The organism is Hyphomicrobium sp. DY-1 (assembly GCF_047497105.1).
GTDB lineage: Bacteria > Pseudomonadota > Alphaproteobacteria > Rhizobiales > Hyphomicrobiaceae > Hyphomicrobium_B.
The window spans coordinates 3,700,950-3,755,926 of sequence record NZ_CP134870.1 but is presented as its reverse complement, the minus strand read 5'-3'; the positions used below and the strand labels follow the sequence as shown (position 1 = coordinate 3,755,926).

Sequence of the window (54,977 nt, the reverse complement as noted above, 5' to 3'; positions counted from 1 at the left end):
AACACGTCATTAAAAAGCATCCTGATTCTTCCCCAGCTTCGATCTCGCGCCGATGTCCGGCAAACTTTCCTCCACATGCGTGGATAGCGCCGTGCGCTCCGAATCACCGATAAGTGATTCGTTCATCGGCACTTGATTTTCCGCGTCTTCGATGGTGCTGATCCAAACGGCGGAAACGAAGATCTCCAATGCTCATCCACAGCAGGACGAAATCGCGCATCGCGAGCGAGCGGGCGCTGTAAGACGTTTCAGGACGCACTGTGGCAGAGGTGCAGCATTCGCGTGTGCGGAAGAATTTTTCGCGCGAGCAACACGACCACTAAGACGATCACACAGCAGGCAAAAGGTGAGTGATGCGCTACTTGCACACGATGGTTCGCGTGACCGATATCGCGGCTAGTCTCAAATTCTATTGCGATGCACTCGGGATGAAAGAGATTCGCCGGATGGAAAATGAGAAGGGTCGCTTCACCCTCATCTTTCTCGCGGCCCCCGAAGACGAAGAGCGCGCGCTGAATGAGAAAGCGCCGATGCTCGAACTTACTTACAACTGGGACCCTGAGCCATACGGCACGGGCCGCAACTTCGGGCACCTCGCATTTCTTGTCGATGACATTTACGCCACCTGCGCAAAACTCCAGGCCGCAGGCGTCACGATCAACCGCCCTCCGCGCGATGGTCACATGGCTTTCGTGCGTTCTCCTGACCTGATCTCAATCGAGCTTCTGCAGAAGGGCGCTTCGCTGCCGTCGCAGGAACCGTGGGCCTCGATGGCGAACACGGGAACATGGTGAGCAAAACCGTCGACGCGAAGGACGTCGCCATCATCGGCGCCGGACCCGCAGGCTTGTTTGCCGCCGAGGTCATCGCGAACGCCGGACATCGCGTCTCTATCTATGAAAGGATGCCGTCGCCCGCGCGCAAGTTTCTGCTCGCCGGCCGCGGCGGCCTGAACCTGACTCATAGCGAGCCGCTCGAACGGTTCCTGACACGCTATGGCGAAAGCGCCGATGAAGTCCGGATGGCCGTCGAAACTTTTCCGCCTGAGCGGCTCATCGCCTGGGCGAACGATCTCGATGCTCAAACTTTCGTCGGCACGAGCGGTCGCGTCTTTCCGAAGGCGATGAAAGCCTCGCCACTGTTGCGCGCATGGTTACGGCGTCTCGACAGCCTCGGTGTTTCCATTAAACCCCGCCACCGCTGGGTCGGGTTCAACGATACCGGCGCGCTGGTATTTGAAACGACTAATGGCCAACTTACGATCACACCCGATGCGGCACTCTTCGCGCTTGGCGGTGGCAGTTGGCCGAAGCTCGGCTCCGACGGCGCCTGGGTTGATCAGTTCCGGAACACCGGTATTACCATCACACCGCTCGAGCCGGCCAACTGCGGCGTCCTCGTATCGTGGTCTGAGGTTTTCAAATCGCGTTTCGAGGGACTGGCTTTAAAGCGCATTGCGCTCTCTATCGCCTCGACAACGGTCCGGGGTGAAGCCGTCGTAACGGCCAACGGCCTGGAAGGCGGAGCAATCTATGCTCTCGGCCCGCATATCCGCGCCACACTTGGCGACGGCAAAAGCGCGACACTTATAGTGGACCTCAAACCGGACCTCACGCAGTCGGCCCTCGCCGAACGTCTCGGCCGCCGCCGCTCGGGCGAAACGCTGACGAACTTTCTGCGCAAGGCAGCCCATCTCGATCCGGTCGCCGTCGCCCTCCTTCGCGAAGGGAATGCAGCGCTACCCGACAGCGCCGACGCCCTTGCCGCGCGCATCAAAGCTCTACCCCTACAGGTTGTAGGGGTGACCGACATCGACAGGGCTATCTCGACCGCTGGCGGCGTCACTTGGACCGCGTTGGACGAGAACCTCATGCTCAAAGACCGCCCCGGCCTGTTTGTCGCAGGCGAAATGCTTGATTGGGAAGCACCCACCGGCGGTTATTTGCTGCAGGGGACCTTCGCAACCGCCGCATCGGCAGCAAATGGCTTGCTCGGATGGCTCGCGCGACGACAATGATTTCCACACGCTGCCGCCGGCGTAGCGAACGCCATTCTCAAGCGCCGCAAGAAAGGAACGCGGCCATTTCGCGATAGTTTGAGAAATAATATCCTATTCTTATTTATAGAAATGCCTTCTCAGGAGAATAGTTTTCCACTATGTAGCGGCACACGGAGGTCCTTCATGACGCTGTTCGAAGCACCGGCATTCGCCCCCGCAGGCCAGCCGACCGATATTCATTCCGCGGCGCAACATGCGCTCGCAGCCGAACTCGACCACAAGCTCGCAGAGCTGACGACGCTCGAAGAGCGCCTGTCGGCAATCCGCGCAGCCGTCGACGGCACCGTCTCCTTCTCCACCAGCCTCGGCATCGAGGATCAGGCGATCACGCACGCCATCGCGGTGAGCGGAACCGATATCGACATCTTTACGCTCGACACCGGCCGGCATTTTCCCGAGACGCTCGACACGCTGTTCGATACCGAAGGCAAGTACGGCATCAAGATCCGGGTGATGTTCCCTGAGTCCGCCGAAGTCGAAGAGCTGGTTGAAAACGACGGCGTCTACGGTTTTCGCTATTCGATCGAAGCGCGCAAAGCTTGCTGCGAAATTCGCAAAGTCCGTCCGCTGAATCGGGCGCTACATGGTGCTGCTGGTTGGGTGACCGGTTTGCGCCGCGAGCAGTCACAGGGCCGCTCGCATGTTCCATTCGCGAGCTACGATCCTGTGCAAAAGCTCATCAAACTCAACCCAATCGCTGACTGGTCTCTTGAAAAACTCGAAGACTACGTTGCAGCCAACAAAATTCCCGTGAATGCTCTGCATGCGAAGGGATTCCCGTCGATTGGATGCCAACCGTGCACACGCGCCATCAAGCCGGGCGAAGACATCCGTGCCGGCCGCTGGTGGTGGGAAAACGAGAACGGCAAAGAATGCGGACTTCATACGCAGCCCCAAGACCCTGGTTTCGAACCGAAGGACCGCGCGGCATGACGGCCTCGCCATCGCATCTTGATCTGCTCGAAGCAGAAAGCATCCATATTTTCCGCGAGGCTGCAGCGCAGTTCCGCAAGCCCGTGATGCTCTATTCTATCGGCAAGGATTCGACCGTCCTGCTGCACTTGGCGCGGAAGGCCTTCTTCCCGCAGGCGGTGCCGTTTCCGCTGCTGCACGTCGACACGACGTGGAAGTTCAAGGATATGATCGCTTTTCGCGATCGGACGGCACGTGAACTCGGTCTCGATCTGATCGTTTACACCAATCACGACGGCATCAAGCGCGGCATCAATCCGATTGATCACGCGCCTTCGATCCACACCGACGTGCTGAAAACACAGGCCCTGAAACAAGCGCTCGACAAATACGGCTTCGACGCGGCCTTCGGCGGTGCTCGCCGGGACGAAGAAGCGAGCCGCGCGAAAGAACGCGTTTTCTCGTTCCGTGCCCCCGGCCATCGGTGGGATCCGCGCAAGCAGCGCCCCGAGATGTGGAACCTGTTGAACGGGCGCCTCGGTACCGGCGAAACCGTGCGCGTCTTCCCAATGTCCAATTGGACCGAAAAAGACGTTTGGCGTTACATTCTGCGCGAAAAGCTCGATGTCGTTCCGCTCTACTTCGCGGCCGAGCGGCCGACCATCGTGCGCAACGGGCAAATCCTGATGCAGGATGACGAACGTCTGCAACCGCGGGACGGCGAGAAAGTCGAGATGCGCAAGATCCGCTTCCGCACGCTCGGCGACTACCCGCTCACCGCAGCGGTCGAATCCGAAGCCGAAACGATCGAAGCCGTCGTCGCCGAAACGCTCAACGCGCAGACGTCGGAACGCCAGGGCCGTCTGATCGATCACGACCAAGCCGGCGCAATGGAAAAGAAGAAGCAGGAAGGCTATTTCTAATGTCGGTGCACGCCCTCCATAAAATTCAGCCCGCCGCCAACGAGGCGCCACGCCTGGAAGTCGTGCCGAACCTCGTGCGCGATCTCGGCGGCATTACACACCTGCTGACGTGCGGATCTGTTGACGATGGCAAATCGACGTTGATCGGCCGCATGCTGTGGGATGCTTCCGACCTTTACGAGGATCAGCGCGAGAACGTCCGCAAGTCGGGCCGCAAAGCTGCGGGCACCGATCTCCCCGATTTCTCGATGCTACTCGATGGCCTCGTCGCAGAGCGCGAGCAAGGCATCACGATCGACATTGCGTGGAAATATTTCGACACGCCGACGCGCCGCTTCGTCATCATCGATTCACCTGGCCATGAGCAGTACACACGCAACATGGCGTCGGGCGCATCTCACGCCGACGTCGCGATCGTTCTGGTCGATGCCCGCTCGGGCGTGAAGAAGCAGACCAAGCGACACACGGCCATCCTCGATCTCGTCGGCGTCAAGCACGTCGTGCTCGCCGTTAACAAGATGGACTTGGTCGGCTGGTCGGAAGACGTGTTCCGCAAGATCGAAGCCGACTTCCGCACACTCTGCTGGAAATTCAATTTCTGGGACGCGACCGCCGTGCCGCTCTCGGCTGTGTTCGGCGACAACGTCACGACCCAATCGAGCAACATGTCCTGGTACACCGGCCCGACGCTCATCCAGCACCTGGAGAAGACGCCGAGCCGCGTCAGCGAAGCCGGCTCCGTGTTCCGCTTCCCCGTGCAGACGGTTCTGCGCGACAGCCAGGATTTCCGCGGCCTCGCAGGCACCGTCACGTCCGGCTCGATCAAGGTCGGCGACGAAGTCATCGACACGCTAAGCAACGCAGGGGGCAAAGTCGTTCGCATCGCCACGATGAATGGCGATCTGCAAAGCGCCTCGGCCGGCCAGGCCGTCGCGCTTCAGCTCGATGTCGATATCGATGTCTCGCGCGGCGCGGTTCTCTCGAAGCGTGATATGCTTCCCGTCGCGGCCCAGACCGTCGAAGCGCGTTTTGTTTGGTTGTCGGAAGATGCCTTCAGCCCCACCGCAGGTTATCTGCTGCGGACATCGACTGATCTCATTCCGATCTCGAACATCGAGGTCAAGGCGCTTCTCGATCTCGAGACTATGGCCTCGCGCCCGGCGCGCAGCTGCGGTGCCAACGACATCGCCATCGCCAAAATCTCATTGGGACGCGCTGCAGCCATCGACGTCTTCACCGAAACGCCTGAAACTGGCACGCTGCTGCTCGTCGATTCCGTAACCGGTGCCACGATGGCTGGTGGCGTCGCGACGGCTGTCAGCGCCAAGGCAGAAGAGCCGACCGAAGGTCACTTCGTCCTGAAGCGTGACATGCTGGCGAACGGCCTCAACCGCGACCTGTCGATGAGTTCGAAAGATCGCGAAGAGTTCATGCGGCGCGCCAACGAAGTGGCGATTATTCTCCGTGCGGCCGGCATCGCCGTCGCCATTGAGCCGCCACCCCCCGTCGACGACGGCATGGATCCTGGGCTTTAGGTTTCATCACGAAGTCATCCTCGGCAGAAAGTCGAGGATGACGGCCCTGCTCACCCCATTTCAACGAAACTCCAAGATTGCAGACGGCGGCGATCTCGCGTAGGTCTGACTGTCACGTTCCCTGCGGAATCCCATGCCGGAATTCGATCTCAGCACTCTCTGGCCCATGGTCGTCGCTGGCGGCTTCGTCGTCGGATTTCTTGTCGGCCTGACAGGCGTTGGCGCCGGCTCGCTGATGACACCATTTCTCATCACGCAGATCGGCGTGCCGCCAACGCTCGCCGTCGGAACGGACCTTCTTTTCGCATCCATCACGAAAGCCTCGGCCGCGTGGCCGCATCATAACTTCGGCAACGTCAACTGGCGCCTTGTCGGATGGCTTGCAGCCGGAAGCGTTCCAGGCTCGCTCGCGATGCTGGTGCTACTTCATCTCCTTGATCCCGACACCACGGCTCTCGGCCTGTTCATCAAGGAAGCGCTGATCGCGGCCCTGATCATCAGTTCCGTCGCCATTCTGATTTATCCGCTTGTCGTCCGCGGTCGCGCACAGGTCGGCGAGCCTCCCGAATTCAAAATCCGCTACTTGCCGACGCTTCTTCTTGGGCTGACGTTGGGCTCGATTGTAACTCTGACGTCGGTCGGAGCAGGCGCGATCGGCGTCGTGGTCCTGACGCTGCTTTATCCGACGCTCAGAACTCGCCGTCTGATCGGGACCGATATCGTCCATGCCGTGCCGCTGACGCTGATATCGGGCCTCGGCCACCTGTCAATCGGAAACGCCAGCTTTGCGCTGCTGGGCCTACTGCTCGTTGGCTCGATCCCCGGCATCGCCATAGGCTCGCGTCTCACAGGCCTGCTGCCCGATTGGCTGCTGCGCGTGTTCCTTGCGCTGATCCTGTGCTTCGCCGCCTATCAGCTCGCACACAAATTATAGCGCACATACCAACAACGTCATCCCGGCGCAGGCTGGGACCCAGTCCAATCTCAACCTTCGTCATATTGAGACTTGCCGGAGTGCCGATCTTCGTCGGCACGAGACAGATCGAAGCGATTTTTTGCGCTTGGCGGCCGGCGCGCGGAACGCGTGTCGCCAAGCGCAAGAAAAGAGTTCAAACCAGCTTCACGTCCGCGTGGAACTGATTGCCTGCCGTCGTCTCTTTCACATAGCCCGACCGGATCGCGAAATCGCCAAAGCGCTCGCCGTCATTCCGCGTCTTTGCGTAATTGATGAAGATCGGCTCAAGCAGTGACACGATCCGCTGCTTGTCGACGTCCTGCGCGTAAAGCTTCGACAGCCGCGAACCGTTGAAGGCCGCACCGAGATAGAGGTTGTAAAGCCCTGGGTTACGCCCGACCAACCCGATTTCGGCCAGATACGGCCGCGCACAGCCATTCGGGCACCCCGTCATGCGGATGACGATATCGTCGTCTTTCAGACCCGCGCGATCGAGGCTCTCCTCAAGCGCGGTTACGAGATCGGGCAGGAACCGCTCGCTCTCCGCCAGAGCAAGACCGCATGTCGGCAACGCCACACACGCCATTGCGTTGCGGCGCAGCCCCGAAGAGACACCGAGTTCAACGCCATGCGACGTCAGAATGCCTTCGATCTTCGCCTTCGATTTTCCCGGCACATTGGCGAGGATGACGTTCTGGTTCGCCGTGCAGACGAAATCACAAATACCGAGATCGGCAATCTCGCGCAGCGCCGTTCTCAGCGTAAAACCTGGCCGATCCTTGATGCGGCCGTTCTCGACGAACAGCGTCAGATGCCAGGGCTTATCGGCGCTCTTCTTGCCGTCGATCGTTTGCCGCCAACCGATCTTGTCGCCCGTGCTCGCAAACTTGAATGGCTTCGGCTTGCCAAGTTTGAACCCTGCCCGCTTTTCCACTTCCTCGCGGAAGTTGTCGAGCCCGCGATCCTCGATCGTGTATTTCAAACGCGCCCGCGCCCGGTTCTCGCGGTTGCCCCAATCGCGCTGCACGGTCACGATCTTTTCGGCGAGCGTAACGGCCTGCTCCGGTGTGCAGAAACCAAGCAGATCGGCGGTGCGCGGAAACGTATTCGGATCGCCGTGCGTCATGCCCATTCCGCCGCCGACCGTCACATTCCAGCCGACAAGCTCGCCCTTCTCGACGATGGCGATGTAACCCAGATCGTGTGCGTAAATATCGACGTCGTTATCTGGCGGCACCGCCACGACGACTTTGAATTTGCGCGGCAGGTAATGGACGCCGTAGATCGGCTCGACATCCTCTTTCGCCGGACCCGATTTATCTTCGACCTTCTCGCCGTCGAGCCAGATCTCGTGATAGGCGCCGGTCTTCGGCAAAAGATGCTCGCTGATCTCTTTGCCGAGATCGTAAGCCTGCCGATGCGCCTTCGACAGATCGGGATTGGCCGCCGTCATGACATTGCGGTTGACGTCGCCGCAGGCTGCAAGCGTATCGAGGCAGATGTCGTGAAACCCCTGCATCGTCCGCTTCAAGTTCGACTTGATGACGCCGTGAAACTGAAATGTCTCGCGCGTCGTCAGCCGCATCGAACCGTTGGCATAGGTGCTCGCGATGTTGTCGAGGCCGATCCACTGCTTGGCGCCAAGGAAGCCGCCGGGAATGCGCAGTCGGATCATGAAGGCGTAGGCCTTCTCGAGCTTCTTCTTGGATCGCTCGCCGCGCACATCACGGTCGTCTTGAATATACGAACCGTGGAACTTGATGAGCTGCTGATCGTCCTCGGCGATGGCGCCGGTCTCGACCTGCCGCAATCCTTCAGCCAGCGTCCCGCGCAGCTGATGGCTCTTCTCTTTGATGAACTCGTTCTTCGAGCGTTTATCGGTCATTTCGACTGTTCCCGGCATTCCCCTCTCCGATCGCCCCTGTGATGGGGAGAGGGACATTCAATTCTTAATACACGTCGCGCTGATAGCGCCCGGCCTTCGTCAGCTCCTTGAGCTTGGCGCGGCCGGCTTCTTCGTCACCCTTCAGCGGCTCGGCGAGAATCTTGACGAGCATCTGATCGACGTCCTTCGCCATGCCCTTCTCGTCGCCGCAGACATAGATGTGCCCACCCTCTTCGAGCCACGTGCGGAGATCGTCGCGACGCTCCCACAGGCGATGCTGCACGTAAATCTTCTCCGGCTGGTCACGCGAGAAGGCCACGTCGATCCGCGTGAGATCGCCCGACGCCAGATAGTCCTGCCATTCGAGCTGATACAGGAAATCGTTGGTGAAGTTGCGTTCGCCGAAGAACAGCCAGCTCTTGCCCTTTGCACCGTCCGCAACGCGCTCTTCGACAAAGGCGCGATAAGGTGCAACGCCCGTGCCTGCACCAATCATGATGATCGGCGTATGCCCATCGGGCGGCAGACGATAATGCCGGTTCGACTTGACGTAGAGACGCGCCGTCTGTCCGACTTTTCGCCGCTCGCCGAGGAACGTCGACGAAACGCCCTTGCGAACACGGCCGTGAGATTCCCAGCGCACCGCACCGACGAGCAGATGCGCTTCACCCGGATGCGCTTTCAGGCTCGACGCCACCGAATAAAGCCGCCCCGGCAATGGCCGCAGCAAGCTCGTCAATTGCTCAGCCGTCAGCTTTTCCGGATAAGCCTGGAAGAAGTCGATGAGCTGCCGATCTGAAGCGAACTTCGGATAGGCCTCGCCTTCAAGCAGCGCCTTCGCGTCAGCGCGTCCCGTCAGCTTGGCGAAGTTCTCGACGAACGAGCGCGACAGCGTCGTGACGTCATAGGATTTCTGCAGCTTCAAAAGCAGCGCCGCGTCTGAACCGAGACCAACCGCCTGCAGCACGTCGTCAACGAGCGCGGGATCGTTCTCCGGGTACATGCCGATCGCGTCGCCAGGCTTGTAGGTGAACGCCGGATCGTCGAATGCGAACTCGGCGTGCCACGTCTCGCGCGTCGAGCCCGTGCCGTTCAAGTTTACAAGAGCGGAAATCTCTGCTTCGAGCGGATGCTCGGCCGTATATTTCGGCTCATCATCATCGGCAAACTGAGCAGCCGCCCCGAAATCGACATGGACGACCGTGCCGCTCGCCGCCTCTTCCTTCGGCGCGAGTTTCGCGAGCGCGTTTTCCGTCCAGTCTGCCGCCTGCTTCACGTAATCGAGATCGAGATCGACCCGATCGAACGACCGTACGCCACCGAGTTCTTCAAGACGGGCATCGATGGCCCGACCGACCGCACAGAACTGCGCATAGGCCGTATCGCCCAGCGCCAGAACCGCGAACCGCACGCCGTCGATGCGTGGCGCCGCGTCGCTCATTAGGGTCTGATAAAAGTCGACCACGCGCGACGGTGGATCGCCTTCGCCCCAGGTTGCAGCAAAAACGACGATGTTCTTCGCCTTGGCCAGCAGCGCCATGTCGGCGTCGGCCATATCGAAAACCTTGGCATCGAGACCGTGCTTCTGGGCGGCCTTCTTGGCCTTGTTCGCCAGTGCTTCGGCGTTGCCGCTCTCGCTGGCATAAAGAATAGTCAGCGGCGCCCGCGGCCTTGCGGCGGGAACTGCCTGCCCTACGCTGCCACCCTGAGCCGCCTCAAAACCTGCGAAGAAACCGGCAAGCCAAGAGCGCTGCTGCGGAGTTGTCCGCGCAACTACTTTGTTCAGCATCTCGATCTCTTCCGGCAGAAACGGCGCGTTACGCGGAAGCAGAGGGGTGGCGGTCACAAAAAGCTCTCCTTAATCAGGGCCTTCAGCCCGAAATCCTTCAGCCCGGACATCAAGATGCGGGCCTAACGCGCCTTTGATCTCAGCGAAAGCCCCATCTTTGTGATCGAACCAATCACTTTGATCGATCATTTAGCCATCAATGGCTAACGGACCATCCAATAACTGGCACCAGCCCGACGCTCGTTTGCATACGTCATTTTGGAACAATTTTCTACATACCTGCGGCATTCCACCCCAAATATAAGAATAATATTCTAACGCGCTAGACATTCGACCCGATTTGGATGCGCCTGCGCCGAAATCGCGAAGCTTCTACGGGAGGTGCCAGGCCGCCTCATCCGCTCCGGACGCATTTCCGAGCCGGCAATCATCCTCTCGCACATGCTCACAGAACGTCCTGGATCAGACCCACACGCAGACGTGAAGGGCATTGATTTGAAAAGAAGTCTCGAAACGTGATCTTTTGCGGTTGGTAGCGGTTCGAGCCTTGACTTTGAAAGGCCGATCCGCAGATTGGGCCGGCACAAACATAAGTGCCTGCACCAATCGAGTGGACCCTCGGCGGGGTCTGCTGAGTAGGGAAAGCAGTTCACCGCTTGGAGGAAACACCATGAAGACTTGGACGAAGCCCGAAGTTCGCGAGCAGGAAGTTGGTCTCGAAGTCACGAGCTACCTTCCGGCAGAAATCGACCTCATCTAATCAGATGAAGTCTTCGGTCTCGCAAATCTTGTGAGATACCGGCGCGGCGGTCGATTTTTGGCGAATCGGCCGCCGCAGCCTTATAGCTCTCGAAAAAGGACAGAGAGCGCTGCCGGCTTCGGCGACCCGTCGGCGTAAATCAAAAATCAGCGATGCTTATAAAAGTGCTTGGATCCGCCGCTGGGGGCGGATTCCCGCAATGGAATTGCAACGGCTATCACTCATCGCGAGTGCGCGCCGGAGAAGCGGGATATAAGGCAAGGCTGCAATCCTCTCTCGCTGTCAGTTCTGACGGCGCAAACTGGGTATTGCTCAATGCCTCCCCGGATATTCGTCAGCAGATCAACGAAACGCCCGAGCTTCAGCCGGCGCGCTCCGGTCCGCTGCGAACTTCACCCATTAAGGCCGTCGTCGTCACCAACGCCGACGTCGATCACATCACCGGCCTCTTGAGCCTGCGCGAAGGCCAGCCGTTCTCGATCTACGGCTCCGACCGTGTGCTGGCGACGCTCGCCGCAAATTCGATCTTCGACGTCCTGGCGGCAGATAAGGTCAAACGCATCACCTTCGAACTCGACAAGCCGACCCGCCTCGAAGGCGCAGGCCAGGATCTCGGTCTCGTCGTCGAAGCTTTCGCGGTCCCCGGAAAAATCGCGCTGTTTCTCGAGAAGGGCGACACCAGCAACAATTTCGGCAGTCGCGATGGCGACACGATCGGCCTCAAGATCACCGACGCCAAAACCGGCAAAGCATTCTTTTATATTCCGGGCGTCGCCGAGATCGATCCGCCGTTGGCGGAAAAAATCCGCGGCGCCGAGCTGATCTTTTTGGACGGCACGCTGTTTACCGATGACGAAATGCTGGCCCAGGGGCTGCTGAACAAAACCGGCAAGCGCATGGGTCACATCTCTGTGTCGGGCTCCGATGGCTCGATCGCCGCCTTGAGCAAGCTCAACGTGAAGCGCCGGATTTACGTCCACATCAACAATTCCAACCCAATCCTGGACGAAAATTCAGAAGCCCGTAAAGTCGTCGAAGCATCCGGTTGGGAAGTCGGCTTCGATGGCATGGAGGTCCGCCTATGAACCCGGTTAGTCTTGAAAAGAAAACCGCAGAACGGCTCGGCAACGAGCCGCCGATGTCGACATCCGATTTTGAAGCAGCACTTCGCGCCATCGGCCCCGAGCGCTATCACGACTTGCATCCGTTTCATCACATGCTGCACGGCGGCAAGCTGAATAAGGGCCAAGTGCAGGCCTGGGCGCTGAACCGCTACTGCTATCAGTCAGCAGTGCCGCGAAAGGACGCCGCTCTTGTCAGCCGCGTTTACGACCGCGAACTCCGCCGAGAGTGGACACATCGCATCCTCGATCACGATGGACTGCTGCCGGATGAGCAAGGTGGCATCGAACGCTGGCTGGTGTTGACGGACGGCTTGGGCCTCGACCGAGAATACGTCATTTCGCGTCGTGGCGCGCTTCCCGCTACGGTTTTCGCGGTTGAGTCCTATGTCACGTTCGTTCGCGAACAGCCGCTGACCATCGCCGTGGCCTCGTCCCTCACCGAGCTTTTCGCTCCGAGGATCCATAAAGAACGGATCGTCGGCATGCTCGAAAACTACGATTTCATCGACGATAAGGTGATGGCGTATTTCAAGCGCCGGCTGACGCAAGCGCCGCGCGATGCCGATTTCGCGCTGCAATACGTGCTGAAAAACGCCAAGACACGCGACGAGCAGGAGGCCTGCATCGAAGCTCTGCGCTTCAAGTGCAACGTGCTGTGGGTGCAGCTCGACGCTCTCTATCACGCCTATGTCGACGGACACATTCCGCCGGGCGCGTTCCGGCCAGAGGCTTGATTGATGAGCGAAACCACTCGCACACGCGTGATTATAGCGCCGACTTCAAAACCGGCGCTGCCACCCCACATTAAGCTGAGACACGATCCCGGACGCGGTCGCTGGCATGTTCTGGCGCCGGAACGCGTATTCGAACCGGACCCGATTGCCATCGAAATCCTGAAGCGCTGTGACGGCGTCACTTCGGTCGAGCAGATCGCGAATGATCTTGCCAAAGACTACAACGCGCCTGTGCAGGAAATTCTGATCGACACGATAGCCATGCTTCAGGAGCTGTCGGACAAGGGCGTGATCAAAGCTGCTTGAGGAAACCCGGGACAGAACGGAGCTGACGTCATGAACGAAATAGCGCCGATGGAGCAATTCTCCGAAAAGCCCGTTGTCGAGGCTTGCGCGCGAGCCCCTGTCGGCCTACTCGCCGAGCTGACGCACCGGTGCCCGCTGCAATGTCCCTATTGCTCAAATCCGCTTGAGCTTGATCGCGTCAACAGCGAGCTGACCACGGAGCAATGGCAGGACGTGATGCGCCAGGCCGCCGAGCTTGGTATCCTGCAAATCCATCTCTCCGGCGGCGAGCCGACAGTTCGCAAGGATCTTGAAGACATCGTTGAGGTCGCGGCCAAGGCTGGCCTGTATACCAATCTCATCACCGCGGGCGTTACGCTGACGCGGGATCGCCTCGCACGCCTGAAGGATTTGGGTCTCGATCACGTTCAGCTCTCGATCCAGGACGTAGACGATGTCAACGCGGAAAAGATCTCCGCTTACAAGAACGGCCTCGCGAAGAAGCGCGAAGTCGGCAAGTGGGTGCGCGAGCTTGAGATGCCTCTCACCATCAATGCGCCGATCCATCGCCTCAATATCGAGAACCTGCCGAATATCATCGACTTCGCCGTCGAGATGGGCGCTGGCCGCATCGAGGTCGCCAATATTCAATATTATGCGTGGGCATTAAAGAATCGCGCCGCGCTGATGCCCACTCGCGCCCAAGTTCTGAAAAGCGCCGAAATCGTCGAAGCTGCGAAAGAGCGCCTGAAGGGCGTCATGGTCTTCGACTTCGTCGTGCCGGACTATTACGCCAAAACACCTAAGCCCTGCATGGGCGGCTGGGGTCGCGGCGTGATGAACGTCACACCGCAAGGGCGCGTCCTTCCCTGCCACGCGTCGGAGACCGTCCCGGGACTTATCTTCGATAACGTTAAGGATCGCCGCTTGGCCGATATCTGGCTCAACGGCCAAGCCTTCCAGATGTATCGTGGCACGAGCTGGATGAAGGAGCCCTGCCGCGGCTGTCCGCGCGCAGAAATCGATTTCGGCGGCTGTCGCTGCCAGGCCATGGCTTTCACCGGCGACGCAGCAAATACCGATCCGGCGTGCAAGCTCTCACCCCACCACGAAGCGTTCGTGGCCGCCGCCGAACGAGAAAGCGCCGAGCAAACGCCGCCGCCATTCGTCTATCGGCGCATGAGCCCGGTGAAGGCGCCGGCGGCTGAATAATTTGTAAGAAAACGCCCGCTTGACGTGTGTTTGCGACGCAAAAGACATCCGACTAATTCACTAGTCGGTGCGGCATTCTGTTCGGGCGAAGTTCAGAAATTAAATGCCAATTTCCGGAGACTGAGCTATGAGTTGCAACGTTTCTAAAGTATCGCTCAGGCGAAACGGGAAGGAAAATTCGAAAATGCGCAAGTGGATTCTGGCGATCGCAATGATCGCTGTTGCACCGAGCGCTGGCATGGCCGCTGATGCGGCTGCCGGCGAGAAGGTCTTCGCGAAATGCAAGGCTTGTCACCAAGTCGACAAGAACGGCGTCGGCCCGCACCTCGGCGGCATCGTCGGTCGCAAGGCCGCTTCGGTCGAAGGCTACAACTACTCTGAAGCCCTGAAGAAGTCGGGCATCACGTGGGATGAAGCTGCGCTCGACAAGTGGCTCCAGGGCCCGAGCAAAGACGTTCCCGGCACGAAGATGATCTTCCCGGGCGTCAAGGATGCAACGCAGCGCGCCGACTTGATCGCATATCTCGCGACGCTGAAGTAAGTCGCGCTTCGTAACGACTGCAGAAAGCACCGCGGGGAAGGGGTTCTCCGCGGTGCTTTCTTTTTATCAGAGCTTATTGAAGCGGCGTCACATCGCTGGCGTCGAGAGCTTCGATCATGTCATCGAGCGTCTTGCCGCCGATCGTGAGCGCAGGCGCGACGTCCTTGAGCGGCACAACAACGAACGCCCGTTCTGCGATGAGCGGATGCGGCACGACAAGATCCGGATCGCAGATCTGACGATCTCGAATCGCCAGAATATCCACGTCGATGACCCGCGGCCCCCAGTGCCTTGTACGCACACGGCCCATATCGTTTTCGATCGCCTGACAGCGCTTCAACAACTCATGCGGCGACAGCGCGGTCTGTACGCCGACGCAGGCGTTCACGAACCAGTCCTGATCCGTGACGCCCCACGGCGCCGTACGATAAAGCTTCGAGCGCGCGACGACGATGATCGAACCGTCGGCTTCCAATCTGCGCACGGCATCGTCGATGTTCTCGACACGGTTTCCCATGTTCGTGCCGACCGCCAGGATGGCATCAAGCGTCGGCGGCATCCCCTGCACGGCCGCCGAAGCACAATTCGTCTCCGCCATCTCAGGCTCCCATCTCAGGCCCCATGCGCGGATCAATCGTATTTGATGTACGCAAATCGCATATCGCTCTCAGGCGTACCTTCGAGACCCTTGCCTTCCTTGCCCGGCTGCCAATGCACGACCTCTTCGATCTTTTTCGCGAGTTCGAGGTCTTTCGACGTGATGCCCTTGGCCGAATGCGTCATCAGCCGCACTTCCACCCAGGCATACGAACAGGTGATGTCCGGGTGGTGCCACGCGGCCTCTGCCAGATGGCCGATTGTATTAACGACCATGAGCGTGCCTTTCCAGCTCGCCGTCTTGTAGGTGCGCCGGATCCACCCGTCTTCGAGCTTCCAGGCCGGCAAGTTGGCGGCAAGCCATGCCTTGACATCGGCTTCCGCCATCGGTTTTTCGCGTTCTGCACTCATCTTGCCCTCGACCTCCAATTATCGGACAACTCGGTTCCGAAATCCTACCGCCCCCGTAGCCAGGATGGCAAACGGCCTGAACAGGCGGAAATTCAAAAGAAAGGACTGGTTTACGTGAAGCCTATTCCGGCAACTTCTGCCGCGCTCCGCGTTACGGCTCCGGCGCGGCTGCATCTAGGCTTCCTCGACTTGAATGGCGAGATCGGCCGGCGCTACGGCAGCATCGGCATCGCCATCGATCGTCCCAGCACCGACCTCACCATAACCCCGTCGACGGAGAATTCCGCGACCGGCCCCGAAAGCCGGCGTGTCCTCAAGCTGCTGCGCAAATATACCGACGACGGCAAGTCGGGCGCTTATGCCGTCGATATTGCAGATGCCATCCCGGCACACGCGGGCCTGGGCTCCGGCACGCAGCTCGCGCTCGCCGTCGGCGCAGCCATTGCCCGCCTGCAAGGCCGCGATCTTTCCCCCGCCGATCTCGCCTCCTTGGGCGAGCGCGGCGCCCGCTCGGGCATCGGTCTCGAAGCCTTTGCTTCCGGCGGGTTCATCATTGATGGTGGCAAGGGCAAAACCGACCGACCGCCGCCGCTGACACTGCGCACGGATTTCCCCAAGGACTGGCGCGTAATGCTGATCCTCGATCCGAATTTCTCAGGCGTCTCCGGTGAAGCCGAAACGACCGCATTCGCCGGACTGCCGCCCTTCCCGGAACGTCAGGCGGCGCACATTTGCCACCTCGTCCTGATGAAGCTCGTTCCCGGCTTGAAAGAATTGGATATCGAGGCCTTTGGCTCGGCCATCACCGAAATCCAGGAAATCGTGGGCGGCCATTTTGCGTCGAAACAAGGGGGCAGCCCGTGGACCAGCCGGGCAGTCGGCGAAATCGCTTCGCGGATGCGAGACATGGGCGCAACCGGCATCGGCCAAAGCTCCTGGGGGCCGACCGGATTCGCCTTCGTCGATAGCCAGAAAGCGGCAGAACGCCTCTATCATTCTTTAGGCGAAGACGCTAAACGCGACGGGCTCGAAATCCTTATCATTCATGGCCGCAACACCGGCGCCAGCATCGAAACGCTGCGCAATTCATAACGAACGGAGCATTAGAACAAATGAGCGACGCAACCCCAATCCTGCACATGCTGGCGCCGCAGAAGCATATGAGCCCCTTCGACGTGAACATGGCAGCCGACGCCGGCTACAAGGTGATCATTCCCTACATCAACGTCGAGCTTGCGGAAGTCACGGGCCTGATCCAGGACGCCATCTTCTCGCGCCCCCCGAACTACGGCGTTCGCACCGGCTTCTTCATGGGCGGCAAGGACGCAATCCTCGCGCTCGACATGCTCGAAGCCGCCAAGAAGGCGATGGTGCCCCCGTTCGAATGCTCGTGCTTCGCCGACCCGGCCGGTTCGTTCACCACGGCCGCCGCGATGGTCGCCTGCGTCGAGAAGGTGCTGAAGGAAAAGTTCGGCAAGACGTGGAAAGGCACGAAGGTTGCCGTATTCGGCGCGACCGGCGTTGTCGGCTTCGCGTCCTCGATCATCTCCGCTCTTGAAGGTGCGGAAGTAAAGCTCGTTGCACATCGCGGTATCGATCGCGTCATCAAGAACGCGAAGATTTCGAAAGAGCGCTTCGGTGTCGATCTCGAGCCCGTACCCGGCGAAACAGAAGAGCAGAAAAGCGAGATCATCGCCAACGCCGAAGTGATCTTCGCAGCCGCAGCCGCTGGCGTCCGCGTCGTCTCGAAAGAAAACATGCATAAGGCCAAGAATCTTTTGGTCATGGCCGACGTCAACGCCGTTCCGCCGCCGGGCGTCGAAGGCATGGAGCTGTTCATGAATGGCGAGAAGCTGCTCGACACCGAAACGCTCGGCGTCGGCCCGCTCGCCATCGGCGACATCAAGTACAAATGTGAATCGGGCCTGTTCAAGCAGATGATCGATTCCGACGTGCCGCTGTCTCTCGACTTCCGTCACGCGTACGAGCTGTCGAAGAAACTCGTCGGGTTGGCTTGAGATTGAGCGGCGACGTTGTCCTGATCGCAGCATTTTCCGGGCGGAGCCTCGCGCAGTCCGCCCGGCGCGCTGGATTTAGGCCCTTCGTCGTCGACGCCTTCGGCGATCTCGACACCCGCGATGCCGCGGAAGGTCTTCGCGTTATTGATGGCGCGATGGAGACCGGCTTCCACACGAAGCCGCTGATCGCGGCTTTGAACGAACTCTCTCAATCGGCGCCCACAGCGCCGATTGGCCTCGTGCTCGGCTCGGGCCTTGAAGATAAGCCGCGGCTTGTCGACGCCCTTGCATCGCGCTTTCGCCTGCTTGGCTGCGATGCGCGAACGCTCGCAACCTGCAAAGATCCGAAAAAATTCTTCCTACTTCTCGACGACCTCGCAATCCCGCACCCCGAGACGCAAAGCACACCGCCGGGGGACGCATCGGGCTGGATCTCGAAGCGCATCGGCGGCAGCGGCGGCCGACATATTCGCGATTGCTCAGGTACCCCACACGCAAAACCGCGCCGTTACTTTCAGAAGCGACTGACCGGCACGCGCTATTCCGTCGGCGCATTGTGCGCGGGGGACGGCGCAGCCTCATCGACATTCGCTGTGAGCCGGCAATGGATATCTCCATCACCTGCACACCCCTATCGCTTCGGCGGCTGCGTCTCCGCGCCCGCCATCGATGATTCGTTATCGTCCCGGATGATCCGCTATGCCCGCGAACTTTCTGAAAAACTGCAATTGCGCGGCCTCGTATCGTTCGATTTCATCGCCGCGCAAGGCGTGCCTTACCTGTTGGAAGTGAACCCGCGGCCCGGCGCATCACTTGACGTCCTCGACGATCGCTTCGGCTCTTTGTTCGCAAGACATATCGCCGCCTGCACGGGCAAGCCGGTATCGTCGCAACAAGGCCATCCTTCTCCCGCCAAAGCCATAGCGATCCTCCACGCTGACCGCGGAGAGACAACGCTTGGTGACATGCCGTGGCCCGCCTGGAGCACTGACCGTGGCACACCCGGCACTTTTGTTCCCCTCGGCGCCCCTCTCGCGACGGCGTTTGCCGAGGCCCCAACAGCCGATGCGGCAGAAGCCCTCGCCCGCGAGCGCTTGGCGGAACTCGAAGACCTGATATACGGACACGCAAAATCCTGACCTGACGGGAGTTTCAAAGATGGTTAAGCAGCCCAGCGTCTCGGCACGCGCCGCCAAGCTTGTAGAGAGCATCGTGAATGACGCCGATGCCCTTCGCATCGACGTGAGCACGGGCAGCGAAGGCGAACGCCTGATCGATATGGGCGCCAAAGTCGTCGGCGGTCTCGAAGCCGGCCGTCGCCTCGGCGAAGTCTGCATGGGCGGCCTGGGTCAGGTGGCGATCACGCAATCGTCCGGGCTTGCGAACTGGCCCCTCGGCGTCGTCGTGACGTCGAATGATCCGGTTATCGCCTGCCTGGGCAGCCAATATGCCGGCTGGTCGATCTCGGATGAGGCGAGCGGCTTCTTCGCGCTCGGCTCCGGTCCTGCCCGCGCCGTCTCGCGCGTCGAAGAACTTTTCAAGGAACTGGGCTACGCCGACCGCAATCCTGAGACGACGCTCGTCATCGAGGGCGACAAGGCACCGCCCGCGGCTGCGATCAAAAAGATCTCCGAGAACTGCGGCATCAACCCGACGCGACTGACGATCATCTACGCAACGACGTGGAGCTTCGCAGGCATCGTCCAGATCGCCTCGCGCGTTCTCGAAGTCGCGATCCATAAGGCCCACGCTCTGCATTTCCCGCTTGAGAACATACTCGACGGCATGGGCACCACACCGATCGCGCCGCCAATCCCCGATTTCGTCAAGGCCATGGGTCGCACGAACGACGCCATCATCTATGGCGGCCGCATTCATCTCTTTGTGAAAGGCCCGGACAGCGACGCGAAGCGTCTCGCCGAAAGCCTGCCCGCGAGCAACAGCGAAGCGTACGGCAAGCCGTTCGCTGAAATCTTCGCCGACGTCAAAGGCGACTTCTACAAGATCGACCCGATGCTGTTCTCACCCGCGCAGGTGATGGTGTCGAATGTCGAAACAGGCAATACCTTCCGTGCTGGCGAACTGGCGCCGGGAGTCGTCGATGCGAGCTTCCGCTGAGAAACAGCCTGACACTCTGCCAGGCCTAGGGGATGGACTTCACCTCGCCCTTCTGATCGAAGAGGGGCGAGGCGAATGGCATGCGCGCCGCATCGTCCGTTCGCTCGAAGCGATGGGCGCGCGCGTCACCGTTTCATCGCTTCCCCACTGCGCATTCGATACTGGCCTTGAAAGCGGCATCGACATTCCGGGTTTTCAGGGCCGCTTGCCTGACGGCGTGTTCGTCCGCTCGATTTCAGCCGGAACGCTTGAACAGATCACATTTCGCTTAGGCCTTCTGCATGCGCTGCGCGAAAGCGGCGTTCGCGTCTGGAACGACGCGCGCGCGATCGAGCGTTGTGTCGACAAATCGCAAACGACGTTTCTTCTGCACAAGAACGGCATTCCGACGCCACGCACGCGCGTTTGCGAGACACTTCCCCATGCCCTCGAATATACCGAGGGCCTCGACCGTCCGCTTGTCCTGAAACCGCTGTTCGGCAGTCAAGGCAAAGGCATCGGCATGATCGCGCAGCAAAGCGAATTGCCGGCCCCCGAGACAGTCGATCAGATGTACTACATGCAGGATTACGTCCCGCCGAAGGATGGCTTCTACGAAGACTGGCGCGTGCTCGCGACTCGCCATCGCGTCGTCGCCGCCATGACGCGCCGGGGCACGACGTGGGTCACGAATATCCATCAGGGCGGCAAGGCGCGGGTCCATCTGCCTGACGACGAGATGGCTCGCATCTCGATGGCCGCCATGCGAGCAGTCGATGCCGACTACGCCGGAATAGATCTTATTCGCTCGGCATCGGGCGAATTGCAGGTACTCGAAGTAAATTCAAATCCGGCATGGCGCGGCCTTCAAGGCGTCGCTGACGTTAATATCGCCTGGGCCATTGCTGAGGATTTTCTGAAAACAGTCGTTGCGCATCGCGCGGCGTTGCACGTGCCTACCGTCGCAGCAGTCTCATGAAAGCCGCCCGAACCGCTGCCGAAATCAGCGCCGCGTTTTTATATGCGTGCAACGCTGAACTCGAAGCGCTGAAGCCGGGCAACGTCCATCGCTACTCCGCCGGACACGGCATGGAGGTTTTGCATTTCGAACAGGCCGCAAACGCTGCGGCCGGACCGATCGCAGACCCGCAATTGAGCGTCGGCAAACGCATCCTTCGCGCCACGGAAGCAAGCGTCGCCGCAACGGGCCTCAATACCAACCTCGGCATCGTGCTGCTTTGCGCGCCTCTCGCGAAAGCCGCGAGCGAGACGACCTTCGATATCGGCCTGCGCCGTCGCCTTGGCATGATTCTAATGTCGCTCGATGAGCAGGACGCCGAAGACGCATTCGCCGCCATTCGCGTCGCCAATCCGGCCGGCATGGGCAAGGTCGAACAGGGCGATGTCCATTCGCAACCGCAGCATTTAACGTTGCTCGGCGCCATGCAGCTCGCAGCCGACCGCGACCGCATCGCAAACGCCTACGTAAGCGTGTACGCAGATGTTTTCGATTTTGCCTTGCCGGTATATCGCGAAGCCAAGGCGGTATCTGGTTGCGATGCGACTTTAGCAGTAACGACGTTGCATATGGCGCTGCTTGCGGAATTTCCCGATACGCATATTGCACGCAAATTCGGTGCCGCAATTGCCGCGAAGGTGCAAAACGAAGCACGCGTTTTAAGGCCGCAGTGGTCACCTGCTGCAACTGCGAAATCGCTACCGGCACTTCAGGAATTCGACGCAAAATTGAAACATGAGGGCCTCAATCCCGGCACCACTGCCGATTTTGTGGTCACGACCCTTTTTGCCGACGCGCTGATCGAGCGGAAACGCACCTGAACGGCGATTGGCCCCAACTTAAGGGCTTGTCTCTCCCGGTGACCTAGGGCAATACAGGCGCCGTGTCCGCGGACTCCGCGGGCCGATCCAACGCGCCGAGGCTGGTACTCATGACAACCTGGGCGCTAAGCGCGTGGATATTCATCGCCAGAGCAGTACAGCGAAGTCCCGACTTCTGACGGGGGAGCGTTGTTGCTCATATCCATATCGTTTCATTCGTGGGAGGAACCCCCCTGATGGCCAAAATCAACAAAGTCATGGTCGGCGAGTCGCTCGTCGGCGACGGCAACGAAGTCGCTCACATCGACCTCATCATCGGACCGCGCGGTTCGGCTGCTGAGACGGCGTTCTGCAACGCCCTGACGAACAACAAGGACGGCTTCACGACTCTTCTCGCCGTCATTGCGCCGAACCTCCCCTGCAAGCCGAACACGATCCTTTACAACAAGGTCACGATCAAGGACGCCCGTCAGGCCGTTCAGATGTTCGGACCGGCTCAGTACGGCGTTGCTAAGGCCGTTCAGGACTCGGTTGCTGAAGGCGTGATCCCGGCTGCTGAAGCTGACGATCTCTACGTCTGCGTTGGCGTGTTCATCCACTGGGAAGCTGCCGACGACGCGAAGATCCAGGACTACAACTATCGCGCTGTTAAGGAATCGATCGCGCGCGCTGTTGCTGGCAAGCCGACGGCTGCCGAAGCGACCGCTCAGCGTAACTCGGTCCAGCATCCGTTCGGTGCGAAGGCTTGAAGCGGAAACCGTCCTCAGCAGGTAGAAAACAAAAATGAGACTGCCCCTCCCATGAAGGGGGGTCTGCTGCAGCGATTGGGTAGACTGCTCTCGGGCCGTTACAGCGGTTAATTCTCGAAAACAAACCTTGGCCGCAACTGGGATTTGTTTTCGGCTGGAGTGGCTCCTGCCAATTCACTGAAACCGGACATTCATCGGCCGGCGATCTCTTTAAGGTCGTCGGCCGAAATCTTTCCGGAATGCAGCGCTGAAGCGATTAACGCTCCCGAAACGCCGATTTTTCGAATTTCATCGAGATCGCCGCGGTCGCGAATACCGCCCGCCGCATAGACACGCCGTCCCTTGGCTCGTGTCACGATATTGTGCAGCCGATTGAGATCGGGGCCTTCGTTAGCGCCGACCCGATCGAGCGTCATGGCGATTACGCGCGACGGCCACAGCGAAGCATCGTTGAGCATCGCATCCGGCCCCATGAATTCGCCATTGCGAAAATCGAGCGAGAGAACCGTGCGCAACGGCGCTTCCGCGACGATATCCTCCCAGCCGCGCACCGTTTCGATGCTCTCCGTTCCAACGACGAGCGTCGCGACAGGAGCCGCCAGAACCGTGCGCGCCGCGCTGCGTGAGCCCGTCCCGGCGTCGATCCAGATTTCCGCATGCGGCAACGCCTGGCTGAGCACAGGCACGATATGCGTATTACGGCCGCGTCCCTCGATGCCGTCGAGATCGGCAAGGTAGAGCTTCCTGAAAGGAAAGAGCCGCGCCAGCCCACGCGCAACGTCCGCCGGTTCCGACGAGGGCGCAAGCGGGGTTTCGATCGGCTGATATGCGGATCGCACACCCTTCACCGCGCGAACGACCTGCCCGCGCGCGACATCAATAACCGGAATTACGTCCACCGCTTGCCTCCTCACCCCGCGAGTGTATCACGGCTTAAGATAAGCAAGCGAAGGCCCAAATGAGCAAGGTAACCATCGGTCTCGACGTCGGCGGCGCGCACTTGAAGGTCGCGCGCGTCGAAGGCACGCGCCTTGTTGCCGTCCGCCAGATCGCCTGTCCGCTCTGGCAAGGTCTCGACCAGTTGGATCAAGCCATTCGCGAGGCTGCGTCACTGTTAGAGGGTGCCGATGCCTTCGCCATCACGATGACAGCAGAGCTGACCGAGATTTTCGTAAGCCGCGAATCTGGCGTCCTCGCGATTCTCGACCGCCTGCGCGAAAGACTGTCGGGCGAACTTCGAATCTATATGGGACTAAAGGGGCTCGCCCCGCCCAACATCGCGGCGAGCGATCCTTTGTCCGTCGCCTCCGCGAATTTTCTCGCGACAGCAGCCCTCGTCTCGCGCCTGCGCCCGCGATCGCTCCTGATCGACATGGGCTCAACGACGACAGACATCATAGCCTGCGATCGCCCTCTCGGCCTCAGCGATGCCGAGCGCATGCAAACCGGCGAACTCGTCTATACGGGCTTCACGCGGACGGCTGTGCCGTCGGTCGCGACACACGCGCCGCTCGCCGGGCAATGGCAAAGCCTCGCCCGCGACGCCTTCGCCAACATGGCGGACGTGCGCCGTATCCTCGGCACGCTGCCTGAAGATGTCGATCAGCATGCGACGGCCGATGGTCGCGGCAAGACACAAAAGGAAAGTCTCGAACGCTTCGCACGCGGCTTTGGACGCGACGCCGACATCCGCCATCTTTCGACGTGGCAGGTCTCTGCGGTTTATATCGAGGAGCAGCAGCTGAGGTCGATGCACGACGGCGCGCTGCAAGTTCTGTCGCGACCTGGCAGCACTGCCGAAAGCGTCATCGCCGCAGGGATAGGAGCTTCGGCCGCAAAGCAAATCGCCATGCGCCTCGGCCTCCCCCCTGAATTTTTCGGCGATCTGATCGAATCATCTGACGACGATCAGAAGCTCTGGGCGACGCGCTGCGCACCGGCTGTCGCGGTCGCGCTCCTGCTCAATGCATAAAAAATCGGCCGCAGCACCACCGCCGCGGCCGACCAAATTCTCAAAAAGCCGACGAGGCTCAGCCGCGTTCGCGCTTCAGACGAACGAGATCAAACGAGCCGGACTCGAGGATCAGATCATAGACATGGCCGTTCTCGCGACGGGCATCGTCGATCTTCCAGTAACCGTCGTTGTCCCAACGGAGCTTGCGCCACTCGACGAAGCCCATGTGATGCAGCCTGTCAACGACGATAGCCGGATCATCTTGAACCACATGACGGTGGCCAGCGCTCGCGGGCACAGCCGTGGCCAGCGCAATGGCGGTCGCGGCACACGCGAGGCGTACGATACGGGAAACTTCAATCATCGAATTCTGCCTTCTCTTGGGTATTGCTCATTCTGGGGGGTGACCGGAAACAAACACAGCTAATCCGGTTCAGTTCCCTTTACATGCTTTCCATGTCAGTGAGCAACAAATGAGGCGAGACCAAAAAGTCCAATACGGCCTATTCGGCATCCTTGAGTTGTGATGCGAGATGATGCGCCGAGAAGCCGATTGTATTCTGCAATGCCCGGAATTGCTGAAGTGCAGCAGAACGATCAACGGTTGCCGACTTGACTGCCGCAATCAGAATATTCTTCGAGGTGTGTTCGGTCGAAACAAATTCAATCAACCGGACCTTGTAGCCCGAGGCTTCAAGCAGCAACGCCCGCGCCGCATCGGTCACGAGATCAGCTTGGCGCTGTTTCAAAAGCGGATATTTGATCAGCCCTTTCAATCCTTCGCCGGTATCTTTGATTTGCGGTGCAATTTCATGCTGGCAGCAAGGCGCCGAAAGGATAAGCCGCGCTCCCGAATGGATTCCGAATGCCATAGCATCGTCGGTTGCGGTATCGCAGGCATGCAGCGCGATCACGATATCAACCACCGGCGATTCGGCCTTCGCCGCTTCTTCCGCAACGAATTTCAAGCCATCGAAATGAAGATCACGCGCGAGGTTGTTGCATAGCGTAACGAGATCGCTGCGCAGCTCGATGCCTGTCATCCGACATTCGCGCTGCAAGATCGTCGTGATGTAGTCGTAGAACGCGAATGTAAGATAGCCTTTGCCCGCGCCAATATCGACAACGGTAATTGGCGTTGATTTTTCGAACGCGCATTCCGGAATGAGATCCGCTGCAATTTCGATGAAGCGGCAAATCTGGCGATATTTACCCTGCATCGTCGGCTTGATGCGGCCATCGCGATCGGCAACCTCCAGCCCTTTGAGATAGGGCCGATTTGCCGGTACGAGATAAGCTTTCTGTCGGTCATGGGCTTGCGGCGCCGATGACGTCATCGTCGGCTTGCCGGTGCTGAGGTGCGGCACACCTTTGCGGCTGTAGTCGAGGCGAACGTCCCGCACGTTCGTAAACAGCGTCGCACTCATATAATCCGCACCGATCAGATCCGCGATGAATTCGACGCCTTGGTCTATGGTGAATGTCTTCGTTTCATCCTTGCGCGGATAGCTGGTGACGAGCTTCAGATGCGGCTTATCCTTGATGAGAACGAGCGTCGCGACCGCCTTACGCGTGTCCCCTTCGCCGCGAAACTTTCCCAGCGCCAGCTTGGCGAACGAACCGTCTTCGGCAGCCGCCGCGAGCGCCGAGATAAATTCGCCCTTCACATCTGTTGCAGAAGTCATGGCGTCTTCTGATCGAAACGCGCTTGCCGCCACGCCGAAACTTTCTCCATCAGCCATTCCCAGGCTTCATCTTCGCGCGGGCCCGCGGTCTTCGAAACCGCAATTTCGAGATACTTCAGCTCGCTCTCGACCTTCTCCGGCGGCAGCATGTGGAGACGCGTCGTCAGTACGGCCAATTCGAGAACGGCAGCCTGCGCACGATTAAAACCTTCCCACGCCTTATGCATTTCTTCGTCGACGATAGTGCACAGAAAGCGCGGACGCTGGTCGTCCTCAACGACCTTCTCGACGTTCAACTCCCAATGCGAAACGCAATCTGCAAGCCGCTCGCCTTTGATCGTTCGGGTCGGCAGGAGCGGCCAGATCTTGCGCCCTGTAACGGCGCCTGCAAACACGCGCACATCGTCCGTGTGGCTCGCAGCCGCGAACGGATTGATGCGCAGGTTTTCAAGCGTCGTTGACGGCCGAAACGGCGCAATCACCCAATGCTCGCCATCGTCGATCAAACCGAGCGGTGCGATATGCGCTTCGCCGTTGGCGTTAAACGTCGTGATGATCGTTTCGACGATCCGGGGCATCAGGCGGTTCCTTCACCAATCAGAAGCGCCGCCAGTGCGGCGTCATCTTCTGGTCCAAAGATAGACCAGCCGAGATCGGCGCGCGCAACAATTTCCGGAAAGACCGGATCAACGATCCCCTCACGCATCAGGTCCATTGCCGACGAAATATCCCTCGCACTGACCGATTTCAAAAGCACGAGGCGCGCTTCAAGCAATTCCGCCAGTCGCGCAGCAAGTGCGTCCGACGTAACGTCCCAACTCTCGGGTATCGTCTTATCGCTGCCGATCATCTGCAACGGCGCCCAGACCGGAATTTGTCCATCCATCACCGCTTCGGAAATGTCGTCCAGCGATCGCGCAACCGTCATGCCGGGCTGCAGCCCCACGATGCATTCCGCCATCTGCTCCATCGCCAGCATGGCGAGACGATGCGCGACAGCATCGTTGAACCGCATTTCCGATTGCAGATTGCGAACCGCATCGGCAAAGGGGCCGCCACCCGGCACGATCACGACAGGAATGCGCGCGCCACCGATCATCGCGAGCACTGGTGCCAGACGCCCCGTCTCGGCTAGGCTGCCGCCGATCTTGATGACGAGCGGCCGAACGCTCATCGCATGGCGCTCAGCCACGGCCAAACTCGCGCGCCGCAGCACGCGTTGCCGGACGAATGATTTCAACGCCGCGCCGGGGTCCACGCTCCAGCTTCTCAAGCGCAACGCGCACGGCAGCGATGCGTGGATCGACAAGCACCTGCGACGCAATCCGTTCGGCGAACGTCTCGACGAGATTGATATGCCCGCCGCGCGCCAAGTCGACGATCATGTCGATGATGTCGGCATAGGACGGCACTTCGGCCATCGCGTCATCGAGGCTGAACACGTCCGGTGCCAGCCGCGCTTCAACGGTGAACCGCACCTTCTGAGTCACGCCCTGCTCTTCGGCATAGACGCCGACATTGCAATCGACGACGAAGTCGTTGACAAAAATGGTATCGCCGATTTCCCGCGCTTTCGCCGTCGCCTTCTTGAGCTTCAGTGCGTTGCTGACATCGGCGGCCTTGGATTTGACCGGCTTTTTCTTGTCTTTCATGCGACGGACGTCTCCCGCGCCAGTGACAGCTTTGCATTATCGAGCGCCCGGCGAACTGAAACCACACGGCTGAGTTCGATGGCGCTTACGCGCCCCTGAGCACACAACGCACCACGAAAACCGAGCAAGTCGGGGCCAAGACCGGCGAGCATATCGATGTCGCTCTCTCGCAACGATCCGGCAAGCCCGACAAAAAGCCGATTGTCCCGCCCCAAACGTACAAATTCCATTAATCGCGCCGCGGACAATACGGTCGTCAGTCTGCCTGCGGACTTACCCGCCGTGTCGATCATCACACCAGCAAATCCCGCGTCCGCCAAATCGGCAACTAGCGCAAAATCCGGGTTCTGGTCAGCCATCAGGACCGCCACCAACTTTGTCGACCTCGCATGCGCCGCCCCTAACGCTGCAATGGCGCGCCGCGGGTCCTCGCTGCCGAAAAAGCCGATCTTGACGATATCGACACCTGTTGCGGCCATATCGGATGCGGCGTTCGTCAGAACATCAGGTTCGGGCGGCAGATCGCCGATGGTTGCGCTGACCGGCAAGCGGCGGCCGACGCCTGCCACGATCTCACGAACCGTCGCGGCGCTAAGCGCTCCCAGCGCCCCGGCTGCCGGATCTTTGCAATCAATGATGTCGGCACCGCCAGCCAGCGCGATCTCCGCCTCGCCCGCGGTCGTCACGCTGGCGAGAAAGGCTGGCGTGCCTCGTCTCAAACCGTCAATCATTTCGTCGTTCCGAGATTGGTCCGCCGACGGCCTTCAGGCCGCGAAGATGCGATTTTGCTCCGCGAGGACGGCAGCCCGGTCGTGTCGCTGCGCCTCGGTCAGGTTGATGGTCACATCCTGCGCCACACTCGCCTTTCCGGGCGCCAAGCGCAAGATGCGCGTTCCGAGCTGAATTGCCTCGGCCCGGTCGTGGGTAACGAAAATGACCGTGGTCGGATGGCGGTGCCAGAGCCCGGTCAACAGCGCCCGCAGGCTGATCGCTGTCGGATCATCCAGCGAGACGAACGGCTCATCCATCAGCAGGATCTGGGGTTCGACGATAAAGCCCCTGGCCAGAGACGCCCGGCGCTGCATCCCGAGCGACAGACGTTCCGGATAGGCATTCATGGCATCCTTCAGCCCGACGCGCTCAAGCATGTCGGGAATTTCTGCGTGGCGCGGATCGCCTTCCGGCAGGACCAGGGCGATATTTTCGTAAACCGTCCGCCAGGGCAGAAGACGTGGCGTCTGGAAAATAAAGGTCAGCTTATCCTTCGCTGCACCAAGATCGACGCTGCCTTCGAAATCCTTGTCGAGCCCGGCAATGACGTTCAGGAGCGTCGACTTTCCGCAGCCCGATGGCCCTGTGATGACAAGGAACGACCGCGGCGCCACCTCGAACGCGATATCCTTGAGCACGGGCTGCGGCGGCCTGTTGCCGACGGCCGGAAAAACCTTACTGCGAACTTCGACGCGTATGGGCGAAGACAGATTTACTCCGTTCATCGGCGCCATGCGGTCACCCGTTCCTGGAGCGGCTGCAACACCGCAAACTCGATGATCTGCACCACAAGAATGAACGCCAGCGCATACGCCAGGATCGTGCTAACGTCGAATTCCTGAAACGCGATGCTGAGCCGATAACCGACGCCGCTCGACCGCCCGAAGGCTTCGACCACCAGCACAATCTTCCAAACCAGCGACAGGCCGGATCGCGCCGCCGCCGCGAAAAACGGCGCGAGCTGCGGCAGCGTCACGTGACGCAACGTCTTCCACCAGCCGAATTTGTAGATCTGCGCCATCTCGTCGAGATCTTTCGACAGGCTGCGCGCGCCCTCACGCATATTTACGGCGACGTTCGGGATCTTGTTCAGCGCAACTGCCGTAATCGCCGCTGCATCCGTCAGTCCGAACCAGATGTAGCAAAGCGTGATCGTGACGAGCGCCGGCAGATTGAGAAACAGGATCAGCCAAGCGTCAAAGAACTTGTCGGCTGTCCGGTAGCGACCGAGAAAAATCCCGATCGTCGTGCCGATGAACATCGAGACGACAAACGCCACCGCGACGCGCGCCAGCGTTGCGGAAGTATCTTTCCAGAGATTGCCGTTCGCGCCTTCGCGCCAGAGCACGTCAAACACGGCGAGCGGCGTCGGCAGATAGCGATTATCCGCATACACGGCGATGATCTGCCAGAGAACAGCCAGCGCCAGCAGCGACCCGGCCATCCACGCGAGCCGCTCAAGCGATGCCGTGAAACCCGTCGGCGCCGCCATCAGCCTAGGTGTGGAAGAGATCCTGGTCGAAATGGGTGCCATCACCAACGAGTTCCGTATCGCCAAGTTCAATGAGAAGGTTCGTAAGCTTCTCCGCCGCCGCGGTATCCTCCGGTCCCCACGAGCGCGTGATGCCCGACCGATAGTAGTCTCTGATCGCAACAAGCTCGGCGTCTGAGCTGGGCTTGATCAACGGCCGCAAACGCTCCCAAGCCGCATCCGACGTCGCCAGCACCGCGTCGGCGTCCGAGACAGCCGCCAGAAGCGCGTCAACCGGCACCCCCTTAGCGCGAACCTCCTTTTGCGACCAGATGAATCCGACGAGCGCCGGCGTTGGCGACACATCGAGTCCCTTGATGACGTCCGACATCGCCAGCAATTCTTCGGCGCCGCCAGCCTTGAGACGTGCCGCATAGGTCCAGAAGTTCAGCACCGCATCCAGACGCTTGTTCTTGAATTCTTCCGACACAAGCGGCGCTGCTCCAAACACCGGTTCGGCAAAATCGGCAATGTCCTTGCCAAGTTTCTTGCGCGAATAGGCGCGCAGCAAGATCCAGCTCTTGTCGATGCCCGTTCCCGCGACGCCGATCTTTTTTCCTTCGAGATCCCCAAGCGACTTGATCGGACTATCCTTGGCGACCATTACGCTGCCGAGCGCCGAGGAGTACGGAAAAAACTTCAGATCATCGCCGCGCGCGCGTTGACGAAGCGCCCAGGTCCAATCACTCACGATCATGTCGGCCGCGCCCGACAGCAACGCCACCGGCGCCGCCGGATTGTTCGCCACCTCGACCACATCGAGATCGAGCTTGTGTTTCTTGTCGATCCCTTGTGTGCGGATTGTATCGATCACCCAGCTCAACGAGCCAAATTTAACCGACGTTAGGCGCACTGGAGCGGCCGCGAATGCGAAGCGAGGTATCATGATGGAGGCTGCGAGCGCAGAGCCGGCCGCCAGAATGCCTCGGCGGTTGATCATCGTCATTTTGAGGTCGCCTCGACGTTAAACCGGTTTCTCCAGAGATAACGCACACCGTGCAACCAAAGATCATCGGAGTTGCCGTTGATCGAGGCGGACATCGTTTTCGTCAGTTCGCCCGTCTTCGTGTCGCGGGCCACGATCGCCAGATTGATCAGCGCGCCCGAGACCTTATCGACATAGCCCGTGACAGCAATATCGGCGCCCGCTTCCTTCGCAATCGGCACTTCGCAGCCATTGCACTGATTGAACGGCGCGGCCGTCTCGATTTCCTTCTCTTTCGAAGACAGATCGACGACCTGATATTTGCCGTCCTTCTGCATCAGCGAGCGAAGCTCGTCGGCAATCAGCTTCAGTCGTCGCAAATCGTCCGGGTTGTATTGCGGAATAAGCTGTCCGTCCTGCTCCGCATCGTGAAGATCGAACGGAAAGACCGCCGCTTTCGTGACGGCATAAGCTGCGGGCGTCATCGACAAAGATGCGAAAAAGACGAGAAAAGCGCGCTTGAGCAAGGGCATATACATTCGTTTCCACGTAACTGAGCGGATTCATACAGTAAGAGGAGCATCGCGCCCGGCCGAAGCGCTCTAAGACTGTAGGTGCCCGCTAACCCCCCGCCATTGCAAGAGGTTCACCCGCCGTTTGCATAGAATGACCGGTCACAAACGCGCGAGGCGAAAGCGTCCAGCTTGACAAGGCGGCCAACGGCCCCCTTTTAGCAACACAGTAACACTTTGATGCCCGAGAGCTTCGCTGCCGTGTGCTGCGAGGCGAGTTGGAGTTTGATCATTTGCCCATTGCAACTCCCGGCCCTTTCATCCGCTTGATGTCATCCAAAACAGCTATTTTCGGCGTCTTTTTCACGGCTTTTGCGGCCGCCAGCGTTGCTTTTGCCAATTATGCTGCAGCGCAAACGACGCCGCAGCCTATCCCGATCCCGACGCAGACATCGCAACCGCAAGGTGCGGTTATCCAGATGCTCTACGTGAAAGAGGACCGGGAAAAGGAGTTGCCTCTTTCGCTCCTCGATCAGCCCAACCCCGATGACGGCATCGCGGGTGCCAAGCTCGGCATCGCCGACGACAACACGACGGGCCGTTTTCTCAACCAAACCTTCAAGCTCGATGTCATCGAGGGCAGCGACATCGACGACCTGATCAAGCAGGCGACCGACAAGGTCGCCGCCGGCAACGCCTTCATCGTCGCCGACATGGGACCGGACTCACTCTTGAAGTTTGCCGATGGCATGAAGGGCAAGCCTGCGCAGATTTTCAACGTCGGCAACCCGGACGATCGCCTGCGTGAGGAAGACTGCCGCGCCAATGTCCTGCATACGGCGCCGACACGCACGATGCTGGCCGATGCACTCGTGCAGTATCTGGTCTGGAAGCGCTGGCCGAACATGCTGATGGTCATCGGCCCGAGCGCCAACGACCAGCTTCTGGCCGATGCCTATCGCCGCTCAGCGAAAAAATTCGGCGCAAAAATCGTCGAGGAGCGCAAGTTCAACGTCGACACCGGCAACCGCCGCGCCGACGGGGGATTCGAGCAAATCCAGCAACAAATCTCGCAATTCATGCAGGGGGCCAAGGACCACGACGTCGTCCTCGTCGTCGACGAAGACCAAGTCTTCGGCGACTACTTTCCCTATCGAACCTGGGTTCCGCGTCCGATCGTCGGCTCGGCGGGTCTCGTTCCCGGAAGCTGGCACCCAGCGCTTGAACAATGGGGCGCGACGCAGTTCCAGAACCGCTTCAAACGTTTGACCGGCCGCATCATGCGACCGCTCGATTACGACGCTTGGATTGCAACACGTGTCGTCGGCGAAGCGGCATCACGGACGCGTTCGACCGACTTCAAAACGCTGAAAGACTTCATTCACTCGCCGAAATTCGACGTTGCCGCCTTCAAAGGAGTCGCTGTGAGCTTTCGCGGCTGGAACGGCCAGCTCCGCGAACCGCTGCTCGTCAGCACCCAGAAGATATTTGTTAGCGTCTCCCCGCAACCGGGTTTCCTGCATCAGTTCAGTCTGCTCGATACGCTCGGCATCGATAAGCCGGAGACCAAGTGCAAAGCCTATACGCAATGATCCGCAGTCGTTCGCGCGCCCGTCATTCGGCGCTTATTTCTCAACCGGAGTTTAGAATGTCGCGACTTTCAACGCTCATGCCCGCGCTGGTCACCGCCGCGATTGCATCTTTCGGCGTGACGCCTGCCGATGCCTATACGGCTTACGTCACCAACGAAAAAGACAATACCGTCTCGGTCATCGACACCGATAAACTCGAAGTCATCAAGACCGCAAAAGTCGGCCAGCGCCCGCGCGGCATCGTCATGTCGAATGATGGCAAGTGGATCATCATCTGCACGAGCGACGACAACGACGTAAAGGTCTACGACGCAAAAACGCTCCAATACATAAAATCTCTTCCGTCCGGCCCCGACCCGGAATTGCTCACGCTGCACCCCGATGGGCGTCGCCTTTACATCGCCAATGAGGACGACAACCTCGTAACCGTCGTCGACATCCAGACCTCGAAGGTCATCACCGAAATTCCCGTCGGCGTCGAACCCGAGGGCATGGGCATGAGCCCCGACGGCAAAGTGCTCGTCAATACGTCCGAAACGACGAACATGGCGCACTTCATCGACACCACCACGCACAAGCTGTTCGACAACGTCCTCGTCGATAGCCGCCCGCGTGTCGCAATGTTCAATTCGGCCCAGACCCAGCTGTGGGTGTCATCTGAGGTTGGCGGCACGGTGGCGGTAATCAATCCGGCTGACCGCAAGATCATCGCCAAGATCAACTTCTCTATCCCGGGCATCGAGCAGGAAGCGATCCAGCCGGTCGGCATCCGCATCACCAAGGATGACAAGATCGCCTTCGTCGCGCTCGGCCCAGCCAACCGCGTCGCCGTCATCGACACGAAGACGTTCAAAGTTTTGAAGTATATTCTGGTTGGCCAGCGCGTCTGGCAGATGTACTTCACCCCCGATGGCAAACTTTTATTCACGACCAACGGCGCTTCGAACGATGTGACCGCCATCGACGTTGCCAACTTGAAGGCGATCAAATCGATCAAGGTCGGTCGCTATCCCTGGGGCGTCGTGGTCTCGCCGAAGTAACGAACGAAAAGGACTGAATACGATTATGGCAGCGACTGTCACGGCCGAAGCCGAGCAAACGCCGGCCCTCGTCGTCAACGGCGTGAGCCACAGTTTCGGTGACCGGAAGGTTCTCGATCGCGTCTCGCTCACTGTCGAGCAAGGCACGTTCGTCGTGCTGTTGGGCCTCAACGGTGCAGGAAAATCGACGCTGTTCTCGTTGATCACGCGCCTCTATGACAACGTCACCGGCGAAATCTTCATTCGCGGGTTCGACGTCCGCAGACGGGCGTCGCAGGCGCTGCAACGCCTCGGCGTCGTCTTCCAGAGCCGCACGCTCGACGTCGATCTGACGCTGATGCAGAACATGAAGTACCATGCCGCCCTGCATGGCTTCGCTGGCCGCGAGGCGACACGGCGCGCGCAACAAGCGCTAGAGCTCGTCGGACTGGCGGATCGCGCCAACGAAAAAGTCCGCGCCCTGTCCGGCGGTCAGGTCCGTCGCGTCGAGATTGCGCGCTCGATGATGCACCGTCCCGATCTGCTGTTGCTCGATGAGGCAACCGTTGGCCTCGACCTCGGCTCGCGCGAAAGCGTCCTGAAGATCGTCCGCGATCTCGTCGCCAAGGAAAAGCTCGGCGTTTTATGGGCGACCCACCTGATGGACGAAGTCTTGCGCACCGATCAGGTCGTCATTCTGCACAAGGGCGTCATTCTCTATAACGGCCCGGTACCGCAGCTCCTGACGCTGACGGGAACGTCCAGCGTCCGCGAAGCGTTTCGCACGGTGACGGGAACCAAAACAACGATCGAAGAGGCCGCCTGATGTCATCGCAAGCGGCGACCACGAGTCCCGATAACATTTCCGCCATGTATCAAGGCAGCGAGGACGACGCGCGCCGCCGTCTTGGCATCGCGGGTTATTTCGCCTGCTTCAAGGGCATCGTCTGGCGCGAGATTCTTCGCTATCTGCATCAGCGCGAACGGTTCCTGTCGGCCCTCGTTCGGCCGTTGATCTGGCTTTTCATCTTTGCCGCTGGCTTCCGCCAGACGCTCGGCATTTCGATCATCCCGCCCTACCAGACCTATGTCCTCTATGAAGAGTTCATCGCACCTGGCCTGATCGCGATGATCCTCCTGTTCAATGCCATGCAGTCGTCGCTATCGATGGTCTATGATCGCGAGACGGGCACGATGCGGACATTGCTCGTCAGTCCGTTTCCGCGCTCGTTCCTGTTGCTTTCGAAGCTGCTCGGCGGCGTGTGCGTTGCTCTGCTGCAAGCCTACGCGTTCATGCTGGTTGCATGGTTCTGGGGCATCGAGCCACCGCCCGTCACCGATGTGAAGCTCTTTACGTTCTACGATCCGCCGACCTGGGCAGGCGGTGTGATCCCGACCATGTCCGATCCCGTTACGACCTCGCTCTTCTCGTTGCCCGACTTCATCCAGCCGTTTGCAGGTTACATAACTGTAATTCCCGCAATCGTGCTGGCGGGTTTAATGCTGGGCTCCCTGGCCCTCCTGATGTCGTCGGTCATCAAGCAACTTGAGAATTTTGCGGGCGTCATGAATTTCGTGATCTTTCCGATGTTCTTTGCGTCGTCCGCGCTCTACCCGCTGTGGCGTATCCGCGAAGCGAGCCCTGCGCTTTTCGAGATCTGTCGCCTCAATCCGTTCACGTATGCAGTGGAACTCATCCGCTTTGGGCTATATGGACAGGTCGATACCGTATCCCTTGCCATCGTCGTCGGCTGCACGATCGTTTTTCTTGCCGCGGCGGTATTTGCCTATAATCCCTCGAAAGGGTTGATCGCTCGGCGCGGCGGCCCTGGAGGAGCAGCCTGAGGTTTGATTGACAATGAAAATGAACTTTCTCCGTCGCGCCGCCCTGGGAACTGCATTCGTTATGCTGGCACCCCTGACGTGGTCAGCCGTATCGCCCGTATTCGCCGATGAGCCGGACAAAAACGAGTGGCCGTGCGTTTACCGCAAGGTGCCGATGCTGTCGGCGGCCACGATCTGGGATGGTCCCGAAATCACAGACACGAAGAGCTGGCGGAACGACGAAAAAATCCGCACGCTCTCGCAGTATCTGATCTCGCGTCGCATCAAGGAAGATGACGCCGAAGCCGCGATCAAGAAGTATGCTGCCAGCATTCCCGCTGATCAGCGCGACGCGAAGCTGACGGAACTCTTCTCGGCCGTCCTGACCCGCACCAACGAGAACCGCAAGATCGTTATGTCAGGCATTGAACGCTTCCATAAGCGCCAGATGGAGCGCGCAAAGGAAATTGAGGCCGAAGGGCTGGAGCTGCCCCCTGAAAACGAAATGGGCATCACCGACGAGTCGAGCGGACCCGCCGGCGAAATTTCAAAGCTTTCGAACAAGCAGGAAAAATACAAATGGGAAATTCGCACCTTCCAGGAGAAGCAGGCGAACATCCCGATTGCGTGTGAAATTCCCCAGCTGATTGACGAACGCGCCGGCGCTCTCGCTCGTGCCATTCGCGCCGAGATGAAAAGCTAGGGCGCTCGTTTTCAACCATCAACGACTCTATTCGGGTGGCGCGGCGGGTGACGCGCCGCCCGATTTTTTTATTCACGCTTCGTTAGCCTTAACGCGTCCTTAACCAAGGTTGATGCACTGTCAACACATCGGCTCTCGCCGCCGGTTCTGTTCCGGCCCCGAAGCCAACACCGCAAGTGAAACGTGTCGTCATCCCTAGTCTCGCGTTGTGAGGTTGACCATGCACCAAGAACTTGTCTCGCGTGCCCTTGCCTACGTCTCCTGCATTTCGACGATGAGCCTGCTCATGACGTCGATGGCGATCGCCGCCATCAACGTCGGACGAACGTCGCTGTCTTCCTGCGCCCAGCATGCCTGCGTTGCCGGCATCATGGTCACGAAGGACGGACAGTTCGGCGCTCTCACGAGCCCCGCTCAAGTCAATGCGTTGGCTACTGAGCTCTGGTCCGCCAAAGCCTGAAAAACGAATACTCTCGCCAATGCGGATGCAAAAGCCGATCGCGACGGCTCGTGCGGAAACGGCGGCGAGAGGGAAATGCCACGGCCACTACGACTTTGAAGCACTCTTGAAGTCACGACCCGCATAAAAAGCATGCCGTCCGGGCGCACGGACGGAAGTCACTCGATACACGACAAGATCACACGAAGCCTTTTGGTGGTGCTCTGAATCGGCCGGAGCGGAACCAAAAGAGCTAGGCACGTACAGAAGGGCGCGAGCTTCAGGTCTGGCTCGCGGCCTTTTGTGCTTTGACGATGTTGTCGATCGCCTGCAGTTCGGCAATGAGCGCACCGAAGTCTTTGAGCGCAACCATGTTCGGGCCGTCCGACGGCGCCTTATCCGGATCCTGGTGCGTCTCGATAAATAACCCCGCAACGCCAGCGGCAACCGCCGCGCGCGCCAGCACCGGCACGAACCGCCGATCTCCGCCCGACGACGTCCCCTGCCCGCCCGGCTGCTGCACGGCATGCGTCGCATCGAAAATGACCGGAGCACCGGTTTCCGCCATTTGCGGCAGTGCCCGCATGTCGACGACGAGCGTATTGTAGCCGAAGCTTGACCCGCGCTCCGTCACCAGAACATTCGGATTGCCCGAGCCCGTTACCTTGGCGACGACATTCTTCATGTCCCAGGGGGCGAGAAATTGCCCTTTCTTGATCTTGACGACACGTCCGGTCTTAGCTGCCGCGATGAGCAGGTCCGTCTGCCGGCACAGGAATGCCGGGATCTGCAGAACATCGACCACCTCGGCAACAGCCGCGCATTGCGCAACCTCGTGCACGTCGGTCACGACGGGCAGCCCGAACGTCTCGCGGATTTCAGCGAAGACCGGCAAGGCAGCCTCAAGCCCGATGCCGCGCCGCCCTGTCAGTGATGTCCGATTGGCCTTGTCGAAGGACGATTTGTAGACGAGCCCGATTCCGAGCGTCTTTGAGATTTCGCTTAGCGCCGCCGCCATCTCCAGCGCGTGCGCCCGGCTTTCCATCTGGCAAGGCCCGGCGAGCACGGCAATCGGCGCATCATTCGCAAAGCGGACATTTCCGACGCGCACCTCGCGGGCAGGCTTTAGGGTCTCATGCTGTGTCATGGCGAGGGTTATAGCCGCCGACAAGGCCGTCCGCGACCCCCGACACCGAGTTCCCCAAAACAAAAACGGCGACCCAAGGCCGCCGTTTTAGGAACCAAAAGGTTCGAATTCGTTAGATCAGGTCGATCTCAGCCGGAAGGTACGACGTAACTTCCAGACCAACTTCCTGCTCGCGAACTTCCGGCTTCGTCCAGGTCTTCATGGTGTGTCCTCCACGTATTCCGACAGGTTTGTTCCTGTTGCGAACTCACATAGTTAGATAACTGCCAAAATTCCAATCTCTTTTCGCTAACGCCGCTCAAACTTTTCGTGATCACGAAATAGTGACGCGTTATATCATTTCATTCGCTGAGCTTTTGAATCTGCAATCGATTTCCCGTCACCGATGCAATGCGATTTTGCAACAACCCTGACCTGCAAACGGACTTATTTGAGGTTGTTTGAACGCGTCGCCGATAACCACAGGGAGGCAGCCAAGTGTGCTCCTGGAGCGTCAGCCGGGCCCCTCACAACGCCATTAAAACCCGTTGTCGCCTCAACGGCGCATCAGACATGGTAAGGCTGCACGGCAAGCCGCGACTCGGGAGGCGGCAAAAATAAATAGGTGAGGACTACAAGATGTTCGAAAAATATCCTTGGCTGGAACCGGTTCTGCTCGGCGCAGTGATCGTGTTCATCCTCGATCTCGTCGGGAACTTGGTTTCATTCTCGAACCGCGTGCTGAACGCTCTCGCGACGGCAATCATATTCGCCATCGTTTTCGGCGGCCTGCTCTACACCGGAATCCTGACCCTCGACGTGACGACGGTCACGACCGAGACACCAGCCGCCACCGCTCCGGCTGCGCCAGCCGCTCCGGCAACGACGCCATAACGCACGTCTGCGAAAACCGATTGTACGACATGCGATCCCGGCGCCGATGCGCCGGGATTTTTGTTTCGCAAGGTAACGCGCGATTACGAAAGATCGGGCGTGACTTCGCTGGCGTCCTTCGCTTTCTTGACGCTGCCTTCGAAGTGCGCACCCTCGGCGATCGTCAGCTTTTCCTGCACAATGCTGGCTTCCACCACCGAATGCTCATGCAGAATGACGTTCGAGCCTTTTAGTTCGCCTTTGACGCCGCCCTGAATGGCAATCGTGCGCGCAGTGATGACACCTTTGACGTGTGCGCCATTATCAACCGTCACGGACTCGCCGTGAACGTCGCCCTCGATGTGGCCCTGAATCAGCAGCGAGCCTTTGGTCTTTAAGATAAGCTGCTGCCCGAAGATCGAAATATCCGGCCCAAGGATAGATGTCGGCCGGTCGGGGGACACGGATGAATAGCCTGGACTCGGATTATTCGACACGATTCCCATCGGTCCGGAAAATCGCGGCGGGGCCGCCGGTGTTGCCGTTTGCCGTGCCGTCTCCGCACGCGTTTCTGCTCGTGACTCGCGACTGAACATAAAAACCCCCTGGGATTGATCCACTCTGAACATAACAAAAGGGCATGTCCCGCTAGGAAAAGAAGGGCACGCGATTGCAGCGGCACGAGGGCATGAACGGCGCAAATCCACATACGGTGCGAACGATGGGCAGCTTGCGGACCAAAATTCGAAATGCATTCGCGAGCGTGTGCGCTGCGGTTGCTTTCGTCGCGCTCTCTCCTGTGCCCTTTAACGCGCACGCAGACGACCTCACGCGGCAGATCGCTGATTACCGGCAGAAGCTAGCAATCTACAAAGCAGCGCGTGCGGCTTATGACGAGTTGGCCGATCCCTACTGGACGGTCGTCGAAAGCAAACGGAAGCGGCGCATCGCCAAACAGCGAAATGGCGAGCAGCCGACTGCCGCCGATTATGTGCTCGAACAGCCGCCGCTCTATACCGGGCCGCCCAAGCCCATCAATCCTGAAAGCCCGCGCGCCGAAGGCGAATATGTGCCCGTCGCCGCCGACTTCCTGGAACAAGCGCAGGCATACTTTGGCTTTACACCGGACCAACCATCAACGGACGATGCTTACCGCCGCGCCTACGCACGCGCAGCGCGTGCGGCAGGCCTGACGCCAGAGCAGTGCGTGAAAGTCTACGCCTTTGAATCCGGCGGCAACGGCGGCTACGCCGTACAGGCGGGCCTCGAATACGATCGCCCCGGCGCGCGTGCCATCACGACCGCCCTCGGTTACAACCAGCTGCTCACGACCAACAGCATCGAACTGCTTGCGGAAGCGGGCGACAAGATCCTCGCGGCGTTGCGCGCAAAAGTGCGAGATGCCAGCGGCCCGCGCCGGGACAAGCTCGAGGACAAAATCGCCACCCTCAAACGCATGATCGCATTCAGCCGCAGCGTACCGGATCGCTGGTCCGCGCACGCCCGCCTTGCGCGCACGTCGAAGGGGCTAGCCATCCATGCGCTCATTCTCGACGTCGACGTCGGACCGCTGCTGCAGGTCCATAAACTTTTGACGTCGGTGACCTACGCGAGGCGTAAAGGCTACACCGCGCCCCTCACCGCTGCCGAACTTGAGATGATGAATCTGACCGGCGACGGCAACGGCTTCGACATGGTCACGATGTCGGACGCGCTGCGCAAGAAGGTGCCGACGTCGAACTTCTTCCAGCAAGGCGGCTACGAGCGAAACCCCGTTGCCATTCGCAACAACACGGTCGCTAAGCTCTTGGCCGCAACCGATGCTAAGATGGAAAGCGAAGCGCAATTGCCGGGTGCCAAGGCGTTGGCAGCGGCATTTGCGGAGACACGGTAATGCCCTGTAGTCATCCTCGGCCGAGCACTTGCGGCGGCCGGGGATCCCGCGCAAAGCCACTATCGCAATATTGAGCCTTCGGCACTCGTCATGCTGGATTCCCGGTCTTCGACGCCGCTTCGCCGCGCTCGGCTGAGAATGACGAGTGTTGCCGTCCGACCTAAACCAACCGGCTCTGCACCACGGCTGCGCTGATGAAGCTCGCAAAGAGCGGATGCGGTTCAAACGGCCGCGACTTCAGCTCCGGGTGATACTGCACGCCGATGAACCACGGATGGTCCGGGTATTCGACCGTCTCCGGCAGCAATCCATCCGGCGACGTTCCGGCGACGCGCAAGCCCGCCTTCTCCAGATCGGCGCGATACCGCATGTTGACTTCGTAGCGGTGGCGATGCCGTTCCGAGATATCGTTCGACTTGTAAATGCTCGCGATCTTGCTGCCTTCCGCAAGCAACGCCTCGTACGCGCCAAGCCGCATCGTGCCGCCGAGCTCGCCGCCCTGACGGCGCTGCTCAAGCTCGTTGCCGCGCATCCATTCCGTCATCATCGCAACGACCGGCTCTTTGGTTTCGCCGAATTCCGTCGAGCTTGCATCCTTGATGCCCGCGAGATTACGAGCCGCCTCAATGCATGCCATCTGCATGCCGAAGCAGATGCCGAAATAGGGAACGCGCCGCTCGCGCGCGAACTTCGCCGCTAAAATCTTGCCTTCCGAGCCGCGCTCACCAAAGCCGCCCGGCACCAGAATGCCGTGGACGCCTTCGAGATACGGTGCCGGGTCTTCGCTCTCGAAGATCTCGCTCTCGATCCATTCGAGCTTGACCTTGACGCGATTGGCAATACCGCCGTGCACCAGCGCTTCGTTCAACGATTTGTAGGCGTCCTTGAGGCCAGTGTACTTGCCGACGATGGCAATCGTCACTTGGCCTTCGGGCTGCGCGACGCCGCGGGAGATCGTTTCCCAGCGCGCCAGATCAGGTTTCGGCGCGCCGGTGATGCCGAACGCGTGCAGCACCTCGCGGTCGAGGCCCTCACGGTGATACGCCAGCGGCACGTCGTAAATCGACGCGACGTCGAGCGCCTGAATGACCGCCTCGGGCCGGACGTTACAGAACAGCGCGATCTTCTTCCTCTCACCGACCGGAATATCGCGGTCCGAACGGCAGAGCAGAATATCGGGCTGAATGCCGATCGAGCGCAATTCTTTGACCGAGTGCTGCGTCGGCTTGGTTTTCAGCTCGCCCGCCGACGGGATGTACGGCATCAGCGTCAGATGGATGAAGACGGACGCGCCGCGCGGCAGCTCGTTACCGAGCTGGCGGATGGCTTCGAAGAACGGCAGTCCTTCGATGTCACCGACCGTGCCGCCGATCTCCGTTAAGACGAAGTCGACGTCCTCGTTCCCCGACAGCACGAAATTCTTGATTGCATCGGTGACGTGCGGAATGACCTGCACGGTGCCGCCGAGATAATCGCCGCGCCGCTCTTTCGCGAGAATGTCCTGATAGATCCGCCCGGTCGTAACATTGTCCGACCGCTTCGCCGGCACGCCGGTGAAACGTTCGTAATGACCAAGGTCGAGGTCCGTCTCGGCGCCATCGTCCGTAACGAACACTTCGCCGTGCTGATAGGGGCTCATGGTCCCTGGATCGACATTCAGATAGGGATCAAGTTTCTTGAGCCGAACCGAATAGCCACGCGCCTGAAGAAGCGCGCCGAGAGCGGCGGACGCTAGGCCTTTGCCGAGAGAGGAGACCACGCCGCCGGTGATGAAGATATACCGCTGCATGGGCCTTGGTTGTGGCACACCCTCCCCCGGATTCGGAAGCGGTTTTTTTGCACCTTCACCAATAGAAAAGGTCGCAACGCTCAGAACTGAAACAAACGGGCCACTCTAACTCCGTCCGCACTGCTGGGCGACCTCTTGTGTCGCGGCCGCCTGGACGTCGGGAGGAACGGTCTCGGACGCCAGCTCGGACTTGAGCTGCGCGGCCGTCTCTTTCGAGTTTCGAGCTGCGGGCGCAATTCCATCCCGTCCGTAGGTCACGTCGATCGAAACGACTCGGAGGTCGATCGGCTTGATGTCGATGACCTTGCCTTTGTCGGTCGTCTTTGTTTTTCCGCACTTGAACGTCGTCTGCGGCGGCGTCGCGGTAAACGTCTTCTGGTGCTGCTGGTCGCCGTAATCGGCCGCCGCCGCCATCGCGATCTTGCTTAGCCGGTCGGCGGGCGTGCTCGGCGACCCCGCTGCAGTGATATGCAGGCTCCCGTCCGTGTTCTGCGAGATGCTGTATCCGGCTGGCGCGAAAAGGTTGGCCGCCTGATAATTCGTCACCGAGGCGGTGGTCATATCGCTCAAAGTCGATCCGCACCCGCCCAGAGTAGCGACGACACTCGACGCGGCCGCAAGAATTGCGAAAGGCCGCGCAGCGCGCAGCCCGGCTGACAGCTTGCTTATGCTTGTATCCACCATGATCAAGTCCCCCACACCGCCGCACATTTGCAGGGAACCTCGCGAGGGTCCAGACCCTCGCGATCTATAGGCTCAAGTCACGCACATAAAACGTGCAGAAACCGAACTACTGGTTTTGCGGAACGAGCGGCCCGTGCGGCTGTTCGAGCTTGTCCAGAATGCCGCCGCGGCCCGGCTCGGCCTTGGAGCCGGCAGCAGGCGCCGAGCCGTTCGCAGGCGCCGTCGCACCCGGAACCGAATCGAACACCGATCCACGCGGCGTCGAATGATTAGCGAGCAACGTCAATAGGATGCTGGTCGTGAAGAAGGCCGCCGCAAGACCTGCCGTGGTCCGCGTCAGAAGATTGGCCGTGCCCCGCCCCGTGAGGAAGCCGCCACCGCCGCCACCGCCGATTCCGAGAGCACCGCCCTCCGATTTCTGCAGCAACACCACGCCGACAAGCGTCGCGGCGATCATCAAATGAATGACGAGGAGTACGGTAGCCATGAAATCCGGTTCCAGAAATGTTCGGGTCGAGACCCGATGAGCGACGGGCTATACACCACCCTCGCCCAATCGGCCAGTCCTCAAATCCGCGCCGAAAAGCCGTTCCGGCGCAATTCCAGGATTTGGGGTGTATTGCCTGTCAATTCAATGCGATGCCCAGGGCAAAACCTCGCCCTCCGCGACAGAAGAGCTTGCATTCGTCCCCTTGCTCGAGCCGGCATTCGACTCCTTGTCGTCAGTCTTCTTCGCCTTTGACGATTTCGTCGGTTTGCTTTTGTGAACGGTCTTCTTGGCCGCCTTCTTAGGTGCCGTGTCCTTGCTGTCCGCCGCTGCCGCCCCGGGCTTCGGTGGGTCCTTGGCAACAGGCGCCGTCGGATCGGCGTCGGAATTAATTTCGATCCGGGCAGCAGCCTCGCTGGCGCGTTTCGCCTCGGCGGTAACCTTCGCGTCACGGCAGCCGAACTGAACCTGCTCGTCGAGCTCCAGATAGTGCTGGATCTCGCGTAACCGTTCCGCCGACAAGTTGGCTTTACCCCAGGCTGCGCCCTTGCTCATATCGGTAAGAATGCCCGACTGCCGAAACTTGATCTGCTCAAGTCGCAACGAGTTGCAGGTTTCCGGATCGAGCTTCGGCTTCGTGGCCCAAGCGGCACTCGGCGCAAGGACCAGCGTGGCAACGAGAATGGTTCCGCGAATAAAGTCCATCAGACGTTCTCATATGCCCGAACTATGGCGAGAAAATCGCTCGCCTTAAGGCTGGCGCCGCCGACGAGCGCGCCATCAACGTTTTCCACCGCCATCAGCGTCGCCGCATTGTCGGGTTTGACCGACCCGCCATAGAGAATGCGCATCGCCTCGCCTTCCACGCCCAACTGCGCGACTAGGCGCGCACGAATCGCTCCATGAACATCTTTCACGTCGTCCGGAGACGGTGTCAGCCCGGTCCCGATGGCCCAGACCGGCTCATAAGCGACGACCGTATTCGCCGCGGTGGACAATTCCGGCATTGATTCTTCGAGTTGCCCACACACAACGGCGAGCGTCGAACCCGCGAGTCGCTCCGCATGCGTCTCCCCGATACAAACGATAGCAACGAGCCCCGCGCGGTGGGCGGCTTCGGCTTTCGCCCTGACGTCTGCGCTTGTCTCGCCATGATCGGTTCGCCGTTCGGAATGCCCAACGATAACGGCCGAAGCCCCAGCATCTTTCAGCATCTCGGCGGCGATATCGCCCGTATGGGCTCCTGACGGCTTCGGGTGACAGTCCTGCCCGGCGAGCAGCACCGGACTGCTCCCCAGCTCCGCCGCAAACCCGGCGATCAGCGTTGCAGGTGGGGCGATCATCACCTCGGCAGGGAGCGACGCGAGCGGCCCTTGAAGGGCGTCCCGCACGGCCATCGCCTCTCCGAGGCTCGCCTTCAGGCCGTTCATTTTCCAGTTTCCCGCAACCAGAGGCCGAATTTCGCGCCCTGTTTTCCCCATGCCGTTCCTCGTTTTGCGGACGCTACCATGCCCTCTTTAGAGGCTCACCCCAGTGAACACTCCGTAACCTCTTCAGAGGCACCCTTGCAATCCGAAACGGGCTGGGCTTCATATCACGCCCATCCAACCCGCGCTTCGCGCGGAAACTGCCATTCGAAGCCTGCTGACCTTACGCCGTTCCGCGCGGCTGCGTCACGCTTCCATCAACGGGACGTCATTACCCATGCTCGAAGCTCTCAGACGCGGCGCCCAAACCCGGGTCGCCAAGCTGCTGTTCGGATTGCTCGTCATGAGCTTCGGCATCTGGGGCGTCCATGACGTGTTCAACGGCTGGGGGCGTGGCTTCGTCGCCAAGGTCGGCGGCACCGAAATTTCGGACGAAGAATTCCGCCGCACCTTTCAGAACGAACTTGATCGGTTCTCGCAGCAGGCCGGACGCCGCATCACAGCCGAGCAAGGCCATGCATTCGGTCTCGACCGCCGCGTGCTGGCGCAGCTCATCGCCGGAGCGGCCGTAGAGGCGCACGCCAAACAGCTCGGCCTTGCGATGTCGGACAAAACGCTCGTCGAAGGCATCCAGTCCGATCCGGACTTCCAGACCGACGGCAAATTCTCGCGACAGAATTTCGAATCGCTGCTGCAGCAGATCGGCATGAGCGAACAGGGCTTCCTCTCCCTGCGCCGCAAAGACGAGCTGCGCGCGGCAATCATCCGTTCCATGGTCGAAGCTCAGACGGTTCCCAAACCGCTGTTCGATCTGATGCACGCCTATAATCAGGAAAAGCGCGTCATCGAATGGGTCAAGATCGATCCCGAGGCCGTGACCGTTGCCGACCCGACGGAAGCCAAGCTCAAGGAACTCTACGACAAGGACAAGTCGAAATACATGACGCCTGAGTATCGCAAGATCCAGGTGCTCACCCTCGACGTCGACGCGTTGAAAAAACAGATCAACATTACCGACGAAGAGATCGCCAAGGCTTATGAAGCGTCCAAAGCGACCTACGACACCCCCGAAGAGCGGCGCATCCAGCAGATCTCATTCAAAGACAAAGCGACAGCCGAAGCGGCGTTGAAAGCCCTTCGCGACGGCACGAAGACGTTCGGCGACATCGCCAAGGAAACCGGCGCCAAGGACACCGACGTCGATCTCGGCCTCGTCGCGAAGAAGTCGCTGATCGACCCGAAGGTCGCCGACGTCGCTTTCTCGCTCGAAAAGGACAAATATTCCGACGTCGTCGAAGGCCGCTTTGCGACGGTCATCCTGCGGGTCACCCAGATCGTGCCGGGCGTCACCCGCACCCTCGCCGACGTCAAGGATCAGGTGCGCGACAAGCTCGCCACCGAAAAGGCCAAGGCCGAGTTGCAGGACAAGCACGACGAGATCGAAGACAATCGCATCGCCGGCAAATCTCTGAAGGAGATCGCCGACAGCATGAAGCTACCGTTCAAGGAAATTCCCGCGACGGATGCCACCGGCCTGGGCCCTGACGGCAAGCCCGTTATGGAGACGCCGAACCTTCGCAAGATCGTCTCGCGCGCCTTCGCTCCCGACAGCAGCAACGACGACGCCGGCATCGAGCTTGGCGACGACGGCTTCGCCTGGGTCAACGTGCTTTCGACCGAGGCACCGAAGCAAAAGACTTTCGACGCCGTGAAGGATCAGGTCAAAACCGATTTCATCACGGCCGACCGCCACCGCCTCATCGACGAACTCGCCAAAAAGCTTGCAGATCGTGTCAACGGCGGTGAACCGATGACAGCGATCGAGGCGGAAGCCAAGAACAAGGTCGAAAAGACAGATCCGCTCACACGCAAGACCATTCCGCCGAGTGTATCTCAAGGCGTCGTCACGCAGGCGTTCGCTCTGCCGCAAGGCAAGGCGAGCTATGGGCCCTCGCCGGACAACACGACCCAAGTCGTCTTCAAGGTCACCGAGGTCATTCCGGCCCCCCCGGCATCGCTTACGGAAACCGATGAGCTGAACAAACAGCTCGATCAGGAACTCGCGAACCAGACGCTGACGGAATACACCGAAACGTTGAAAAAGCAGCTCGGCGCCTCCGTCAACGAGGCTGAGTTGAAGTCGGCAATTGGCGTCAGCGACGAGTGAGAATGACGTGAGCGTCCTTTCGGCCCTGCCCGCAACGGAAATCTGTCCGCCCGCCGGTACGTTCGCGCGCATCTACGATGAGGGCAAACCCCAGGTCGTCTGGACGCGCCTCATCGCCGACCTCGAAACACCCGTTTCAGCTTACTTGAAGCTCGCCGAGCATCGCGCGATGAGCTTCCTGCTGGAATCGATCGAGGGCGGCTCGGCGCGCGGCCGCTACTCCGTCATCGGCTTGGCCCCAGACCTGATCTGGAAAGCGAACGGCGACACCGCCGAAATCAATCGCTCGCCCGAAGCCAACCCTGACGCCTTCCAGCGCGACGATCGTCCGACGCTGCAATCGCTGCGCAATCTGCTGCAGGAAAGCGCCATCACGTTGCCGGAAGCGCTGCCGCCAATGGCCGCCGGTATTTTCGGCTACATGGGCTACGATACCGTCCGGCTGATCGAGAACCTGCCGGAAATGCTTCCCGACACGCTCGGCGTGCCTGACGCGATCCTCATCCGCCCGACGTTGATGCTGATCTTCGACAACGTCAAAGATGAGATGATCCTGGTCTCGCCCGTCCGGCCGCATCCCGACGTCCCGGCGGAAGATGCTTACGCGACGGCACTGAAACGCATCACCGCCGCGATCGATCGTCTCGAAGCGCCCCTCCCGCATTCGACATCAACGACGTCCGCAAGCGCCGCGCTGCAAGAGCCGCAATCGAACACCACTCCCGCCGAATATATGGCGATGGTCGCGAAGGCGAAGGAATACATCAAGGCGGGCGACATCTTTCAGGTTGTCCTCTCGCAGCGGTTCTCCGCACCATTCGATCTGCCGTCGTTCGCGCTCTATCGCGCGCTTCGCCGCCTCAACCCATCGCCGTTCCTTTTTCATCTTGATTTCGGCGACATGCAGCTCGTCGGCTCGTCGCCCGAAATTCTCGTTCGCGCCCGCGACGGCGTCGTCACCATCCGCCCCATTGCCGGCACGGCCCGCCGCGGCGCCACCGATGCCGAAGACAAGGCTCTCGCATCCGCGTTGCTTGCCGATCCGAAAGAGCGGTCCGAGCATTTGATGCTGCTTGATCTCGGTCGCAACGATGTCGGCCGCGTCTCCGAGCCAGGCACCGTCACTGTCACCGACAAGTTCATTATCGAGCGCTACAGCCATGTGATGCACATCGTCTCGAACGTCATCGGCAAGCTCGACGAAAAAAACCACGATGCCATCGACGCACTGATGGCGGGATTTCCGGCCGGCACCGTGTCGGGCGCGCCGAAAGTCCGCGCCATGGAAATCATCGCGGAACTCGAGAAGGGCAAGCGCGGACCTTATGCGGGCTGCGTCGGCTATTTCTCAGCCAACGGCGAGATGGATACCTGCATCGTCTTGCGGACGGCCATTCTGAAGGACGGCATGATCCACGTGCAGTCCGGCGCCGGGATCGTGCACGATAGCGTGCCCGAGAACGAGCAACAGGAATGCATCAATAAGGCCATGGCTGTTGTTCGCGCCGCCGAAGAAGCCGTGCGCTTCGCATCGCGCGCATCGAACGTGCCGTATTCAGGTCGCTGATTTACCCGCCCCGCGCGGCTTTGCATTTGCCTTCCAGCGCTTGGCCCAGGCCCGCTGCCACGGCGACCACTTCGGCCGCCACAGCAGGCTGACGATGCTGTGCCAGAGTGCATAGATCGGAAACCAGAACAGCACGCGGACCGGCAGCACGCCGAGCGCGAAAATCCAACGCTGCATCCGCTTCGAAGCTGCCGAGCCGTAGCGCTGCGTCCGGGTCTTAACCCAGCCCCGCACCTTCTCCTGCCCGAGCACGCGCTCGGCCACGCGCAAACCGATGAATGCGACGACCGCCAGCGGCAGCAGCAGCCACAGCACGATCCATAAAACTTGTACGATCACCCACCAGACGATGCTGGCGATGAGACCCAGGATCCAGAAAAGCGGCGCCAGAAGGTAATCCATTGCTGATGGACCTTGTCATGACGACGGCGCGAATCTATGGCCTATCGCTTAACTGCACGAGCGACCTGCTATAAGGTTTGCTCGTCGCACAACGCCAGCCCAAGGCCGAAATGCTGTCACTCGCCCTTCTGCGCCATGCCAAATCGAGCTGGGACGCCACCGACATCGACGATTTCGATCGGCCTCTGAACGATCGCGGACGGATGGCAGCTCCGTTGATGGGCGCGGCCCTGAAAGAGCTGAATTTTGCTCCCGAGCTTATTCTCTGCTCGTCCGCAAAACGGACCCGCGAGACGCTGGCGCTCATTACCCCCAGCGTTAAAGACGCCGAAGTGACGTTTGACGATCAGTTGTATCTCACCAGCCAAGAAACCCTCTACAGCCGCCTGAAGGCCGTCCCCGCCGGCATCAAACGGGTACTGATGATCGGCCACAACCCAGGCATGCACGGCCTCGCGCTGTTTCTCACCGGAACCGGCGACGCCAAGTCCATTTCCCGCCTGGAGGACAAGTTCCCCACCTGTGCCCTGGCGGTTTTCACGTTCGAGCAAACAAGCTGGCAGGACCTCCTGCCGGCTTCCGGGCATCTGGAAGCCTTCTTGACACCTCGCGACCGCGCCTGAGCGTCCGCAGACCTGAACGCTGCAAACGTTGAAACGAAGGTCCTGATATCCATATTTTTCCGTGTCGCGCGCATGTCATGGTCTGCTAGAAGGACAGCGCGCACGTCGGATGTCGGCAGACCAAGGGCCAATATGCTGATCCTGATAGATAACTACGATAGCTTTACCTACAATCTCGTCCACTATCTGGGCGAGCTTGGCACCGAAAGCGTCGTCATTCGCAACGACAAGGTTACCGCCGAAGAGGTGTTGGCCCAGAACCCGAAAGCCATCGTGCTGTCGCCCGGTCCCTGCACCCCGAACGAAGCCGGTGTCTGCCTCGACCTCATCAAGAAGGCGGGCGCGACCATTCCGCTGCTCGGCGTCTGCCTGGGTCACCAAGCCATTGGCCAAGCCTATGGCGGCAACGTCGTGCGCGCGCCAAACCCGATGCACGGCAAGCTGTCGGCCATCACCAATACCGGCAAAGGCATCTTCAAGGGCCTACCGGAACGCTTCGAGATCACGCGCTATCACTCACTGATCGTCGACCGGGCGACGCTGCCGGACTGCCTTGAGGTGACGGCCGAAACGGACGACGGCCTGATCATGGGCCTGCAGCACAAGTCGCATCCGGTGCACGGCGTGCAGTTCCATCCGGAGAGCATAGCCTCCGAGCAGGGTCACGCCCTCCTCGCCAACTTCCTCGACCTCGCAGGACTAGCTCCCAAGAGCCGCAAGGCAGCCTGACCCGTGACAGCAACCAGCACCGTCACAAATCCCGCGCGCGAACTGAAGCGCCTAATGAACCGCATCGCCGATGGCGAAACGCTCGGTGACGAAGGCACGCAACAGGCCCTAGACCTGCTGATGTCCGGCATCGCCCCGGCCGTTGCGATGGGCGCCTTTCTGATGGGCCTCCGCGTCCGCGGCGAGACGACGGAAGAGATCACCGGCGCTGCCAAGTTCATGCGCAGCCGCATGACGACCGTCGACGCGCCGCCCGGCGCCATCGACATCGTCGGTACCGGCGGCGACAGCCGCGGCACCTTTAACATTTCGACAGCGGCAACGTTTGTTGCGGCCGGTGCGGGGGCGATCGTCGCAAAACACGGCAACCGCGCCGTGACATCCCTTTCCGGTGCCTCCGACGTTCTGGCAGCCCTCGGCGTCAAGCTTGACGTGCCGCCCGTGATGGTCTCGCGCGCCATTGCCGATGCCGGTGTCGGCTTTCTCTGGGCGCCGCTCTATCATCCCTCGTTCAAGGCTTGGGCACCGATCCGCACCGATCTCGGCCTGCGGACGATCTTCAATCTGCTCGGACCGCTGTGCAATCCGGCGCAAGTGACGCGCCAGATCCTCGGCGTCTACGACCGCAAACTCGTCGAACCGATCGCCGAGGTGCTGCGCAAGCTCGGCTCCGTTCATTCCTGGGTCGTACACGGCGCGGACGGCATGGACGAGTTGACGACGACCGGCATCACCCACGTTGCCGAACTCAAGGACGGCGACATCTACGCCTTCGACTTGACGCCGGAAGACGCGGGCCTGAAGCGCAGCACTATCGAAGCGCTGAAAGGCGGTGATGCGGCCACAAATGCTGCCGCTATCCATTCGCTGCTGCAGGGCGAGCCCGGCCCCTATCGCGATATCGTCGTGCTGAATGCCGCCGCCGCGCTCGTCGTCGCCGACAAGGCCGATGGCCTGCCGGACGGCATCGCCAAAGCCGAAGCTTCAATCGACAGCGGTCGCGCGGCTAGAGCGCTCGACCGCCTTGTCGCGGTAACAAACGACCGGATCTAAGCCATGGCCGACATCCTCGACAAAATCACCGCATACAAACTCGAGGAGGTCGCGCGCGCGAAGACCATCAAGCCGCTGCGCGTCATTGCCGAATACGCTCGCTCCGCACCGCATGTGCGCCCGTTTGCCGGCGCGATCGCGGCAAAGCATGCGGAAAAGAAACCGGCGCTCATCGCCGAGGTCAAAAAGGCCTCACCTTCGAAAGGCCTGATCCGCGCCGACTTCGATCCTCCTGCGCTCGCAAAAGCCTATGAGGCCGGCGGCGCGGCTTGCCTCTCAGTGCTGACCGATCGGCCGTCGTTCCAGGGCGCACCCGAATTCCTGACGGCGGCGCGCGAAGCGACCTCGCTTCCCGTTCTGCGCAAGGACTTCATGATCGATACCTATCAGGTCGCCGAAGCCCGCGCCTGGGGCGCCGACTGCATCCTGATCATCCTAGCCGAAGTCGACGACGCGACGGCCCATGACCTCGCCGAAGCGGCGAAAGACTGGGGCATGGATGCCATCGCCGAGGTCCACAACGCCGCCGAGCTTGAACGCGCCTTGAAGCTCGACTGTCGCCTGATCGGCATCAACAATCGCAATCTCAAAACGTTCGAAGTGACGCTGAAAACGACGGAAGATCTGGCGCCACAAGTGCCGGCCGATCGCATTGTCGTAGGCGAAAGCGGCATTTTCACACCGGCTGATCTTGCGCGTCTTTCAAAGGTCGGCGTCAATACCTTCCTGGTGGGCGAAAGCCTGATGCGGCAGTCCGACGTGACGGCCGCGACCAAGACCCTGCTCGCGCCGGCGTCATGAGCAAGCTTTCGCACATTGACGACAAGGGCGACGCCCGCATGGTCGACGTGTCAGATAAGGCTGTCACCGCACGTCACGCCGTCGCCGAGGGCTTCATCGCGATGCGGCCCGAGACGCTCGCTCTCGTCGAAACCGGAACTGCCAAGAAAGGCGACGTCATCGCCGCTGCCCGCATCGCGGGGATCATGGCGGCGAAGCGCACGCATGAGCTGATCCCTCTCTGTCATCCGCTCGCCATCACGAAGGCGACCGTCGATTTCGAAATTTCGCATGCGCCGACCGGCATTCGCGTCACGTCGGAAGTGAAAGTATCCGGCCAGACCGGCGTCGAAATGGAAGCGTTGACGGCTGTTTCCGTCGCCTGCCTCACGCTCTACGACATGCTGAAAGCCGTAGACCGCGGCATGGTCATCAGCGACGTGCGCCTCGTAGAAAAAACGGGTGGCACGTCGGGCACCTACAAAGCCGGTCCCCGCCCGGCAGGCGGCTGACGCACATGGCTTTGCTTCCCGTTTCCGTCGCGTTGCAACGCATCCTCGAAAACGCCACGACGCTCAACGCCGAGACGGTCGATCTGCTCCATGCCCACGGTCGCACGCTGGCGAGCCCAGTCATTTCAAAAGTCGACAACCCACCTTTTGACGCCTCCGCCATGGACGGTTACGCCGTCCGCGCGGACGATATCGCGAGCGTTCCCGCTACGCTCAACGTCGTCGGCGAATCGGGTGCAGGGCATCCTTTCGATGGTTCTCTTGGTAAGAGCGAAGCCGTCCGCATTTTTACCGGTGGCCGCGTTCCAGACGACGCCGACGCCGTCGTCATTCAGGAAAACACCACCGCGTCGGGCCCGACCGTCACCGTTCTAGAAACCGCGAAGTGCGGCGCCAACATTCGCCCGAAGGGCCAAGACTTTGCGAAGGACGAGCGCCTTATCGAACGCGGTCGCCTCCTGACCGCGCGCGATGTTTTGATATCGGCGTCTTGTGGCTACGGTGAACTCTCTGTTGTCCGCAAGCCGGTTGTGGCGATCCTTTCCTCAGGCGATGAACTGGTCACTCCGGGAAAACCTTTGGCCCTCGGCCAGATCTCGGGGTCAAACGCATACGGTCTCGCATCCGTCGTCGAAATGGCGGGCGGCAAGGCGCACTTCCTCGGCATCGCGCGCGATTCACTTGCTTCGCTTGAAGAATTCATCTCAGCCGCCGACGATGCCGATGTGCTGGTCACGAGCGGAGGCGCGTCCGTCGGAGACCACGATTTGGTTCGACCGGCACTTGAGAACGCAGGCGCTAAGCTCGACTTCTACAAAATCGCGATGCGCCCGGGAAAGCCACTCTTCTTCGGCTCACGTCACGTCGGCGGTAAATTGCAATACTGCCTCGGTCTCCCCGGCAACCCCGTTGCTGCAATGATCTGCGCACGCGTTTTTCTCGTGCCGCTCATCGGTCGTCTGCTCGGCCTTGAGAAGCCGTTCCAAGCCATCGATGCTGCGCTGACAGGCCCCGTGCCCGCCAACGGCCCACGCGAACACTATATGCGCGGCTTGCTTGATGTTTCGACGTCACCAGCTCGTGTCACGCCGTTCACAAACCAGGACAGCGGCCTCGTCAAATCTCTCCAGCGCGCCAATTGCCTCGTTGTAATCCCTGCGGACGCGCCATCGCTCCATGCCGGAACGACCGTGAAAGTACTGCGGTTAGATATTTGATTGCGTGCTGAGTATCTTCAACGCAAAATAAAACGCTGCGCAAAATCAAACTAAAGTTGGCCGTGTGCGCCGGATTTGTTGGCTGAACACGCCAAACAGCGCATTTTTGCTGGATATTTGTGCAGATCTCCGCCTTTTATTTCGGAACATTCGACTGCTGCATGACGTTTTTTGGCAAACTTGTTTGTCGCGAGGGCGTACGATTATGCTCATTCACGTCGGATACGATATTGGGCTTGAAGTTTCTGCCCCCACGCCACTGCTCCTGCTTCTCGACGTCCACCCCGGCCGCCGTCGCGATATCATCTACGAAGATGCACTCAACGTTCCCGATATCGCTATCGAACGCGGGCTGGATATTTACGGCAACCGCACGCAGCGTCTCGTTGCACCAAAAGGCTTACTGAAGCTCAGCTATCGCGCTGTGGTGCGCGACAGCGGTGAGCTGGAAGAAGCGCCACTTAGCGCCCGCGAAATTCCCGTCGCTGATCTGCCAAATTACGCCATGCACTTCCTCAGCGGCAGCCGCTATTGCGAGACCGATGAGCTGACGCAAATCGCCTGGCAACTCTTCGGCAACGTGCCGCCCGGTTACGCACGTGTGAAAGCGATCTG

Annotated in this window: 62 protein-coding genes (1 of these 62 only partly in view); 37 read left to right on the top strand and 25 right to left on the bottom strand. The window is 60.1% G+C overall.

The genetic code is table 11. The features are described 5' to 3' along the window. Positions 1–9 precede the first annotated feature (9 nt). Positions 10–189 (bottom strand): hypothetical protein, encoded by a 180-nt coding sequence (locus tag RLW41_RS18155; protein ID WP_414462350.1) that lies wholly within the window; start codon positions 187–189, stop codon positions 10–12. 164 nt (positions 190–353) lie between these two features. Here RLW41_RS18155 and gloA point away from each other — a divergent pair, with 164 nt between their 5' ends. The 6 genes from gloA to RLW41_RS18125 all read left to right on the top strand — a co-directional run bounded on the left by gloA (position 354) and on the right by RLW41_RS18125 (position 6,363). After that, positions 354–794 (top strand): lactoylglutathione lyase, encoded by a 441-nt coding sequence (gloA, locus tag RLW41_RS18150; RefSeq protein ID WP_409563065.1) that lies wholly within the window; start codon positions 354–356, stop codon positions 792–794. Then, complete coding sequence (locus RLW41_RS18145; protein ID WP_414462349.1) at positions 788–2,017, top strand: TIGR03862 family flavoprotein; 1,230 nt, start codon at positions 788–790, stop codon at positions 2,015–2,017. Before gloA ends, RLW41_RS18145 begins: the two co-directional genes overlap by 7 nt. A 165-nt stretch (positions 2,018–2,182) precedes the next feature. Continuing rightward, positions 2,183–2,992, top strand: coding sequence for a phosphoadenylyl-sulfate reductase (locus RLW41_RS18140; protein WP_409563063.1), 810 nt, complete (start codon positions 2,183–2,185; stop codon positions 2,990–2,992). Then, positions 2,989–3,894, top strand: coding sequence for a sulfate adenylyltransferase subunit CysD (gene cysD, locus RLW41_RS18135; RefSeq protein WP_409563062.1), 906 nt, complete (start codon positions 2,989–2,991; stop codon positions 3,892–3,894). Before RLW41_RS18140 ends, cysD begins: the two co-directional genes overlap by 4 nt. Beyond that, on the top strand, positions 3,894–5,429 hold the full coding sequence (locus RLW41_RS18130; protein WP_013947277.1) for a GTP-binding protein: 1,536 nt from the start codon (positions 3,894–3,896) through the stop codon (positions 5,427–5,429). Before cysD ends, RLW41_RS18130 begins: the two co-directional genes overlap by 1 nt. A gap of 133 nt (positions 5,430–5,562) precedes the next feature. Further along, a complete protein-coding gene (locus RLW41_RS18125; RefSeq protein WP_409563061.1) occupies positions 5,563–6,363 on the top strand; it encodes a sulfite exporter TauE/SafE family protein in 801 nt (266 codons plus the stop codon). Between the two features lie 175 nt (positions 6,364–6,538). On the opposite strand, the gene RLW41_RS18120 is transcribed toward RLW41_RS18125, so the two are convergent. Further along, positions 6,539–8,326: an NADPH-dependent assimilatory sulfite reductase hemoprotein subunit gene (locus RLW41_RS18120; protein ID WP_414462348.1), complete on the bottom strand. Its 1,788-nt coding sequence runs from the start codon at positions 8,324–8,326 to the stop codon at positions 6,539–6,541. A gap of 7 nt (positions 8,327–8,333) precedes the next feature. After that, positions 8,334–10,115 carry a sulfite reductase flavoprotein subunit alpha gene (locus tag RLW41_RS18115; protein WP_414462347.1) on the bottom strand — a complete coding sequence of 594 codons (1,782 nt, stop codon included), beginning with the start codon at positions 10,113–10,115 and terminating at the stop codon, positions 8,334–8,336. Between the two features lie 613 nt (positions 10,116–10,728). Here RLW41_RS18115 and pqqA (RLW41_RS18110) point away from each other — a divergent pair. The 6 genes from pqqA (RLW41_RS18110) to RLW41_RS18085 all read left to right on the top strand — a co-directional run bounded on the left by pqqA (RLW41_RS18110) (position 10,729) and on the right by RLW41_RS18085 (position 14,714). Beyond that, a complete protein-coding gene (pqqA, locus tag RLW41_RS18110; RefSeq protein WP_013947273.1) occupies positions 10,729–10,818 on the top strand; it encodes a pyrroloquinoline quinone precursor peptide PqqA in 90 nt (29 codons plus the stop codon). A 152-nt stretch (positions 10,819–10,970) separates the two neighbouring features. Beyond that, positions 10,971–11,903, top strand: a complete 933-nt coding sequence (gene pqqB / locus RLW41_RS18105) for a pyrroloquinoline quinone biosynthesis protein PqqB (protein ID WP_409563058.1) — start codon at positions 10,971–10,973, stop codon at positions 11,901–11,903. After that, positions 11,900–12,676: a pyrroloquinoline-quinone synthase PqqC gene (gene pqqC / locus RLW41_RS18100; RefSeq protein WP_414462346.1), complete on the top strand. Its 777-nt coding sequence runs from the start codon at positions 11,900–11,902 to the stop codon at positions 12,674–12,676. The genes pqqB and pqqC overlap by 4 nt, the downstream gene beginning before the upstream one ends. Positions 12,677–12,679: 3 nt before the next feature. Then, a complete protein-coding gene (pqqD, locus tag RLW41_RS18095; RefSeq protein ID WP_409563056.1) occupies positions 12,680–12,982 on the top strand; it encodes a pyrroloquinoline quinone biosynthesis peptide chaperone PqqD in 303 nt (100 codons plus the stop codon). Between the two features lie 30 nt (positions 12,983–13,012). Beyond that, on the top strand, positions 13,013–14,173 hold the full coding sequence (gene pqqE, locus RLW41_RS18090; protein WP_414462345.1) for a pyrroloquinoline quinone biosynthesis protein PqqE: 1,161 nt from the start codon (positions 13,013–13,015) through the stop codon (positions 14,171–14,173). A 184-nt stretch (positions 14,174–14,357) separates the two neighbouring features. After that, positions 14,358–14,714, top strand: a complete 357-nt coding sequence (locus RLW41_RS18085; RefSeq protein ID WP_409563055.1) for a c-type cytochrome — start codon at positions 14,358–14,360, stop codon at positions 14,712–14,714. Between the two features lie 73 nt (positions 14,715–14,787). Here RLW41_RS18085 and folK read toward each other — a convergent pair whose 3' ends face one another. Together folK and RLW41_RS18075 are read right to left on the bottom strand one after the other, a co-directional pair. Further along, on the bottom strand, positions 14,788–15,312 hold the full coding sequence (gene folK / locus RLW41_RS18080) for a 2-amino-4-hydroxy-6-hydroxymethyldihydropteridine diphosphokinase (protein ID WP_414462344.1): 525 nt from the start codon (positions 15,310–15,312) through the stop codon (positions 14,788–14,790). 32 nt (positions 15,313–15,344) lie between these two features. Continuing rightward, complete coding sequence (locus RLW41_RS18075) at positions 15,345–15,722, bottom strand: 4a-hydroxytetrahydrobiopterin dehydratase (RefSeq protein ID WP_013947268.1); 378 nt, start codon at positions 15,720–15,722, stop codon at positions 15,345–15,347. A gap of 114 nt (positions 15,723–15,836) precedes the next feature. Between RLW41_RS18075 and RLW41_RS18070 the strand changes: the two genes are divergently transcribed. The 7 genes from RLW41_RS18070 to fae all read left to right on the top strand — a co-directional run bounded on the left by RLW41_RS18070 (position 15,837) and on the right by fae (position 22,425). Continuing rightward, positions 15,837–16,814, top strand: a complete 978-nt coding sequence (locus RLW41_RS18070; protein WP_414462343.1) for a beta-ribofuranosylaminobenzene 5'-phosphate synthase family protein — start codon at positions 15,837–15,839, stop codon at positions 16,812–16,814. Between the two features lie 20 nt (positions 16,815–16,834). Further along, entirely contained in the window at positions 16,835–17,740 is a 906-nt protein-coding gene (locus RLW41_RS18065) for an NAD(P)-dependent methylenetetrahydromethanopterin dehydrogenase (RefSeq protein WP_013947266.1), read from the top strand. A 2-nt stretch (positions 17,741–17,742) separates the two neighbouring features. Then, positions 17,743–18,879 (top strand): ATP-grasp domain-containing protein, encoded by a 1,137-nt coding sequence (locus RLW41_RS18060; protein ID WP_414462342.1) that lies wholly within the window; start codon positions 17,743–17,745, stop codon positions 18,877–18,879. A 19-nt stretch (positions 18,880–18,898) separates the two neighbouring features. Continuing rightward, positions 18,899–19,858 (top strand): methenyltetrahydromethanopterin cyclohydrolase, encoded by a 960-nt coding sequence (mch, locus tag RLW41_RS18055; RefSeq protein ID WP_013947264.1) that lies wholly within the window; start codon positions 18,899–18,901, stop codon positions 19,856–19,858. Then, positions 19,842–20,816, top strand: a complete 975-nt coding sequence (locus tag RLW41_RS18050) for an ATP-grasp domain-containing protein (protein WP_414462341.1) — start codon at positions 19,842–19,844, stop codon at positions 20,814–20,816. The genes mch and RLW41_RS18050 overlap by 17 nt, the downstream gene beginning before the upstream one ends. Beyond that, positions 20,813–21,676 (top strand): triphosphoribosyl-dephospho-CoA synthase, encoded by an 864-nt coding sequence (locus tag RLW41_RS18045; RefSeq protein ID WP_409563051.1) that lies wholly within the window; start codon positions 20,813–20,815, stop codon positions 21,674–21,676. The genes RLW41_RS18050 and RLW41_RS18045 overlap by 4 nt, the downstream gene beginning before the upstream one ends. 236 nt (positions 21,677–21,912) lie before the next feature. Next, positions 21,913–22,425 (top strand): formaldehyde-activating enzyme, encoded by a 513-nt coding sequence (fae, locus tag RLW41_RS18040; protein ID WP_409563050.1) that lies wholly within the window; start codon positions 21,913–21,915, stop codon positions 22,423–22,425. 191 nt (positions 22,426–22,616) lie between these two features. Here fae and RLW41_RS18035 read toward each other — a convergent pair whose 3' ends face one another. After that, positions 22,617–23,324, bottom strand: coding sequence for a HisA/HisF-related TIM barrel protein (locus tag RLW41_RS18035; RefSeq protein WP_414462340.1), 708 nt, complete (start codon positions 23,322–23,324; stop codon positions 22,617–22,619). A 59-nt stretch (positions 23,325–23,383) separates the two neighbouring features. Between RLW41_RS18035 and RLW41_RS18030 the strand changes: the two genes are divergently transcribed. Beyond that, positions 23,384–24,397 (top strand): hydantoinase/oxoprolinase family protein, encoded by a 1,014-nt coding sequence (locus tag RLW41_RS18030; protein WP_414462339.1) that lies wholly within the window; start codon positions 23,384–23,386, stop codon positions 24,395–24,397. Positions 24,398–24,455: 58 nt separating this feature from the next. Here the strand turns inward: RLW41_RS18030 and RLW41_RS18025 are convergent, their stop codons facing one another. From RLW41_RS18025 to RLW41_RS17980, 10 genes are all read right to left on the bottom strand, one after another. Beyond that, positions 24,456–24,743 (bottom strand): hypothetical protein, encoded by a 288-nt coding sequence (locus RLW41_RS18025; RefSeq protein ID WP_409563047.1) that lies wholly within the window; start codon positions 24,741–24,743, stop codon positions 24,456–24,458. Positions 24,744–24,882: 139 nt separating this feature from the next. Next, positions 24,883–26,064 carry a class I SAM-dependent methyltransferase gene (locus RLW41_RS18020; RefSeq protein WP_414462338.1) on the bottom strand — a complete coding sequence of 394 codons (1,182 nt, stop codon included), beginning with the start codon at positions 26,062–26,064 and terminating at the stop codon, positions 24,883–24,885. Then, entirely contained in the window at positions 26,061–26,642 is a 582-nt protein-coding gene (locus RLW41_RS18015) for a DUF447 domain-containing protein (RefSeq protein ID WP_409563045.1), read from the bottom strand. Before RLW41_RS18015 ends, RLW41_RS18020 begins: the two co-directional genes overlap by 4 nt. Then, positions 26,642–27,256, bottom strand: a complete 615-nt coding sequence (locus RLW41_RS18010) for a uridylate kinase (protein WP_409563044.1) — start codon at positions 27,254–27,256, stop codon at positions 26,642–26,644. The genes RLW41_RS18015 and RLW41_RS18010 overlap by 1 nt, the downstream gene beginning before the upstream one ends. Next, entirely contained in the window at positions 27,249–27,716 is a 468-nt protein-coding gene (locus tag RLW41_RS18005; protein ID WP_409563043.1) for a dihydroneopterin aldolase, read from the bottom strand. The genes RLW41_RS18010 and RLW41_RS18005 overlap by 8 nt, the downstream gene beginning before the upstream one ends. After that, a complete protein-coding gene (locus RLW41_RS18000; protein ID WP_409563042.1) occupies positions 27,713–28,447 on the bottom strand; it encodes a (5-formylfuran-3-yl)methyl phosphate synthase in 735 nt (244 codons plus the stop codon). The genes RLW41_RS18005 and RLW41_RS18000 overlap by 4 nt, the downstream gene beginning before the upstream one ends. Positions 28,448–28,480: 33 nt before the next feature. Then, positions 28,481–29,221, bottom strand: a complete 741-nt coding sequence (locus tag RLW41_RS17995) for an ABC transporter ATP-binding protein (protein ID WP_409563041.1) — start codon at positions 29,219–29,221, stop codon at positions 28,481–28,483. After that, positions 29,209–30,021, bottom strand: a complete 813-nt coding sequence (locus tag RLW41_RS17990; protein ID WP_024275700.1) for an ABC transporter permease — start codon at positions 30,019–30,021, stop codon at positions 29,209–29,211. Before RLW41_RS17990 ends, RLW41_RS17995 begins: the two co-directional genes overlap by 13 nt. After that, a complete protein-coding gene (locus RLW41_RS17985; protein ID WP_409563039.1) occupies positions 29,984–30,964 on the bottom strand; it encodes an ABC transporter substrate-binding protein in 981 nt (326 codons plus the stop codon). The genes RLW41_RS17990 and RLW41_RS17985 overlap by 38 nt, the downstream gene beginning before the upstream one ends. Beyond that, entirely contained in the window at positions 30,961–31,476 is a 516-nt protein-coding gene (locus RLW41_RS17980; protein WP_409563038.1) for a DUF3280 domain-containing protein, read from the bottom strand. Before RLW41_RS17980 ends, RLW41_RS17985 begins: the two co-directional genes overlap by 4 nt. A 308-nt stretch (positions 31,477–31,784) precedes the next feature. On the opposite strand from RLW41_RS17980, the gene RLW41_RS17975 reads away from it, so the two are divergent. The 6 genes from RLW41_RS17975 to RLW41_RS17950 all read left to right on the top strand — a co-directional run bounded on the left by RLW41_RS17975 (position 31,785) and on the right by RLW41_RS17950 (position 37,053). Continuing rightward, positions 31,785–33,047 carry an ABC transporter substrate-binding protein gene (locus RLW41_RS17975; RefSeq protein ID WP_414462337.1) on the top strand — a complete coding sequence of 421 codons (1,263 nt, stop codon included), beginning with the start codon at positions 31,785–31,787 and terminating at the stop codon, positions 33,045–33,047. Between the two features lie 56 nt (positions 33,048–33,103). After that, positions 33,104–34,087 carry a YVTN family beta-propeller repeat protein gene (locus RLW41_RS17970; protein ID WP_013947246.1) on the top strand — a complete coding sequence of 328 codons (984 nt, stop codon included), beginning with the start codon at positions 33,104–33,106 and terminating at the stop codon, positions 34,085–34,087. Between the two features lie 25 nt (positions 34,088–34,112). Next, positions 34,113–34,892 carry an ABC transporter ATP-binding protein gene (locus RLW41_RS17965; RefSeq protein WP_414462336.1) on the top strand — a complete coding sequence of 260 codons (780 nt, stop codon included), beginning with the start codon at positions 34,113–34,115 and terminating at the stop codon, positions 34,890–34,892. A gap of 44 nt (positions 34,893–34,936) precedes the next feature. Next, positions 34,937–35,911, top strand: coding sequence for an ABC transporter permease (locus tag RLW41_RS17960; protein ID WP_414464609.1), 975 nt, complete (start codon positions 34,937–34,939; stop codon positions 35,909–35,911). A gap of 19 nt (positions 35,912–35,930) precedes the next feature. Beyond that, positions 35,931–36,593 carry a hypothetical protein gene (locus tag RLW41_RS17955; RefSeq protein ID WP_414462335.1) on the top strand — a complete coding sequence of 221 codons (663 nt, stop codon included), beginning with the start codon at positions 35,931–35,933 and terminating at the stop codon, positions 36,591–36,593. A 220-nt stretch (positions 36,594–36,813) separates the two neighbouring features. Continuing rightward, entirely contained in the window at positions 36,814–37,053 is a 240-nt protein-coding gene (locus RLW41_RS17950; RefSeq protein ID WP_013947242.1) for a hypothetical protein, read from the top strand. A 259-nt stretch (positions 37,054–37,312) separates the two neighbouring features. Here the strand turns inward: RLW41_RS17950 and kdsA are convergent, their stop codons facing one another. After that, complete coding sequence (kdsA, locus tag RLW41_RS17945; protein ID WP_414462334.1) at positions 37,313–38,179, bottom strand: 3-deoxy-8-phosphooctulonate synthase; 867 nt, start codon at positions 38,177–38,179, stop codon at positions 37,313–37,315. A gap of 112 nt (positions 38,180–38,291) precedes the next feature. After that, positions 38,292–38,381: a pyrroloquinoline quinone precursor peptide PqqA gene (pqqA, locus tag RLW41_RS17940; protein WP_013947273.1), complete on the bottom strand. Its 90-nt coding sequence runs from the start codon at positions 38,379–38,381 to the stop codon at positions 38,292–38,294. A 416-nt stretch (positions 38,382–38,797) separates the two neighbouring features. Here pqqA (RLW41_RS17940) and RLW41_RS17935 point away from each other — a divergent pair, with 416 nt between their 5' ends. Then, positions 38,798–39,052 (top strand): hypothetical protein, encoded by a 255-nt coding sequence (locus RLW41_RS17935; RefSeq protein WP_013947240.1) that lies wholly within the window; start codon positions 38,798–38,800, stop codon positions 39,050–39,052. Positions 39,053–39,135: 83 nt separating this feature from the next. On the opposite strand, the gene RLW41_RS17930 is transcribed toward RLW41_RS17935, so the two are convergent. After that, positions 39,136–39,528: a bactofilin family protein gene (locus RLW41_RS17930; protein WP_244420993.1), complete on the bottom strand. Its 393-nt coding sequence runs from the start codon at positions 39,526–39,528 to the stop codon at positions 39,136–39,138. A gap of 191 nt (positions 39,529–39,719) precedes the next feature. Between RLW41_RS17930 and RLW41_RS17925 the strand changes: the two genes are divergently transcribed. Beyond that, entirely contained in the window at positions 39,720–40,925 is a 1,206-nt protein-coding gene (locus RLW41_RS17925) for a hypothetical protein (RefSeq protein ID WP_414464608.1), read from the top strand. A gap of 160 nt (positions 40,926–41,085) precedes the next feature. Here RLW41_RS17925 and RLW41_RS17920 read toward each other — a convergent pair whose 3' ends face one another. From RLW41_RS17920 to tpiA, 5 genes are all read right to left on the bottom strand, one after another. Next, positions 41,086–42,714, bottom strand: coding sequence for a CTP synthase (locus RLW41_RS17920; RefSeq protein WP_409563034.1), 1,629 nt, complete (start codon positions 42,712–42,714; stop codon positions 41,086–41,088). 105 nt (positions 42,715–42,819) lie between these two features. Continuing rightward, on the bottom strand, positions 42,820–43,398 hold the full coding sequence (locus RLW41_RS17915) for a hypothetical protein (protein ID WP_414462333.1): 579 nt from the start codon (positions 43,396–43,398) through the stop codon (positions 42,820–42,822). A 106-nt stretch (positions 43,399–43,504) separates the two neighbouring features. Beyond that, positions 43,505–43,885 carry a preprotein translocase subunit SecG gene (gene secG, locus RLW41_RS17910; protein WP_414462332.1) on the bottom strand — a complete coding sequence of 127 codons (381 nt, stop codon included), beginning with the start codon at positions 43,883–43,885 and terminating at the stop codon, positions 43,505–43,507. 144 nt (positions 43,886–44,029) lie between these two features. Next, positions 44,030–44,590, bottom strand: a complete 561-nt coding sequence (locus tag RLW41_RS17905; protein WP_414462331.1) for a hypothetical protein — start codon at positions 44,588–44,590, stop codon at positions 44,030–44,032. Continuing rightward, a complete protein-coding gene (gene tpiA / locus RLW41_RS17900; RefSeq protein WP_414462330.1) occupies positions 44,590–45,366 on the bottom strand; it encodes a triose-phosphate isomerase in 777 nt (258 codons plus the stop codon). The genes RLW41_RS17905 and tpiA overlap by 1 nt, the downstream gene beginning before the upstream one ends. A 223-nt stretch (positions 45,367–45,589) precedes the next feature. Between tpiA and RLW41_RS17895 the strand changes: the two genes are divergently transcribed. Both RLW41_RS17895 and trpE read left to right on the top strand, forming a co-directional pair. Next, complete coding sequence (locus RLW41_RS17895; RefSeq protein ID WP_414462329.1) at positions 45,590–47,479, top strand: SurA N-terminal domain-containing protein; 1,890 nt, start codon at positions 45,590–45,592, stop codon at positions 47,477–47,479. A gap of 7 nt (positions 47,480–47,486) precedes the next feature. Continuing rightward, positions 47,487–49,046: an anthranilate synthase component I gene (trpE, locus tag RLW41_RS17890; RefSeq protein WP_414462328.1), complete on the top strand. Its 1,560-nt coding sequence runs from the start codon at positions 47,487–47,489 to the stop codon at positions 49,044–49,046. On the opposite strand, the gene RLW41_RS17885 is transcribed toward trpE, so the two are convergent. After that, on the bottom strand, positions 49,035–49,448 hold the full coding sequence (locus tag RLW41_RS17885; RefSeq protein WP_414462327.1) for a hypothetical protein: 414 nt from the start codon (positions 49,446–49,448) through the stop codon (positions 49,035–49,037). The two genes, trpE and RLW41_RS17885, sit on opposite strands and share 12 nt — an antisense overlap. A 110-nt stretch (positions 49,449–49,558) precedes the next feature. Between RLW41_RS17885 and RLW41_RS17880 the strand changes: the two genes are divergently transcribed. The 7 genes from RLW41_RS17880 to RLW41_RS17850 all read left to right on the top strand — a co-directional run. Continuing rightward, entirely contained in the window at positions 49,559–50,071 is a 513-nt protein-coding gene (locus tag RLW41_RS17880) for a SixA phosphatase family protein (protein WP_409563026.1), read from the top strand. 132 nt (positions 50,072–50,203) lie between these two features. Then, positions 50,204–50,800 (top strand): anthranilate synthase component II, encoded by a 597-nt coding sequence (locus tag RLW41_RS17875; RefSeq protein ID WP_409563025.1) that lies wholly within the window; start codon positions 50,204–50,206, stop codon positions 50,798–50,800. A 54-nt stretch (positions 50,801–50,854) separates the two neighbouring features. Further along, the gene (gene trpD / locus RLW41_RS17870; RefSeq protein ID WP_414464607.1) at positions 50,855–51,853 is read left to right on the top strand and encodes an anthranilate phosphoribosyltransferase; all 999 of its coding nucleotides are present in this window, start codon (positions 50,855–50,857) and stop codon (positions 51,851–51,853) included. A 3-nt stretch (positions 51,854–51,856) separates the two neighbouring features. Further along, positions 51,857–52,654, top strand: a complete 798-nt coding sequence (trpC, locus tag RLW41_RS17865) for an indole-3-glycerol phosphate synthase TrpC (protein WP_414462326.1) — start codon at positions 51,857–51,859, stop codon at positions 52,652–52,654. After that, positions 52,651–53,145, top strand: coding sequence for a cyclic pyranopterin monophosphate synthase MoaC (gene moaC / locus RLW41_RS17860; protein ID WP_414462325.1), 495 nt, complete (start codon positions 52,651–52,653; stop codon positions 53,143–53,145). The genes trpC and moaC overlap by 4 nt, the downstream gene beginning before the upstream one ends. Before the next feature lie 5 nt (positions 53,146–53,150). Beyond that, positions 53,151–54,362: a gephyrin-like molybdotransferase Glp gene (glp, locus tag RLW41_RS17855; protein ID WP_414462324.1), complete on the top strand. Its 1,212-nt coding sequence runs from the start codon at positions 53,151–53,153 to the stop codon at positions 54,360–54,362. A gap of 205 nt (positions 54,363–54,567) precedes the next feature. Next, positions 54,568–54,977 carry the 5' portion of a transglutaminase-like domain-containing protein gene (locus tag RLW41_RS17850; RefSeq protein ID WP_414462323.1) on the top strand. It continues 430 nt past the right edge of the window, so 410 of the gene's 840 nt are visible here — the first part of the coding sequence; it begins with the start codon at positions 54,568–54,570; the stop codon falls past the right edge of the window.

Bases quoted from the DNA above. Each gene is read 5' to 3' on its own strand.
- RLW41_RS18085 (WP_409563055.1), top strand. From the start codon at position 14,358: ATGCGCAAGTGGATTCTGGCGATCGCAATGATCGCTGTTGCACCGAGC.
- RLW41_RS17905 (WP_414462331.1), bottom strand. From the start codon at position 44,590: ATGGACTTTATTCGCGGAACCATTCTCGTTGCCACGCTGGTCCTTGCG.
- pqqB (WP_409563058.1), top strand. From the start codon at position 10,971: ATGCTTATAAAAGTGCTTGGATCCGCCGCTGGGGGCGGATTCCCGCAA.
- RLW41_RS18045 (WP_409563051.1), top strand. From the start codon at position 20,813: ATGAAAGCCGCCCGAACCGCTGCCGAAATCAGCGCCGCGTTTTTATAT.
- RLW41_RS17955 (WP_414462335.1), top strand. From the start codon at position 35,931: ATGAACTTTCTCCGTCGCGCCGCCCTGGGAACTGCATTCGTTATGCTG.
- RLW41_RS17980 (WP_409563038.1), bottom strand. From the start codon at position 31,476: ATGCCCTTGCTCAAGCGCGCTTTTCTCGTCTTTTTCGCATCTTTGTCG.
- mch (WP_013947264.1), top strand. From the start codon at position 18,899: ATGGTTAAGCAGCCCAGCGTCTCGGCACGCGCCGCCAAGCTTGTAGAG.
- RLW41_RS17925 (WP_414464608.1), top strand. From the start codon at position 39,720: ATGAACGGCGCAAATCCACATACGGTGCGAACGATGGGCAGCTTGCGG.
- RLW41_RS18000 (WP_409563042.1), bottom strand. From the start codon at position 28,447: ATGATTGACGGTTTGAGACGAGGCACGCCAGCCTTTCTCGCCAGCGTG.
- RLW41_RS17995 (WP_409563041.1), bottom strand. From the start codon at position 29,221: ATGGCGCCGATGAACGGAGTAAATCTGTCTTCGCCCATACGCGTCGAA.
- RLW41_RS17880 (WP_409563026.1), top strand. From the start codon at position 49,559: ATGCTGTCACTCGCCCTTCTGCGCCATGCCAAATCGAGCTGGGACGCC.
- RLW41_RS17920 (WP_409563034.1), bottom strand. From the start codon at position 42,714: ATGCAGCGGTATATCTTCATCACCGGCGGCGTGGTCTCCTCTCTCGGC.
- RLW41_RS17935 (WP_013947240.1), top strand. From the start codon at position 38,798: ATGTTCGAAAAATATCCTTGGCTGGAACCGGTTCTGCTCGGCGCAGTG.
- RLW41_RS17950 (WP_013947242.1), top strand. From the start codon at position 36,814: ATGCACCAAGAACTTGTCTCGCGTGCCCTTGCCTACGTCTCCTGCATT.
- RLW41_RS18025 (WP_409563047.1), bottom strand. From the start codon at position 24,743: ATGATTGAAGTTTCCCGTATCGTACGCCTCGCGTGTGCCGCGACCGCC.
- moaC (WP_414462325.1), top strand. From the start codon at position 52,651: ATGAGCAAGCTTTCGCACATTGACGACAAGGGCGACGCCCGCATGGTC.
- trpC (WP_414462326.1), top strand. From the start codon at position 51,857: ATGGCCGACATCCTCGACAAAATCACCGCATACAAACTCGAGGAGGTC.
- RLW41_RS18125 (WP_409563061.1), top strand. From the start codon at position 5,563: ATGCCGGAATTCGATCTCAGCACTCTCTGGCCCATGGTCGTCGCTGGC.
- RLW41_RS17960 (WP_414464609.1), top strand. From the start codon at position 34,937: ATGTATCAAGGCAGCGAGGACGACGCGCGCCGCCGTCTTGGCATCGCG.
- pqqD (WP_409563056.1), top strand. From the start codon at position 12,680: ATGAGCGAAACCACTCGCACACGCGTGATTATAGCGCCGACTTCAAAA.
- glp (WP_414462324.1), top strand. From the start codon at position 53,151: ATGGCTTTGCTTCCCGTTTCCGTCGCGTTGCAACGCATCCTCGAAAAC.
- pqqA (WP_013947273.1), top strand. From the start codon at position 10,729: ATGAAGACTTGGACGAAGCCCGAAGTTCGCGAGCAGGAAGTTGGTCTC.
- RLW41_RS18005 (WP_409563043.1), bottom strand. From the start codon at position 27,716: ATGAAAGACAAGAAAAAGCCGGTCAAATCCAAGGCCGCCGATGTCAGC.
- folK (WP_414462344.1), bottom strand. From the start codon at position 15,312: ATGGCGGAGACGAATTGTGCTTCGGCGGCCGTGCAGGGGATGCCGCCG.
- RLW41_RS18050 (WP_414462341.1), top strand. From the start codon at position 19,842: ATGCGAGCTTCCGCTGAGAAACAGCCTGACACTCTGCCAGGCCTAGGG.
- gloA (WP_409563065.1), top strand. From the start codon at position 354: ATGCGCTACTTGCACACGATGGTTCGCGTGACCGATATCGCGGCTAGT.
- RLW41_RS17875 (WP_409563025.1), top strand. From the start codon at position 50,204: ATGCTGATCCTGATAGATAACTACGATAGCTTTACCTACAATCTCGTC.
- RLW41_RS18030 (WP_414462339.1), top strand. From the start codon at position 23,384: ATGAGCAAGGTAACCATCGGTCTCGACGTCGGCGGCGCGCACTTGAAG.
- RLW41_RS17965 (WP_414462336.1), top strand. From the start codon at position 34,113: ATGGCAGCGACTGTCACGGCCGAAGCCGAGCAAACGCCGGCCCTCGTC.
- RLW41_RS18140 (WP_409563063.1), top strand. From the start codon at position 2,183: ATGACGCTGTTCGAAGCACCGGCATTCGCCCCCGCAGGCCAGCCGACC.
- trpD (WP_414464607.1), top strand. From the start codon at position 50,855: ATGAACCGCATCGCCGATGGCGAAACGCTCGGTGACGAAGGCACGCAA.
- pqqC (WP_414462346.1), top strand. From the start codon at position 11,900: ATGAACCCGGTTAGTCTTGAAAAGAAAACCGCAGAACGGCTCGGCAAC.
- RLW41_RS17990 (WP_024275700.1), bottom strand. From the start codon at position 30,021: ATGGCACCCATTTCGACCAGGATCTCTTCCACACCTAGGCTGATGGCG.
- RLW41_RS17975 (WP_414462337.1), top strand. From the start codon at position 31,785: ATGTCATCCAAAACAGCTATTTTCGGCGTCTTTTTCACGGCTTTTGCG.
- tpiA (WP_414462330.1), bottom strand. From the start codon at position 45,366: ATGGGGAAAACAGGGCGCGAAATTCGGCCTCTGGTTGCGGGAAACTGG.
- RLW41_RS17970 (WP_013947246.1), top strand. From the start codon at position 33,104: ATGTCGCGACTTTCAACGCTCATGCCCGCGCTGGTCACCGCCGCGATT.
- fae (WP_409563050.1), top strand. From the start codon at position 21,913: ATGGCCAAAATCAACAAAGTCATGGTCGGCGAGTCGCTCGTCGGCGAC.
- RLW41_RS17915 (WP_414462333.1), bottom strand. From the start codon at position 43,398: ATGGTGGATACAAGCATAAGCAAGCTGTCAGCCGGGCTGCGCGCTGCG.
- secG (WP_414462332.1), bottom strand. From the start codon at position 43,885: ATGGCTACCGTACTCCTCGTCATTCATTTGATGATCGCCGCGACGCTT.
- pqqA (WP_013947273.1), bottom strand. From the start codon at position 38,381: ATGAAGACCTGGACGAAGCCGGAAGTTCGCGAGCAGGAAGTTGGTCTG.
- RLW41_RS18015 (WP_409563045.1), bottom strand. From the start codon at position 26,642: ATGCCCCGGATCGTCGAAACGATCATCACGACGTTTAACGCCAACGGC.
- RLW41_RS18120 (WP_414462348.1), bottom strand. From the start codon at position 8,326: ATGTCCCTCTCCCCATCACAGGGGCGATCGGAGAGGGGAATGCCGGGA.
- RLW41_RS18145 (WP_414462349.1), top strand. From the start codon at position 788: ATGGTGAGCAAAACCGTCGACGCGAAGGACGTCGCCATCATCGGCGCC.
- kdsA (WP_414462334.1), bottom strand. From the start codon at position 38,179: ATGACACAGCATGAGACCCTAAAGCCTGCCCGCGAGGTGCGCGTCGGA.
- RLW41_RS18130 (WP_013947277.1), top strand. From the start codon at position 3,894: ATGTCGGTGCACGCCCTCCATAAAATTCAGCCCGCCGCCAACGAGGCG.
- RLW41_RS17895 (WP_414462329.1), top strand. From the start codon at position 45,590: ATGCTCGAAGCTCTCAGACGCGGCGCCCAAACCCGGGTCGCCAAGCTG.
- RLW41_RS18065 (WP_013947266.1), top strand. From the start codon at position 16,835: ATGAGCGACGCAACCCCAATCCTGCACATGCTGGCGCCGCAGAAGCAT.
- pqqE (WP_414462345.1), top strand. From the start codon at position 13,013: ATGAACGAAATAGCGCCGATGGAGCAATTCTCCGAAAAGCCCGTTGTC.
- RLW41_RS17885 (WP_414462327.1), bottom strand. From the start codon at position 49,448: ATGGATTACCTTCTGGCGCCGCTTTTCTGGATCCTGGGTCTCATCGCC.
- RLW41_RS17985 (WP_409563039.1), bottom strand. From the start codon at position 30,964: ATGACGATGATCAACCGCCGAGGCATTCTGGCGGCCGGCTCTGCGCTC.
- RLW41_RS18075 (WP_013947268.1), bottom strand. From the start codon at position 15,722: ATGAGTGCAGAACGCGAAAAACCGATGGCGGAAGCCGATGTCAAGGCA.
- cysD (WP_409563062.1), top strand. From the start codon at position 2,989: ATGACGGCCTCGCCATCGCATCTTGATCTGCTCGAAGCAGAAAGCATC.
- RLW41_RS18020 (WP_414462338.1), bottom strand. From the start codon at position 26,064: ATGACTTCTGCAACAGATGTGAAGGGCGAATTTATCTCGGCGCTCGCG.